52 protein-coding genes (2 of these 52 running past the window's edge) are annotated in these 56,911 nt (G+C 60.7%); 25 read left to right on the top strand and 27 right to left on the bottom strand.

Annotation, left to right across the window (positions count from 1 at the left end; genetic code table 11):
- From P2W41_RS05310 to P2W41_RS05280, 7 genes are all read right to left on the bottom strand, one after another.
- Positions 1-694, bottom strand: partial view of an iron-containing alcohol dehydrogenase gene (locus P2W41_RS05310; RefSeq protein WP_404934494.1) — the 5' portion only. The gene continues 452 nt to the left of window position 1, outside the view; only the first 694 of its 1,146 coding nucleotides appear in the window; the start codon lies at positions 692-694; its stop codon lies off the left edge, out of view.
- Positions 691-2,079: an aldehyde dehydrogenase family protein gene (locus P2W41_RS05305; RefSeq protein WP_404934493.1), complete on the bottom strand. Its 1,389-nt coding sequence runs from the start codon at positions 2,077-2,079 to the stop codon at positions 691-693. Before P2W41_RS05305 ends, P2W41_RS05310 begins: the two co-directional genes overlap by 4 nt.
- A 1-nt stretch (position 2,080) precedes the next feature.
- Positions 2,081-3,448 carry a glutamine synthetase family protein gene (locus tag P2W41_RS05300; RefSeq protein ID WP_404934492.1) on the bottom strand — a complete coding sequence of 456 codons (1,368 nt, stop codon included), beginning with the start codon at positions 3,446-3,448 and terminating at the stop codon, positions 2,081-2,083.
- Positions 3,449-3,518: 70 nt separating this feature from the next.
- Positions 3,519-4,571: a TRAP transporter substrate-binding protein gene (locus P2W41_RS05295; protein ID WP_229448310.1), complete on the bottom strand. Its 1,053-nt coding sequence runs from the start codon at positions 4,569-4,571 to the stop codon at positions 3,519-3,521.
- Between the two features lie 91 nt (positions 4,572-4,662).
- Complete coding sequence (locus tag P2W41_RS05290) at positions 4,663-5,985, bottom strand: TRAP transporter large permease subunit (RefSeq protein ID WP_292897219.1); 1,323 nt, start codon at positions 5,983-5,985, stop codon at positions 4,663-4,665.
- Positions 5,982-6,491 (bottom strand): TRAP transporter small permease subunit, encoded by a 510-nt coding sequence (locus tag P2W41_RS05285; RefSeq protein WP_292897221.1) that lies wholly within the window; start codon positions 6,489-6,491, stop codon positions 5,982-5,984. Before P2W41_RS05285 ends, P2W41_RS05290 begins: the two co-directional genes overlap by 4 nt.
- 66 nt (positions 6,492-6,557) lie before the next feature.
- Entirely contained in the window at positions 6,558-7,358 is an 801-nt protein-coding gene (locus tag P2W41_RS05280) for an N-formylglutamate amidohydrolase (protein ID WP_404934491.1), read from the bottom strand.
- Between the two features lie 125 nt (positions 7,359-7,483).
- Between P2W41_RS05280 and P2W41_RS05275 the strand changes: the two genes are divergently transcribed.
- Positions 7,484-8,335 (top strand): MurR/RpiR family transcriptional regulator, encoded by an 852-nt coding sequence (locus P2W41_RS05275; protein WP_292897225.1) that lies wholly within the window; start codon positions 7,484-7,486, stop codon positions 8,333-8,335.
- A 10-nt stretch (positions 8,336-8,345) separates the two neighbouring features.
- On the opposite strand, the gene P2W41_RS05270 is transcribed toward P2W41_RS05275, so the two are convergent.
- The 7 genes from P2W41_RS05270 to P2W41_RS05240 form a co-directional block, all read right to left on the bottom strand.
- Complete coding sequence (locus tag P2W41_RS05270) at positions 8,346-9,110, bottom strand: isocitrate lyase/phosphoenolpyruvate mutase family protein (protein WP_404934490.1); 765 nt, start codon at positions 9,108-9,110, stop codon at positions 8,346-8,348.
- Between the two features lie 110 nt (positions 9,111-9,220).
- Positions 9,221-9,901 (bottom strand): GntR family transcriptional regulator, encoded by a 681-nt coding sequence (locus tag P2W41_RS05265; RefSeq protein ID WP_292897229.1) that lies wholly within the window; start codon positions 9,899-9,901, stop codon positions 9,221-9,223.
- A gap of 202 nt (positions 9,902-10,103) precedes the next feature.
- Positions 10,104-11,114: an ABC transporter ATP-binding protein gene (locus P2W41_RS05260; protein ID WP_404934489.1), complete on the bottom strand. Its 1,011-nt coding sequence runs from the start codon at positions 11,112-11,114 to the stop codon at positions 10,104-10,106.
- A gap of 9 nt (positions 11,115-11,123) precedes the next feature.
- Positions 11,124-12,188: a Gfo/Idh/MocA family protein gene (locus P2W41_RS05255; RefSeq protein ID WP_404934488.1), complete on the bottom strand. Its 1,065-nt coding sequence runs from the start codon at positions 12,186-12,188 to the stop codon at positions 11,124-11,126.
- Positions 12,185-13,024, bottom strand: coding sequence for a carbohydrate ABC transporter permease (locus P2W41_RS05250; RefSeq protein ID WP_292897235.1), 840 nt, complete (start codon positions 13,022-13,024; stop codon positions 12,185-12,187). The genes P2W41_RS05255 and P2W41_RS05250 overlap by 4 nt, the downstream gene beginning before the upstream one ends.
- A 13-nt stretch (positions 13,025-13,037) precedes the next feature.
- On the bottom strand, positions 13,038-13,961 hold the full coding sequence (locus P2W41_RS05245; RefSeq protein ID WP_292897237.1) for a carbohydrate ABC transporter permease: 924 nt from the start codon (positions 13,959-13,961) through the stop codon (positions 13,038-13,040).
- 64 nt (positions 13,962-14,025) lie between these two features.
- Positions 14,026-15,282: an ABC transporter substrate-binding protein gene (locus P2W41_RS05240; RefSeq protein ID WP_292897239.1), complete on the bottom strand. Its 1,257-nt coding sequence runs from the start codon at positions 15,280-15,282 to the stop codon at positions 14,026-14,028.
- A gap of 403 nt (positions 15,283-15,685) precedes the next feature.
- On the opposite strand from P2W41_RS05240, the gene P2W41_RS05235 reads away from it, so the two are divergent.
- The 6 genes from P2W41_RS05235 (at position 15,686) to P2W41_RS05210 (ending at position 22,721) form a co-directional block, all read left to right on the top strand.
- A complete protein-coding gene (locus P2W41_RS05235; RefSeq protein ID WP_292897241.1) occupies positions 15,686-16,576 on the top strand; it encodes an N-acetylglucosamine kinase in 891 nt (296 codons plus the stop codon).
- Positions 16,576-17,334, top strand: a complete 759-nt coding sequence (locus tag P2W41_RS05230; protein ID WP_292897243.1) for a GntR family transcriptional regulator — start codon at positions 16,576-16,578, stop codon at positions 17,332-17,334. The genes P2W41_RS05235 and P2W41_RS05230 overlap by 1 nt, the downstream gene beginning before the upstream one ends.
- A 25-nt stretch (positions 17,335-17,359) precedes the next feature.
- On the top strand, positions 17,360-18,520 hold the full coding sequence (gene nagA / locus P2W41_RS05225; protein WP_404934487.1) for an N-acetylglucosamine-6-phosphate deacetylase: 1,161 nt from the start codon (positions 17,360-17,362) through the stop codon (positions 18,518-18,520).
- 85 nt (positions 18,521-18,605) lie between these two features.
- Positions 18,606-20,852, top strand: coding sequence for a heavy metal translocating P-type ATPase (locus tag P2W41_RS05220; protein WP_404934486.1), 2,247 nt, complete (start codon positions 18,606-18,608; stop codon positions 20,850-20,852).
- 580 nt (positions 20,853-21,432) lie between these two features.
- The gene (locus tag P2W41_RS05215; protein ID WP_404934485.1) at positions 21,433-22,341 is read left to right on the top strand and encodes a LysR family transcriptional regulator; all 909 of its coding nucleotides are present in this window, start codon (positions 21,433-21,435) and stop codon (positions 22,339-22,341) included.
- A 122-nt stretch (positions 22,342-22,463) separates the two neighbouring features.
- Complete coding sequence (locus tag P2W41_RS05210; RefSeq protein WP_292897251.1) at positions 22,464-22,721, top strand: hypothetical protein; 258 nt, start codon at positions 22,464-22,466, stop codon at positions 22,719-22,721.
- Between the two features lie 59 nt (positions 22,722-22,780).
- On the opposite strand, the gene P2W41_RS05205 is transcribed toward P2W41_RS05210, so the two are convergent.
- Positions 22,781-23,569, bottom strand: coding sequence for an IclR family transcriptional regulator C-terminal domain-containing protein (locus P2W41_RS05205; protein ID WP_292897253.1), 789 nt, complete (start codon positions 23,567-23,569; stop codon positions 22,781-22,783).
- Positions 23,570-23,625: 56 nt separating this feature from the next.
- Between P2W41_RS05205 and P2W41_RS05200 the strand changes: the two genes are divergently transcribed.
- From P2W41_RS05200 to pcaF, 3 genes are all read left to right on the top strand, one after another.
- Positions 23,626-24,480 (top strand): CoA transferase subunit A, encoded by an 855-nt coding sequence (locus tag P2W41_RS05200; protein WP_292897255.1) that lies wholly within the window; start codon positions 23,626-23,628, stop codon positions 24,478-24,480.
- The gene (locus P2W41_RS05195) at positions 24,480-25,256 is read left to right on the top strand and encodes a CoA-transferase subunit beta (protein WP_404934484.1); all 777 of its coding nucleotides are present in this window, start codon (positions 24,480-24,482) and stop codon (positions 25,254-25,256) included. The genes P2W41_RS05200 and P2W41_RS05195 overlap by 1 nt, the downstream gene beginning before the upstream one ends.
- Positions 25,257-25,322: 66 nt before the next feature.
- Complete coding sequence (gene pcaF, locus P2W41_RS05190; RefSeq protein ID WP_292897257.1) at positions 25,323-26,528, top strand: 3-oxoadipyl-CoA thiolase; 1,206 nt, start codon at positions 25,323-25,325, stop codon at positions 26,526-26,528.
- Positions 26,529-26,653: 125 nt separating this feature from the next.
- Here pcaF and P2W41_RS05185 read toward each other — a convergent pair whose 3' ends face one another.
- From P2W41_RS05185 to P2W41_RS05155, 7 genes are all read right to left on the bottom strand, one after another.
- Positions 26,654-29,329 (bottom strand): bifunctional acetate--CoA ligase family protein/GNAT family N-acetyltransferase, encoded by a 2,676-nt coding sequence (locus P2W41_RS05185; RefSeq protein ID WP_404934483.1) that lies wholly within the window; start codon positions 29,327-29,329, stop codon positions 26,654-26,656.
- A 99-nt stretch (positions 29,330-29,428) separates the two neighbouring features.
- Complete coding sequence (locus P2W41_RS05180; RefSeq protein ID WP_404934482.1) at positions 29,429-30,214, bottom strand: ABC transporter ATP-binding protein; 786 nt, start codon at positions 30,212-30,214, stop codon at positions 29,429-29,431.
- Complete coding sequence (locus tag P2W41_RS05175) at positions 30,207-31,004, bottom strand: ATP-binding cassette domain-containing protein (protein WP_404934481.1); 798 nt, start codon at positions 31,002-31,004, stop codon at positions 30,207-30,209. Before P2W41_RS05175 ends, P2W41_RS05180 begins: the two co-directional genes overlap by 8 nt.
- On the bottom strand, positions 31,001-31,834 hold the full coding sequence (locus P2W41_RS05170; RefSeq protein WP_404934480.1) for an ABC transporter permease: 834 nt from the start codon (positions 31,832-31,834) through the stop codon (positions 31,001-31,003). Before P2W41_RS05170 ends, P2W41_RS05175 begins: the two co-directional genes overlap by 4 nt.
- Positions 31,831-32,820 (bottom strand): ABC transporter permease, encoded by a 990-nt coding sequence (locus P2W41_RS05165; protein ID WP_404934479.1) that lies wholly within the window; start codon positions 32,818-32,820, stop codon positions 31,831-31,833. The genes P2W41_RS05170 and P2W41_RS05165 overlap by 4 nt, the downstream gene beginning before the upstream one ends.
- Before the next feature lie 23 nt (positions 32,821-32,843).
- Positions 32,844-34,454 carry an ABC transporter substrate-binding protein gene (locus tag P2W41_RS05160; RefSeq protein ID WP_404934478.1) on the bottom strand — a complete coding sequence of 537 codons (1,611 nt, stop codon included), beginning with the start codon at positions 34,452-34,454 and terminating at the stop codon, positions 32,844-32,846.
- A 107-nt stretch (positions 34,455-34,561) separates the two neighbouring features.
- On the bottom strand, positions 34,562-35,143 hold the full coding sequence (locus tag P2W41_RS05155; RefSeq protein ID WP_292897269.1) for a cupin domain-containing protein: 582 nt from the start codon (positions 35,141-35,143) through the stop codon (positions 34,562-34,564).
- A 270-nt stretch (positions 35,144-35,413) separates the two neighbouring features.
- Here P2W41_RS05155 and P2W41_RS05150 point away from each other — a divergent pair, with 270 nt between their 5' ends.
- The 8 genes from P2W41_RS05150 (at position 35,414) to P2W41_RS05115 (ending at position 44,685) form a co-directional block, all read left to right on the top strand.
- Positions 35,414-36,799, top strand: a complete 1,386-nt coding sequence (locus tag P2W41_RS05150; protein WP_404934477.1) for an aspartate aminotransferase family protein — start codon at positions 35,414-35,416, stop codon at positions 36,797-36,799.
- A gap of 298 nt (positions 36,800-37,097) precedes the next feature.
- Positions 37,098-38,012, top strand: a complete 915-nt coding sequence (locus tag P2W41_RS05145; RefSeq protein WP_404934476.1) for a branched-chain amino acid ABC transporter permease — start codon at positions 37,098-37,100, stop codon at positions 38,010-38,012.
- A gap of 22 nt (positions 38,013-38,034) precedes the next feature.
- A complete protein-coding gene (locus tag P2W41_RS05140) occupies positions 38,035-38,916 on the top strand; it encodes a branched-chain amino acid ABC transporter permease (protein ID WP_292897273.1) in 882 nt (293 codons plus the stop codon).
- 4 nt (positions 38,917-38,920) lie between these two features.
- A complete protein-coding gene (locus P2W41_RS05135; RefSeq protein ID WP_292897275.1) occupies positions 38,921-39,628 on the top strand; it encodes an ABC transporter ATP-binding protein in 708 nt (235 codons plus the stop codon).
- Positions 39,629-39,630: 2 nt separating this feature from the next.
- A complete protein-coding gene (locus P2W41_RS05130; RefSeq protein ID WP_292897277.1) occupies positions 39,631-40,374 on the top strand; it encodes an ABC transporter ATP-binding protein in 744 nt (247 codons plus the stop codon).
- Between the two features lie 47 nt (positions 40,375-40,421).
- Positions 40,422-41,639 (top strand): amino acid ABC transporter substrate-binding protein, encoded by a 1,218-nt coding sequence (locus P2W41_RS05125; protein ID WP_292897279.1) that lies wholly within the window; start codon positions 40,422-40,424, stop codon positions 41,637-41,639.
- A 169-nt stretch (positions 41,640-41,808) separates the two neighbouring features.
- Complete coding sequence (locus tag P2W41_RS05120; RefSeq protein ID WP_404934475.1) at positions 41,809-43,209, top strand: amidase; 1,401 nt, start codon at positions 41,809-41,811, stop codon at positions 43,207-43,209.
- A gap of 27 nt (positions 43,210-43,236) precedes the next feature.
- Entirely contained in the window at positions 43,237-44,685 is a 1,449-nt protein-coding gene (locus P2W41_RS05115; RefSeq protein WP_404934474.1) for an amidohydrolase family protein, read from the top strand.
- Positions 44,686-44,698: 13 nt separating this feature from the next.
- Here the strand turns inward: P2W41_RS05115 and P2W41_RS05110 are convergent, their stop codons facing one another.
- Positions 44,699-45,592: a LysR family transcriptional regulator gene (locus P2W41_RS05110; RefSeq protein ID WP_292897285.1), complete on the bottom strand. Its 894-nt coding sequence runs from the start codon at positions 45,590-45,592 to the stop codon at positions 44,699-44,701.
- 290 nt (positions 45,593-45,882) lie between these two features.
- On the opposite strand from P2W41_RS05110, the gene P2W41_RS05105 reads away from it, so the two are divergent.
- From P2W41_RS05105 to nadE, 5 genes are read left to right on the top strand one after another with little or no spacing between them, the layout of a single operon-like run.
- Entirely contained in the window at positions 45,883-46,893 is a 1,011-nt protein-coding gene (locus tag P2W41_RS05105; protein WP_404934473.1) for a hypothetical protein, read from the top strand.
- Between the two features lie 54 nt (positions 46,894-46,947).
- The gene (gene asnB, locus P2W41_RS05100; RefSeq protein WP_404934472.1) at positions 46,948-48,894 is read left to right on the top strand and encodes an asparagine synthase (glutamine-hydrolyzing); all 1,947 of its coding nucleotides are present in this window, start codon (positions 46,948-46,950) and stop codon (positions 48,892-48,894) included.
- 17 nt (positions 48,895-48,911) lie between these two features.
- Positions 48,912-49,184, top strand: coding sequence for an acyl carrier protein (locus P2W41_RS05095; protein WP_292897290.1), 273 nt, complete (start codon positions 48,912-48,914; stop codon positions 49,182-49,184).
- 38 nt (positions 49,185-49,222) lie between these two features.
- Complete coding sequence (locus tag P2W41_RS05090; protein WP_404934921.1) at positions 49,223-50,764, top strand: class I adenylate-forming enzyme family protein; 1,542 nt, start codon at positions 49,223-49,225, stop codon at positions 50,762-50,764.
- Complete coding sequence (gene nadE / locus P2W41_RS05085; protein ID WP_292897292.1) at positions 50,761-51,744, top strand: NAD(+) synthase; 984 nt, start codon at positions 50,761-50,763, stop codon at positions 51,742-51,744. The genes P2W41_RS05090 and nadE overlap by 4 nt, the downstream gene beginning before the upstream one ends.
- Here nadE and P2W41_RS05080 read toward each other — a convergent pair whose 3' ends face one another.
- Together P2W41_RS05080 and rocF are read right to left on the bottom strand one after the other, a co-directional pair.
- Entirely contained in the window at positions 51,745-52,830 is a 1,086-nt protein-coding gene (locus P2W41_RS05080) for an ornithine cyclodeaminase (protein WP_292897293.1), read from the bottom strand. It abuts the gene before it with no gap.
- Between the two features lie 2 nt (positions 52,831-52,832).
- Positions 52,833-53,753 carry an arginase gene (rocF, locus tag P2W41_RS05075; protein WP_404934471.1) on the bottom strand — a complete coding sequence of 307 codons (921 nt, stop codon included), beginning with the start codon at positions 53,751-53,753 and terminating at the stop codon, positions 52,833-52,835.
- A 129-nt stretch (positions 53,754-53,882) separates the two neighbouring features.
- On the opposite strand from rocF, the gene P2W41_RS05070 reads away from it, so the two are divergent.
- Positions 53,883-54,320 (top strand): Lrp/AsnC family transcriptional regulator, encoded by a 438-nt coding sequence (locus tag P2W41_RS05070; RefSeq protein WP_292897296.1) that lies wholly within the window; start codon positions 53,883-53,885, stop codon positions 54,318-54,320.
- A 72-nt stretch (positions 54,321-54,392) separates the two neighbouring features.
- Complete coding sequence (locus tag P2W41_RS05065; RefSeq protein ID WP_292897298.1) at positions 54,393-55,469, top strand: Gfo/Idh/MocA family protein; 1,077 nt, start codon at positions 54,393-54,395, stop codon at positions 55,467-55,469.
- Between the two features lie 4 nt (positions 55,470-55,473).
- On the opposite strand, the gene P2W41_RS05060 is transcribed toward P2W41_RS05065, so the two are convergent.
- A complete protein-coding gene (locus P2W41_RS05060; protein WP_404934470.1) occupies positions 55,474-56,637 on the bottom strand; it encodes a Gfo/Idh/MocA family protein in 1,164 nt (387 codons plus the stop codon).
- Positions 56,638-56,662: 25 nt separating this feature from the next.
- Positions 56,663-56,911, bottom strand: the final stretch of a protein-coding gene (locus tag P2W41_RS05055) for a glycoside hydrolase family 5 protein (protein WP_404934469.1). The gene runs 1,002 nt beyond the window's last position; the window shows 249 of its 1,251 coding nt (coding positions 1,003-1,251); its start codon lies off the right edge, out of view; its stop codon occupies positions 56,663-56,665.

Genomic DNA, 56,911 nt, shown 5'->3' with positions numbered 1-56,911 from the left:
ATTCCTTCACGAGCCGAAGCCCCTCAAGAGCGATGCCCTGGCTCATCGGATGGTAGAAGGACGAGCAATAGGCTTCGAGGCAGTGCGCGAAGGCATCCATGCCGGTGCCAGCGGTGATTGCCTTGGGCATGCCCACGGTCAGTTCCGGATCGCAGATCACGACCGAAGGGAGCACCTTGGGATGGAAGATGATTTTCTTCACATGGGTTTGGGAGTTCGTGACAACGCCTGCACGCCCCACTTCCGAGCCGGTGCCGGCTGTCGTGGGAACGGCCACGTTTGGTGCGATTTTCGACGCATCCGCGCGGGTCCACCAGTCGCCGATGTCCTCGAAGTCCCAGACCGGTCGTGTCTGACCCGCCATGAAGGCGATCAGCTTGCCGAGATCGAGCCCCGAACCGCCGCCAAATGCGACCACACCATCATGACCGCCATCCCTGAAAACCTTCACGCCGGCTTCGAGGTTCTTGTCATTCGGGTTGGGATCGACTTCCGAGAACATAGCCCGCCCGAGGCCCGCGGCCTCCAGAATGTCGAGCGCGTTCTTCGTGATGTCCATGCCGGCAAGACCCCGGTCGGTTACCAGAAGCGGGTTTGAAATTCCGGCTGCATTGCAGGCCTCGGCCAGTTCCCTGATGCGCCCCGCGCCAAACCGTACCGCGGTGGGATAAGACCAGTTTCCTTCGAGCTTCATGCCTGTTTCTTTCTCATGTGGTAGGATTTTGGGCGGGTCAGATTGTGGTAGCCGATTTCGGAAAGCGCACCACCGCGCCCGGTGTTCTTACAGCCGGTCCAGCAGAGGGCCGGGTCGAGATAGTCGGCACGGTTCATGAAAACGGTGCCCGTTTCGATGCCTGCACCGATAGCCGCCGCGCGGTCGGGATCGGCGGTCCAGAGCGAGGCGGTGAGGCCGAATTCGCAATCGTTCATGAGGTCGAGCGCTTCGGCGTCGTTCTTCACCGGCATGATGCCGACGACGGGGCCAAAACTCTCTTCGCGCATCACCCGCATCTGGTGGTTCACGTCCACCAGGATCTGCGGCATGAGATAGGTGCCGCCATCATCCTCGGGGAACGCTTTCGGATCGACCAGCGCCTTCGCGCCCTGCGCCAGCGCATCTTCGGTCTGGCTGCGCACTTCGGCTGCAAACCGCTTGTTGGCCATCGGACCGATGGTGGTGTCCTCGTCCAGCGGATTACCGAGTTTCAGCTTGCCCACCCAGTCGACGGATTTCTCGACAAAACCGTCGAAATGCTTCTCCGCGACATAGATGCGTTCGATGCCGCAGCAGCACTGGCCGGCATTGAACATCGCGCCGTCCATCAGCACATCGACCGCCCAGTCAATATCGGCATCGTCCATCACATAGGCGGGGTCCTTGCCGCCGAGTTCGAGCCCGAGCCCGGTGAAGGTTCCGGCTGCGGCGCGCTCGATGGCGCGTCCACCGCCGACGGAGCCGGTGAAATTGATGAAGTCGAAAGTGCGCTCGCCGATCAGCTTTTCCGTGCCGGCATGGTCGAGGAACAGGTTGACGACCAGTTCCTCGGGGATACCTGCTTCATGGAAGGCGCGCACGATGCGCTCACCCACGAGCAGCGTCTGGGTGGCGTGCTTGACCGCGACGGCATTGCCCGCGATGAGGGCGGGAACGATGGTGTTCATCGCTGTCATGTAAGGGTAGTTCCACGGCGCGATGACGCCGACCAACCCGTGGGGCACGCGTTCGATGCGGCGCGCGAAGCTTTCCGAGTCTTCCAGAACGATGGGTGCGAGGGCACGCTCGGCAATCTCGGCCATATAGGCGGAGCGCTCGTTCATGCCGCCGAACTCGCCACCATAGCGCACCGGGCGGCCCATCATGTGGGCAAGCTCCGGCACCACCTCGTCCTTCATCTCGTTGAGGCGGGCAACGCCGGCATTCACCAGCTTGGTGCGCTCATCAAGCGGACGTGCAGCCCACGCCTTCTGCGACTGGCGGGCATTGGCAAGAACCTTGGCCGCCTTGTCGGGGTCCATCACGGGCCGCTCGGCAAAGACCGATCCGTCGATGGGGGAAATGCATTGCAGGGTTTTCGTCATGTCATGCTCTCTCAAAACCGCGCCTGACCTCCCAGTCGGTGACGCGGCGGTCATATTCGGATTGTTCCCATCGGGCTGCATGGACATAGTGATCGACAACGTCGTCACCAAAGGCCGCACGCAGCATTTTCGAACCGTCGAGCGCGGTGGCGGCATCGCGCAGGGTCTTGGGGATCTCGCGGATCCCTTCGCCCTCATACGCGTCGCCGACAAAGGCCGGCTCCAGCTCTTTCTTGTTTTCGATGCCATCAATGCCTGCCGCGATCAGGGCCGCGAAGGCAAGATAGGGGTTCAGGTCGGCGCCGCCGACCCGGCATTCCACGCGCACCGCTTTCGTGTCCTCGCCGCAGACGCGATAGCCCGCCGTGCGGTTGTCGAACGACCAGATCGCCTTGGTTGGGGCGAAGGTGCCGGCCGCAAAGCGTTTGTAGGAATTGATGTAGGGCGCGAGGAAATAGGTGATTTCGCCGGCATGGGCGAGCAGACCCGCCATATAGTGTTTCATCATGTCCGACATGCCGTGTTCGCCCGAGGGGTCGAAGAAGAGCGGCTTGCCATCCAGCGTCCAGAGCGATTGATGGACATGCGAGGAATTGCCGGCTGCCCTGTCGTCCCACTTGGCCATGAAGCTGATGGCGCGACCGGCCTTCCAGGCGATCTCCTTGCAGCCGTTTTTCACGATGGCGTGGCGGTCGGCCATGGTGAGCGCGTCCGTGTAGCGGACGTTGATTTCCTCCTGCCCGGCATCGGCCTCGCCCTTGGAGTTTTCCACCGGCACATCCGCGCCGTTGAGGCCGTTGCGGATCGCCCGCATCACATCCTCCTCCTTGGTGGTCTGGAAGATATGGTAATCCTCATTGTAGGTGCTGATGCGCTCCAGCCCGCGGTAGCCTTTGGCGGCGGCCTCCTCGAATGTGTCGCGGAACAGGAAGAACTCCAGTTCCGAGGCCATCATCGCCTTCATGCCCATGGCTTCCAGTCGCGCGACCTGCTTTTTCAGGATGGCGCGTGGCGAATGGGGCACGTCATCGTGTGTGTGATGGTCGAGCACGTCGCACAGGACCAGGGCCGTGCCCTCCAGCCAGGGAATACGCCGCAGGGTCGAGAGGTCCGGCTTCATCGTGTAATCGCCATAGCCCGCCGACCAGCTCGTCGCGCGATAACCTTCGACCGTGAACATTTCCATGTCGGTGGCGAGCAGATAGTTGCAGCTATGGGTTTCCTCGAATGCGCTTTCGAGGAAGAAGTCCACATGGAAACGCTTGCCCATCAGGCGCCCCTGCATATCGACCAGCGCGACGAGCACCGTGTCGATCTCGCCGGCCTCCGCTGCCGCCTTGAGGCTTTCCAAAGTCAGTTTGCCCGCCATTCAATTCGTCCTGTCGGTGGTTTTGGATATGGCCCCGGAGGTAGAACCGGGGCCAATTTTCTTTCTTTGCTCAGCCGTAGCGATAGGGCGGACCGGCTTTCTGCATCAGGGTGCGATAGTCGCGCAGGATTTTCACCACACGCTCCTTGCGCCCGCCTTCGGCAGCGATCTCGTCCCAGAACTTTTCCGCCTCGGCTTCCACGGTCGCCCATTCGGCGTCGGGAATGGTGGTCAGCTCCATCTTTCCGCCATTGACACGCAGATCCGCTTCACCCGCCCAATACCAGTGCAGTCGGTAATAGTGGGAAGAATCCATCGCCAGCCGAAAGAGCTGCTTCAGATGGTCGGGCACCTCGTTCCAGCGGTCGGAATTGGCAAAGAAGGAGCCGACCCAGGCACCGCAGATATTGTTGGTGAGCAGGTAGGGCGTCACGTCGGCCCAGCCCACCGTGTAGTCCTCGGTGATGCCCGACCAGGCGATGCCGTCGAGCTCGCCCGTCTGCACCGCCACTTCCACGTCTTCCCATGGAAGCGTGACCGGCACGACACCGAAGCGGGAAAGGAACTTGCCGGCGGTCGGGAAGGTGAAGACACGCTTGCCCTTCAGGTCTTCAAGGCTCTTGATCGGCTCCTTGGTGTTGAAGTGGCAGGGGTCCCATGACCCCGCCGAAAGCCATGTCACACCTTCGACCTCGCCATAGGCCTCTTCCCATATCTCGGCCAGGCCATGCTTGTAGAAGAGCGCCTGCACATCGAGCGAATAGCGCGTGGCGAAGGGGAAGTAACCGCCGAAAACCGACACATCGACCGGTGCTGCCATGGAATCGTCGTCCGATTGCACGGCGTCGATGGTGCCGTTCTGCATGGCGCGGAAAAGCTCACCCGTCGGTACGAGCTGGTCGGCATAGTAGAGCTCGATTTCCATCTCGCCATTGGCTGCCTTGTTGAAGGCGTCGATGGCCGGTTTGACGACATGTTCGGCAAGGGCGGCGCCGGCATAGGTCTGCAGCCGCCAGCGGATCGGGCTTTGCGCATGAACATAGGGCGTTGCAAGGGCCGTGGTCCCGGCTGCAGCCGCCGATGCCATGCCCGCTTTCTTCAGAAAGTCGCGTCTGTTTTGCATCTTCGTTCACTCCTCTGGTTGTTGTCCCGGTCATGGTTGCCGGGCATTGCCGCAGGCTTGTTCTGGTCGTCACCTCCTTGTTTGTCTGGGTTCAGCGCGCATAAACATGTTGCGGGAGCCATAGCGCGATCTGCGGAAAGACCATGACGATGATCAAGGCGAACACCATCACCGCTACAAAGGGCACAATGGATCGGTAGATGTCTCCGAGCCTGATCTCCGGCGGCGCCATGGCCCGCATCAGGAACAGATTGTAGCCGAAGGGCGGGGTCATGTAGGCGATCTGGCAGGTGATCGTGTAGAGCACGCCATACCAGATGAGGTCGAAGCCAAGCAGCTTCACGAGCGGCACATAGAGCGGCGCGACGATGACCAGCATGGCCGTGTCATCCAGAAACATGCCCATGATCAGGTAGGAAAGCTGCATAAGGATCAGCACCTCCCAAGGAGAAAGTCCGAGCTGATCGAGGAAGAATCCCTCGATGGCCCTGACGGCACCCAGACCGTCAAACACCGCGCCGAAGCACAGTGCAGCAAGGATGATCCACATGAACATGCATGAGACGGAAAGCGTCTTGCGCACCGTGTCGTGGATCACCTTCAATGTGAGGCGGCCGCGAATGGCGGCAGCGGCGGTCGCCGAAACCGCACCGATGGCAGAGCTTTCGACAAGGCTGGTAACGCCCATGACGAAAAGCCCGGTCATCAGGAAGAAGATCATGAAGGGCAGGATGCCGGCAGACAGGAGTTTGAGCTTTTCCGACATGGGGATGCGGCGCTCTTCGGCAGGAAGCACGGGCCCGAGACTGGGCTGCAGCCAGCAGCGGACCGCGATGTAGAGAATGAAGAGCCCGGCCATGAGCAGGCCCGGAAAAACACCGGCAAGCCAGAGCTGGCCGACTGGCTGGCGCGCGATCATGGCGTAAAGCACCAGCACCACGCTGGGCGGGACGAGAATGCCGAGCGATGAGCCGGCCTGGATAACGCCGGTCACCATGATCTTGTCGTAGCCGCGTCTGAGGAGTTCCGGCAGGGCGATGGTTGCACCGATGGCCATGCCGGCGACGGAGAGGCCGTTCATGGCAGAGATGACGACCATGAGCGCGATCGTGCCGATGGCGAGCCCGCCGCGCACCGGGCCGAACCAGACATGAAACATCTTGTAGAGATCGTCGGCAATGCCCGATTCCGACAGCATGTAACCCATGTAGATGAAGAGCGGCAGCGTTAGCAGCGCGTACCATTTCATCAGCTTCATGGCGGCGGAAAAGGCGATCTCGGATCCGCCCGTGCCCCACAGCAGAAGCGCGAAGGCCACGGCAATGAAGCCGATGGCGCCAAAGACGCGCTGGCCCGTCAGGAGCAGCCCCATCATGCCGGTGAACATCAGGATCGCTGTCAACTCGTAGCTCATGACAGCTCCTCCCCACGCACCCGCGCCACATCCTTGAAGAGTTGGGCCACCGCCTGAAGCAGTGTCAGCGCGATGCCGATGCACATGATGATCTTTATGGGCGCCATGTAGGGCGACCAGGCCGAATAGCTGGTCTCACCGTACTTCAGCGCATAGGAGGTGGACGAAAACCCGCCATAGAGCAGCAGGGAGAGATAGAAGATCAGGAACAGAACGGTGATGGAATCGACAAGCGCCTTCGTGCGGGGCGACCAGCGTGCATAGATCAGGTCCATGCGCACGTGCGCGTCGTTCTGCAATGCCCAGCCGCCGCCGACCATGTAATAGGCAACCATGGCGAACTGTGCCATTTCCAGTGTCCACAGAGGCGGAATGGCCACGGTCTTCATAATCGACGAATAGAGCAATATGCCAATCATCAGGAAGATCATGTACATGACCACCAGACCCACATAGTGGTTTGTGCGATCGATCAGACGCACATAGCGCCTTATGGCGTTCGGCATCGCTTCCCGTCTCCCATTTTATCTCCTCTGTCTTCCCGCTCTGGTGACTTGCCGGCCCTGTTCTTGTCAGGCTTGTTGTGGTCCGGCTGCATGTATGTCGATGTGAAAGCGCTCCAGTGCCGTCTCAAGCAGCCTTGCCGTGCGCCTTGCCCATTCATCCTGCCCGAGTTCAGTGTCGATCAGATCGCTGCAATATTCGATCATGACGTTGAGCAGGCCGTACTGGACTGCATGCAGGCGCAGAGTGTGCGTTACCCCGTCATCCGGCCCATAGGGATAATTGCGCATCGTATTGGAGATGCCTTGCTCTTCTGCCAGTTGCAGCATGGCGTCCGCGAGCCTGCGGTCCCGGTCGTGCAGGAGTCCGATCGCGCGGTGCCGGGCGATGCCGAAATAAACGCGGGTGAAGGAATGGATTGTGACGATGACCGGCTGTCTGGATGGAGCAGTCCGCGCTGCGATGAGCTCCGCAAGCGCTTGACGAAAAGGCTCGTAGATCTCTGCGACACGCTGTCGGCGCGCTTCGTCGGAAAGATTGCGGTTTCCCGGGATGGCATGAATCTCGCTCCTCTCCGGGATTGCATCCCGCGCATCCGGGGGGCGATTGCAGTCGTAGACGAGCCGTGAGAAACGCTGATGGATAAGGGGAGCGTCCAGCAGGGCGGAGAGTTTTTGAGCCGTAGCCAAAGCTCCAATATCCCATGCAGCGTGGCTGGTTAGCGTGTCAGCCTTCGCGCCAAGACCGGAGAGTGAACGGGGCATTGTGCGTGAGGCATGCTCACAAACGAAGATGACGGGCGACTGCCCATCGGCGCGCTCGATCTCAAACGGTTCGCCCTCGGATGGGTCAAGTAGCGCTCTGACCATCAAACCTCCACACACCCGCCCGTGCCTTGCGGTAGATTTGTAATATTGATTAGCATTGCAGAGAATTTGTCAATTGTGTAATTTTTATTACGGACGTGAAGTTGGCACCGGCAGGAGAATGGCGTTTGGGGACGAAAGAGCTTGTGCATGGGGCGCTCGGTCAGATGACCGATGCAGAACGCAAGGTGGCCCACACGTTTCTCGCCAACTATCCGAGCAGCGGCCTTTCCACGGTTGCCGAGTTTGCCGGTCTGGCCGGCACGAGTGCGCCGACGGTTCTGCGCTTCGTGTCGCGGCTCGGCTTTTCCGGTTACCCGGAGTTTCAACGCGCCCTGCGTACTGAAATTCAGGCGGAGTTGCTCTCGCCCCTGGACAAAGGAGACAGCTCTGCAGCGCGCAATCTGGATGGATCGGCACTCGGCTCCTATTTCTCCCGGGCCACCGCAAATATTCAGGCCACGCTTGAGGCAATTCCTGAAAGCGAGTTCGAAGCCGCGTGTGCGTTGCTGTCCGATCCCAAGACTGCCTGCTACACACTGGGTGGGCGTTTCAGCGATGCGATTGCGCGCTATATGGCTTCGCATCTGCGCATTGTGCGACCCAATGTGCGCCGCTTTCAGGACCAGACCTCTACCTGGGACGATCAGTTGCTCGACGTGAAGGCAGGTGACGTGGTGGTGTTGTTTGATATCCGTCGCTATCAGCGCGATCTGGTGCATCTCAGCGAGCTTTTATGCGAACGCAAAGCGCGCATCGTATTGATCACCGATAGCTGGCTGTCACCGATTTCGCGCTATGCAAAGGTAGTCCTGCCCTGCGCCATCGACTCAGGCCGAACGTGGGATTCGGGCGTTGTTCTGCTGGCGCTGGTGGAGGCTATTGTAGACCGTGTAACCCACGGAGATTGGGATACGGCCCGGGAACGCATCCAGGCGTTGGAGCACATTCACTGGAATAAACCGCCTGCAGGGGACTGAACCGGCAGTTCTACCCGTACACGGCTGCCGCCGCATCCTTCAGCCACGCCATGGCCGACCGGTATGGCCCGGGGCCGTGGCTGATACGGGCCACTCCCAGCCGCCCAAGTGTCGCGGCATCCGGCGCGCTCTTCATGGCCATGATGTTGACGGGCAGCGGTGCGGCATCGCAAAGGTCCTCAATCAGCACCTCGTCCACCAAGGCTGGGGCGAAGAAACCGCTGGCGCCCGCGTCCGCAAAAGCCTTCGCGCGCTCCCTGGCTTCGACGATCAGGTGTGAATGACGGCCACGTTCACTCTCTTTGAGGAAAAGATCGGTTCGCGCATTGATGAAAAGCGGCACGCCGCGCGCCTCCGCCATGGCCCGGATGGCTGCAATACGTTTTGCCTGATCGGCGATCGTATGCAGGCCGCTGCCACCGACGATCTGATCCTCGAAATTGATGCCCACCGCACCCGCGTCGAGAATGCGCGAGACATTGTCTGCAGCACCTTGTGGATCGGTTGCATAGGCACCTTCGAAGTCGACAGAGAGGGGCAGGTCGACCGTCTCCACGATGCGACGGGCCACCTGAGCCAGGAGCTCGACGGGGATTTTCTCGCCATCGCCATAACCATGGGCGGCGGCGACCGACCAGCTTCCGGTCGCAAGGGCCTTTGCGCCAGCCTCGGCTACCGCTGCCGCCGAACCTGCGTCCCAGATATTATAGAGGATGAGAGGACTGCCTTTGACGTGAAGAGCGTGGAAGGTGCGAGCCTTGTCGGTCTGTTGCATGCCCGGTCTCCATAAGAATGGGATGGATCTGGCTTCAGCTTTTCACATTCTTTGGCTGCACGCTTGCTCCAAAGCGCGCTGTGCCGCAGGCCAGTTGCCACAAAGCCCGATCAGTCACAAAGCGGACGAAGCAGCGTTTGGGTCGCCTTGATATCCTGGCTGATGGCGTCGCACACGCCCGCAGCATCGCGTTTGCGCAGTGCCAAGATAATGTCGTGATGGTGGCGCGTGTAGGTTTCGCCTTCGCGTGAGCGCAGGGCTGGCTCCAGATGACGTGTCAGCATGCGCATATAGGGGCCGAAACGCAGCCACAACGTCTCGGCCAGCTGCATCAACACCTCAGAGCCGGAGCTCTGGTACAGTGTGAAGTGAAACTCCTGGTTCTTCACCAGCATCGTGTAGATGCTTTCCTCGTGACTTGATGTCTCGTGCGCTTTCACCAGTTCTTCCAGCGCCGTGATGTCAGCCTCGCTGCAGTTTGGGGTCGCGAGCTCCGCGGCCAGGCCCTCGACGGCGATGCGCGCGCGGCAGAGATCGTCGAGCCGGGCCTTGCTTATGGCGGGAACACATGCCGAGCCATTGGCGGCGATTTCCAGCGCGTTTTCTGCGGCCAGGCGACGTAGCGCCTCCCGCACCGGCATGTGGCTGGTGCCAAAACTGTCCGCCAGAGATGCTATGGTGAGCGTCTGGCCTGGATCGAAGCGGCCGACCATCAGCGCGTGGCGAAGCTGCTGGTAGACACCATCCTGTATGGTGACGCGTCTGGATACCGGAACGAATTCGCCTTCCATCACCGTGCCACCCCTCGTCGGTCTCGCTTTTGCCGATACAGCTTCTGTGCGTATCAGCTAACGATCGACTAAGCGCGCTTTTCCAGTGTTGCAAGGTTTCCAGCCATGCGGATGCTTTAAATCACATGATTTCGTCGCAAAATGATACAGTGTTTTCTGGAGGCGGCCACAGGAATTCGCCGTCTTTCTATATTCATCATTCTCAGCTGGTCTGGCGGATTGCCTGTCCGTGGTCGTCGAAACGGAAGACACGGTTATCGTCGAACTTCGCGTGCACGGTGCTGTCAATTTCGAAATTCTGTTCGCCGAACAGCCGCGCACAGATCAGGCCTGCGGCACCGCAGTCGAGATAGACATTTGTGTCCGCACCAAGGTGCTCGATGTGCGAGACGCGGCCGGAAATGTCTCCGCCCGAAGGCACGAGTGAAATGTGCTCGGGGCGGATGCCGATTGTCCTGGCATCTCCACGGGAGAGATGGCTGGCCTCAATGAAATTCATCTGAGGCGAGCCGATGAAACCGGCAACGAAGAGGTTCGCCGGATCGTTGTAGAGCTCCATGGGCGTGCCCACCTGCTCGATCTTTCCGCCATTCAGAACGACAATGCGGTCTGCCAGCGTCATCGCTTCGGTCTGATCATGGGTTACATAGACCATGGTCGCGCCCAGTTCGCGGTGCAGGCGCGCGATTTCGAGCCGCGTGTTGACGCGCAGTGCGGCATCGAGATTGGAGAGCGGCTCGTCGAACAGGAAGAGCTTGGGCTTGCGCACCACGGCGCGGCCGATGGCAACGCGCTGGCGCTGGCCGCCTGAAAGCTCTGCCGGCCGCCGGTCGAGATAGGGTTCGAGCGACAGCATCTTCGAGGCAAAATCCACGCGCTCGGCAATGTGGGCGGCCGGGTGTTTCGCCTGTTTCAGGCCGAGGCTCATATTGTCACGCACGGTCAGGTGCGGATAGAGCGCATAGGTCTGGAACACCATGGCGATGCCGCGCTTCGACGGTGGCGTCGAGCTCACCTCCGAACCGTCGATCTCCACGCTCCCGCCGCTGGCGTCTTCAAGCCCGGCGATGATGCGCAGAAGGGTGGATTTGCCACAGCCGGACGGGCCGACAAAGATGACGAATTCGCCGTCCTGAACCTGGAGGTCCACGCCCTTGATGACGTCGACCTGGCCGAACGACTTGGTGATGTTCTTGAGTGCAAGTGAGCCCACGGTTTCGTCCTAGAGTTCGATTTCCTTGCCGCTTCGCACGCTTTCGTCGGCGGCGAGGCAGATGTTGAGGGATTGCACGGCGTCATTCATGTGCCGTGAAAGGTCGAGGTTTTCGCGGATGGCTTTCAGGACGAAGGCCTGTTCGCGGTCGCACAGTTCCTGATGCCCCGGTTCGCCTTCCATGGACAGGAGCGTGTCCTCATGGGCGAAACGCCCCCCGGCATCTGTCTCGGCTCTGTGAATGCGTATGCGCGATGTCTGCGTGTGTGCGTCGATATCGTCCGACTTCGCGCCTTCGTCCATGACGATGGAGACGCAGCCATTCGGTGAAACGATATCCTTCACGAAGAAGGCGGTCTCCGACATCATCGGACCCCAGCCGGCCTCGTACCAGCCGACCGAACCATCGTCGAACATCACCTGGAAATGTCCGTAATTGTACATGTCGGAGGCGATCTCGTCTGAAAGTCGGACGCCCATGCCGCGCACCTTGACCGGCTTCGCATCGGTGATCTGGCACATCACGTCCACATAGTGCACGCCGCAGTCGACGATGGGTGGTGTCGTCTGCATGAGCTGCTTGTGGGTCATCCAGGTGGGACCGGAGGATTGCTGGTTGAGGTTGAGCCGGAACACGTAAGGACCGCCAAGTCCGCGCGCCTCCTCGATCAGTTTCACCCAGGAGGGGTGATGGCGCAGGATGTACCCCACCACGAGCTTGCGCTTGTGCGTTGTCGCCGTCTCCACCACGCGCCTTGCATCGGCAACATTCGTTGCAAGCGGCTTTTCGACGAAAACATGCGCACCCGCTTCCATGGCCGCAATGGCATAGGGGGCATGGCTGTCCGAATAGGTGTTGATTGAAGCCAGATCCGGTCGTGTTTCGGTCAGCGCCTCTTCGAAATTGGTCGAGTGTCGATAGCCCTTCAGCGCATCCGGCAGATCCGGTTTTGAGCGGCTCACGAGCCCCACGATTTCGAAGCCGGGATTGGCGTGATAGGCGAGCGCATGGCTCATGCCCATATTGCCCAGGCCTGCAACCAGCACCCGGACCGGTTTTTCCTGCGCGCTCATTTTACCGCTCCCGAGGTAATGCCGCGGATCAGCTGGCGCGAAAAGATCAGATAGAGGATCAGCACCGGCAGGATGGCGAGCGAGAGTGCCGCCAGAACCGCATTCCAGTTGGTGACGAACTGGCCGATGAAGACCTGCGCGCCGAGCGTGATGGTTTTTGTTGCCTCGGCCGGCGCCAGGATCAGCGGGAACCAGAGATCGTTCCAGATTGGGATCATGGTGAAAACCGCGACCGTCGCCATTGCGGGCCGCACCAGCGGCAGGACGAGGCGGAAGAAGATGCGGTACTCGCTAAGCCCGTCGATGCGACCGGCATTCTTCAGATCATCGGACACCTGCCGCATGAACTCCGACAGGATGAAGACAGCGAGCGGCAGGCCCTGCGCCGTGTAGACGAGGATCAGCGAGGTGAGCGTGTTGACGAGGCCGGAGGCGGCCATCATCTGCAGGATCGCCACCGTGCCGAGCCGGATCGGGATCATGATGCCAAGCGCCAGGTAAAGGCCCATCAGCGAATTGCCCTTGAAGCGGTATTCGGCAAGCGCGAAGGCAGCCATGGCCCCAAACAGGAGCACCATGAAGAGCGACACCACCGTCACGATGAAGCTGTTCTGGAAATAGAGCAGGAAATCGCCCTGTTTCAGAACCGTTTCGAAGCCGACCAGGCTGAAGGTGTCCGCATTGGGAAGCTCCAGCGGTGTACGGAAGATCGCCTTGCGCGACTTGAAGGCGTTGATGACGATGACGAACACCGGAAAGAGCGCGATGATCGTGTATGTCGCCAGAACCGCGTGGGCGGCAATGGAACGAACGGGGGAATGCCTGGCTGTGCTCATCGGTTTCTCCCGCTCAGAACTGGTAGCGGCGCAGCCGCGTCTGGATGCCGAACAGATAGATCGACACGCCGATGAGAATGATGGCGAACATGGCAGTGGCAATCGCCGCGCCAAGATTCGGGTCGCCAAGCTGAAGCTGGAAGCCGAAGAAGGTGCGGAACATGAACGTGCCAAGAATATCGGTTGAGAAATCGGGCCCCGCCAGCGCGCCCTGCGTGGCGTAGATCAGGTCGAAGGCGTTGAAATTGCCAACAAAGGTCAGGATCGAGATGATGCCGATGGCCGGCAGGATCAGTGGCAGCTTTACCTTCCAGAACTGCGACATGCCGGTGATGCCGTCGCACTCGGCGGCTTCCAGAAGCTCGTCGGGAATGGAAAGAAGCGCTGCATAGATCAGCATCATCGGAATGCCGACGAACTGCCAGACCGAGATGAGCGCCAGCGTGGTCAATGCATAGGCTTCCTTGCCAAGCCACGGCTGGAAAAGGCTTTTGAGGCCAACGAGATCAAGGAGGTTCGGCGCCACGCCCCAGAGCGGGCTCAGGATGAGCTTCCAGGCGAAGCCGGCAATCACGAAGGAGAGGATCGTCGGTATGAAGATGGCCGTGCGATAGAACGAGCGCATGCGCAGCCGCGGGCTGGAAAGAAGCGCCGCAAGCAGAATGCCGATCGGGTTCTGCACGATCATGTGCACGATGAAGAACCAGGTGTTGTTCTTGAGCGCGTTCCAGAACTGATCCGACCATTGCGGATCTCCGAACAGGGCCCGGAAATTCTGAAGGCCGACAAAGACCTGGCTATTTTCCACCTCGCTGTAGAGAGCAAGTTGCAACGTGCTGAACAGCGGGATGATCATGATCGCCGTGTAGATCAGAACGGCAGGGGCCAGAAACACGGCAATGTGCCAGCGTCGGGGCTTCTTTGTCGCTTGGGACATGGAACGTCTCTCTATGATCCGGGCCCGCGCGAAAGGCGGACCCGGTTTTGTTCAGAGCTTGCGCTTACTGCTGCGGCTCGTACCAGCCGGCAAGGCCGTCCTGAAGCTGCTTTGCGCCGTCTTCAGGTGTCTGGGCGCCCCGCAGAACGTTGGCGGAAACGTTCCACATCTCGTTCCACAGGTTCGGCGTACCGCGCGAAAGGATCTGGTGCGCGGGACGAATGGTCGATTTGCAGTTTTCGCGCCAGGAGACGAACTCCTTGGCGAGCGGGTCTTCCATCTCCACGGTTTCGTTGGACAGAGAGAAGAAGCCCGGCAGCGAATTGGCGTAGAGCGAGGCGAATTCAGCCGATCCGACCCAGTTCAGGAAGGTGCGGGCAGCTTCCGGGTTTTCGGTCTTGGCGTTCATGCCGATGCCGATATCCGTGTGGTCGGAAATGTAGCACTCGTCGCCCGCATTCTGCACCGGCGGAGGGAATGCGCCAAGTTTGAAATCGGCCTGCTCGTTGAAGATGGCGATTTCCCAGGAACCGGCCGGGAAGATGGCCGCACGGCCAAGCGTGAAGAGGTTCTGGCTATCGGGATAGGCCTGCGCCTCGAAGCCGTCGCCCAGATAGGGAGCCCATTTGGCGATCTCGCGGAGCGGCTGGACCCACTGCTCGTCGGTGAGCTTCTGCTCGCCTGCGATCAGTGCCAGGCGGCCTTCCTCGCCCTTCCAGTAATTCGGACCGATATTGGTGTAGCCCATGGTTGCGGCTTCCCACTGATCCTTTGCGCCCATGGCCATCGGGATATAGGTGCCGTCTTCCTTGATCTTGTCGAGAACCGCGTAGAATTCCTCATTGGTTTTCGGCGGCTCGATGCCAAGCTCCTCAAAGGCGTCTGCATTGTAGATGAAGCCGTGGATCACGGAGGCCATGGGCACGCAGAAGGTTGCCGAGCCGTCATCCGTGCTCCACGCGGCCTTGGCCACGTCGGAGAAGTTCGACATGTTCTCAAGGTCCTTGAGGTCCGTAAGATGGCCTTTTTCATAGAGGCTGAGCGAGGCATCAAACGGGCGGCATGTGACGAGATCCCCAGCCGTGCCGGCGTCGAGCTTGGAATTGAGAACGGCATTGTATTCGGTCGGCGCGCTCGGAGCGAAGTTCACCTTGATGCCGGGATGCTTGGCCTCAAAGGCCGGGATCAGTTTTTCCTGCCAGATGGTCAGGTCGTCATTGCGCCAGCTTTCAATAGTGAGTTCGGCATCCTGTGCCATCGCCGTGCCGGTTGCACCCAGCATGGTCGCGGCAAGCAGTGCCAGTCTGGTGGATTTCATCATGGTAGTCTCCCTGTTTTGCTCAAGACGCATCTCCATGGCTCGGCAAGCATCATGGAGCGCGCTCTGGGCGCTGCTGAACTCGTCTGATGGAGGCAATTCGGCAGGGTTTTGGCCCCTACAAAGCCTTGTCAGCGCTTCCGGTTTGACATGTGCGTGTACGGGAACGTTCTTCTGTGTCCCTTATACGCGCCGCTCCCCGGACCCCTCTGCATCCTCCAATGATGAAATTAAAGTCCAAAAAGATACCATTTGTCCAGAGTGAATTCTGATCAATCGTTGGCGGGTTCTGCATGTTTTCGCATTTTTATATTCTTATCATGCACTTAAATCCGTTTTGACGGGTGTTGATTTTTTGTTGTTTCCTGAAGGTATCTTTTTGGTATTATGGTCGAGAGGAGCGATCATGAGCGATTTCGTCATAGCGATAGATGGTGGAGGAACCAGTTGCCGGGCTGCGTTGGCTGATCGTCGTGGACGCGTGGTGGGCCGTGGCAAACAGGGATCCGCCAACATCTTCACCACATCGGATGCAATTGGCGCGAACATCATCGCCGCCGCCGGTCAGGCTCTGGAGAATGCAGGGATCGACGGGAGCAAGCTGTCCGAGATACCCGCCTTTTTAGGCCTTGCGGGTATCAATGTGGGTGAGCGCCAGCGGGAACTTGCAAAGGCCCTTCCTTTTCGGGACACCCGGTTTGTTCACGATGGTCTGATTGCGCTGCAGGGCGCGCTGGGCGATGAGGATGGCGTAATGGCCATCCTGGGCACCGGCTCGGTTTATGTGGCGCGCATGGACGGGACGCTGCGGAATGTGGGCGGCTGGGGTTTTGCGATCGGCGATCAGGCAAGCGGCGCAGTAATCGGCAGGACGTTGCTGCAACAGACGCTCCTTGCCCATGATGGAATTCTCGAACACACGGCGCTGAGCCGCGCAGTCATGGCGCGTTTTGATGATGACCCTGAAGCCATGGTGGAATTTGCCCAGCAGGATGCTCGTCCTGCCGACTATGGCGCCTTCGCCCCAATGATTTTCGAGTACGACACCAGGGGTGACCTGCTTGCCAGGAACATTCTGCTCGATGCCGTGCGGGACATTACCATGGCGCTCGATGCCGTGGTTTTCGAAGGCTGTGAAAGGCTTTGTCTCCTGGGAGGGCTGGCACACGAATATGCCAAGCGGCTTGCACCACGTCATAGGGCCATCCTGACCGATCCCCGGGGCGATGCTCTTGCAGGCGCGGTTCAACTGGCGTTGCGCGCGTTTCCGCTTGAGACGGTCGGGGAGAAACGCTGATGACAGACCCAGGCCTCTTTTCCGCAGATCGGGTGGCGGCCATGGGGTCAGGCCCCCTTTATCTGCGTTTGCGCCGCTTGCTCGAAGACGCAATTGCGGGCGGGGTGTTGCAGGAAGGAGAAGCCCTGCCGACAGAGCGTGACATCGCTGAGTTGACAGAGTTAAGTCGTGTAACCGTGCGTCGAGCGGTTGACGATCTGGTGAAGCAGGGACGGCTGATCCGCCGGCACGGGTCGGGCACCTTCGTTGCGCCGGCGGTTTCCCGTGTTGAACAATCCCTGTCACTTCTGACCTCGTTTACCGAGGATATGGCGCGGCGGGGCCTCACCTCGCGCTCTGAATGGCTGGAGCGCATCGTTGCTGCACCGTCTCCTGATGAGATGATGGTGCTGGGCCTGTCCATGGGGGATACGGTCGCAAGACTGGAGCGACTACGCATCGCCGACGATGTGCCGATGGCCATCGAGCGGGCCTCCATCATCGGCAGCTTCCTGCCTGATCCGGCTTCGGTGACACATTCGCTCTATGATGCGCTTGGCAAACGGTCGGCCCGTCCATGCCGCGCCACTCAACGGATCTCGGCTCGAAATGTGGATGAGCGGGAAGCTTCGCTTCTTAAGGTCGCTCCGGGGGAAGCCGCGCTCTATATCGAACGCGTTTCCTACCTGCCCGATGGCCGGGTCATCGAATTCACCCGTTCGGTCTATCGCGGCGACGCATATGATTTCGTTGCCGAACTGAAGATTCCCGAGCGCTGACACACTCTGACAGTTGGAACCTAGCATGTCTTCTTTCGCACTCGCCGGCGCGCGCATTTTTGACGGTGAAACCTGGTTCGAGAACCATGTTCTGATGGTCGACAATGGCCGGATCTCGGCCATCGAGGCGCGAGAAAAGGTTTCGCGCGAGTTGCCGCTGCGCGATGCACGCGGCGCCATGATCGTTCCGGGTTTCATCGACCTTCAGGTCAACGGCGGTGGCGGGGTGATGTTCGACGGAAATTGCGGAGTGGACGGGCTCCGCGAGATCTGCCGTGCGCATGCGCGGTTCGGCACCACCGGTCTTTTGCCTACTTTGATTACCGATACGCGCGAAGCAACGGCCGTTTCAGTCGCTGCCGGGCTCGAAGCCGCACGGTCGGGCATGCCGGGATTTCTCGGCCTGCATCTGGAGGGGCCGCATCTTTCCATTGAACGGAAGGGCGCCCACGATCCGGCCCTGATCCGGCCGATGGAAGACGAGGACCTCGCCGCCTTGCTCGAAGCGCGCAAAGGATTGCCGTCGTTGATGGTGACGCTTGCCCCGGAAAGCGCGACGGTCGATCAGGTGCGCGCCCTGGCGGATGGCGGTGTGAAGGTCAGTCTCGGCCACACGAACACCACCTGCAAAACCGCGCTGGCCTATGCGGAGGCCGGGGCGTCGCTTGTCACGCATCTCTTTAATGCGATGAGCCCGCTGACACACCGCGAGCCCGGTGTGGTGGGCGCAGCACTCCAGAGCGGGCAGCTTTGGGTGGGGATCATTGCCGACGGCGTTCATGTGGATCCGGTGGCCATCGGTGTCGCGCTGCGCGCCAAGAATGGCCCGGCGCGCCTCTTCGCCGTGACGGATGCCATGTCGACCATCGGGACGGACATGACGTCTTTCACGCTGAACGGGCGGACCATCATGAGGGAGAATGGGCGCCTGACACTGGCGGATGGAACCCTGGCTGGCGCAGACATCGATATGATCTCCACGGTTGTCTATCTTCACCGCACGGTCGGCCTGCCGCTGGAACAGGCACTGCGTATGGTAAGCGTTTATCCTGCCCAGGCCATTGGGCTCGATCGCTCCAGGGGTGGTCTCACAGCGGGCAAAGAAGCCGACTTTGTCGTACTCGACGATGATCTCGGTGTCGTTTCGACATGGATCGGCGGTGAAGTGGCCCATTCGATCCTCTGATCGGAATCTTTATTTTTCCTCTTGAAGCTCTAGTGACTAGAGATCCTATCCTTGCCGTCATTGATTGATTGCAAGGAGAATCATCGTGTCCTTGAAACAGGATGATCACGCCGCAAACACCCATTCCTGGACAGTGGGCGGCATGGACTGCGCAAGTTGCGCTGGCAAAATTCGAACAGCGCTTGAGCGCCTGCCGGGCGTAAGCGACGTCAAGGTTTCGGTCATGTCCGAGACGCTGGCGCTTGCCCTTGATGAGGGCAAGACCGGACGGGAAACAATTGAACGCACAGTCGAAAAGCTGGGCTATAAGGTTTCCGCACGTCAAATAGCCGGGGCGGATGCCGGTGGAGATGCCAGCGCGGACGCATGCTGTGGCGGCAAGGGGCGGCAGCCTCACCCGGATTCCGGACCATCGGATCCGGGGCATGGTGTCGCCGGTCATGTGCATGGCGCGGATGTGGGTAACAAAAGCTGGTATCGCACCGGGAAGGGGCATCTCGTCATTTTGACGGGCCTTTTGCTGGCTGCTGCCTGGGGAGCCGAGTTCCTTCTGCCAGGTGATTTGGGCATGTGGGCCTTCGTGGCCGCCTGCCTGATCGGTGTCGCGCCGGTCGCGCGCCGGGCGTTCGCGGCCCTGCGCGCCGGCATGCCCTTCACGATCGAAATGCTGATGACCGTGGCGGCTGCGGGTGCGCTGTTTATCGGTGCGGCCGAGGAAGCCGCGCTGGTGGTTTTCCTGTTCGCCGTCGGTGAATTGCTGGAGGGCGTGGCTGCAAACCGTGCCCGTGCCGGTATCAGGGCCCTGGGAGACCTGGTTCCCAAAACAGCCATGCTTGAAGAGAATGGCGGGACCCGAAAGGTGCAGGCATCAGAACTCGTCATTGGGCAGATCGTCGTCGTGCGTCCGGGTGACAGAATTCCCGCCGACGGCGAAATCGTCGATGGCACTGCAGGCATCGACGAAGCCCCTGTTACAGGCGAATCCGTCCCGAAATCGAAGAGCGAAGGGGATGATGTTTTTGCCGGATCGATTGTCACCGACGCGGCGATCAGGGTTCGTGTGACACGCGCGCCGGAAGACAACACAATAGCCCGCATCATCCGTCTGGTCGAGGAGGCTCAGGAGGCGCGTGCGCCCACCGAGCGCTTCATCGACCGGTTCAGCCGCTACTACATGCCGGCGATCGTGGCTCTTGCCGTTCTGGTGGCGGTTGTGCCGCCATTGGCTGTGGGCGCTGCCTGGGATGTGTGGGTTTATCGGGCGCTCGCATTGCTTTTGATCGGATGTCCCTGCGCGCTGGTGATTTCAGTGCCTGCTTCCATTGCATCCTCCCTTTCGGCCGGTGCCCGTCGCGGTCTCCTCTTAAAGGGTGGCGCTGTGCTGGAGGCAGCTGCAAGGGTCGATCTGGTGGCGCTCGACAAGACCGGCACACTGACAGTGGGGCGGCCTGTTGTGACGGATATCTGGTCGCCTGATGGCGAAGAGAGGCGTCTTCTGGCTCTGGCAGCCAGTGTTGAGGCGGGGTCCAGCCATCCGCTGGCGGAGGCCATTCTGAGGTTTGCAGAAAATCTTGGCGTTTTGTTCGAAACAGGAAGTGATGCGCGCGTCATACCCGGGCGCGGGGTGGAAGCCCGGGTGGGCGGGCAGACAGTGTTTGTGGGGTCGCCGCGACATGCCGCGGAGCAGGGCGCCATGACGCCCGAGGCCAGACAGCACATCGAAGCGCTGGAAGCCCAGGGCAAGACTGTTGCCGCCGTGTTTCAGGCCAATGCGCTTTGTGGAGTCATCGCCTTGCGTGACGAACCGCGCGAAGACGCTGCCGCTGCAATGCGTGACCTTGCACAGCTGGGCGTGCGTTCAGTGATGCTCACCGGGGATAATGCCCGCACAGCCGGCGCTATCGCGGGAAGCCTGTCGATGGAGTTTCGTGCCGAGCTTCTGCCTGATGACAAGGTTTCCGCCATCCGCGAGCTGACCGCCGGTCATACGGTGATGATGATCGGCGACGGGATCAATGATGCACCTGCACTCGCCACTGCCGATGTTGGGGTGGCGATGGGATCGGGCACCGATGTCGCTCTGGAGTCGGCGGATGGCGCGCTTCTGCGAAACCGGGTGAGTGACGTAGGCGGGATGTTGCGCCTGGCGCGGGCGACGATGATCAATATCCGTCAGAACATCGCCATCGCCCTCGGCTTGAAGGCTGTTTTCCTGGTGACAACGGTGCTTGGCATCACCGGGTTGTGGATCGCCATTCTCGCAGACACGGGCGCTACCGTGCTCGTGACGCTCAACGCTCTGCGACTTCTCGGATTTCGTCTGGAACGCTGACCCGCACAGAGGAATCGAATACATCCCGACATGTGGACGCCGGCCTTGTAGCCGGCGTTCTTATACGTGATTGTATACGTATATTTTCGCAGCTTTCCTCGCCTAAACGACGACCCGTTCTTCTGGGATTGATGCCATCGTTTTTCCTTATCTAATTGTAAAATAATGATAATTTTTTCCACCTCAGATAAGCGCCTTGTGCTGGGTAGAAAGATATCCACACAAACTACTATAGGTTGTACATGTAATCGGAATACGTTATCGTTTGGTCAATCTGGTGGTTGGAGGGCGTCGAGAATTCTGGGGGACAGTGTGTTTCAGCGGACAGGTGTTTAGCGCTGCGGAGATCTTGGTCCGAGGATCATTAGGAGCCCGGACGAAATGAATTGGCGACATGTTGGCAGGTTTTTCTCTGCCAGCGCCAAGACGGATCCCGCGGGGCCGCGGAACTGCATTGCGCGAATGAAACGCGTGATGCGGACGGACGGATTTTGCCGTCTTTCAACAGTGTTGCGTGCCGCATTCGCGGCGGCGTCCTTCGGGTCAGATTTCCACTCTTATCAAGCGAGGCGTAGAGCATATGGGCATGCACAAACAGGATGGACTTTCATTCGCAACCTTACGAGCCGCGGAAGCGGTCATCGACACACGCAGCCTGACCGGCGCAGCGCAGAAGCTGGGCATCAGCCAGCCAGCGGTCAGCATGCATCTGGGGCGTTTGGAGCGGGCAATCGGAACACCCCTCATCAAGAAGCTCGGCAACCGCATTGTCGTGAAAGAAGAAATATCGGGCCTCATTCGGCAGATGCTCGATCTCGAGCGCCGGCTTCGCACGGTCGGGTACGAGAAGAATGTTTCCAAACTAAAGGTGGGGATCTGTACCTATACAGCCCCACTGCTCCTGGGCGGTCTCGGGCGACTGGGCAAGATCAAGGAAACCGTGAGCTGGCGCATTTCCGATTCCAGGCGTCTGGAGGAGATGTACGATCTGGGGCAGGTGGATGCCGCATTCCGCGCGCTCTACCCAAATGAACTGGGCCCCGACCTGGTCTGCGACTACTCCATGCGTTGGATGGGCGCGCGTGAACTGAGCGAACAGATCAAGCGCAACTCCACCGCGATACCCGTGGTACTTTCAAATCCACAGTCTCCTCTGGGAATTATGGCGCGTGACTGGCTTCGCCAGCGCAATGTACCCTACGAGGTGATTGGCGAGGTGGACGATCTCACAAGTGCCATGAAGCTTGTGGTCGGCGGTGTTGCCGTGTCTCCGTTGCCGGGTTTTGTCTTCGAAGGAAACTCCTCATCGCTGGAGGATTGCGCAGAGATCATCCCTGGTGGCCTCGAAATCCGCTATGGCATGTTTTTCGACGACAAGCGTTTCAATCTGCGGCTTGCGATGGATATTTTCGAGCTTCTCCAGGGAGAGCTTCATCGTCTCACCCCGCCACCTTCTGCCTATCAGGGGCATAGCCTGGCCCGTCAATAAATTCCCACCCATGCCTGACGCCGCGCAGCCCCCTGCGCGGCGTGGTTATGCCTAGAAACTGTCGTCAAAATTTCACCCAGCCGCCGCTTTGCCGTCAGGTTCGGCGCGCAAGATTCCAAACCATGAGCAGATCGATTCACAACGCCCGACCGGACGCGCAAACCGATGCGCAAATTGAGGCTCTCCTGTCGCCGCAGGACGAGGTTTCCATTGTCGACTCACTCTTTGCGATGTCGAAGGCGCATACGGCAGCGGGATCGCGCGATGTGCTTGAGCGCGTTCTCGCAGCCCGCCTGGAGGCGCGACTTGCGCGTCGGATGCGCCAGACCATTGAGCAAACAACCGATCAATCAGGCAGAGCATCAAGGAGTGCGGCATGATACGCGACAACAGCCCCCGGCTCCCCCGGGGCGATGTCTTCGCCCGCGATGACAACGCGCTACTGCAAAGCGAGAAAGTCTTCGATCTCACGCGCGCCCGCCCGCAGATCAGGCAGGATTGTCTGCTCCATCTCGACGCAGGTGAAGCGCGCCGACTGGGTGGAAACGTTGAGCGCAGCCGCAATGCGTCCCGACTTGTCGCGGACAGGCACCGCAATCGACCGCAGACCGAGTTCCAGTTCCTGGTCGACAATGGCATAGCCGCGCGCGCCGGCCATTTTCACGGCTTTGGCGAGTGCGGCCCGGTCCGTCAACGTTCTCTCGGTCTTGGCGCTGATCGACGCCTGCGCGAGAAAACGGGCGAGTTCGGGCGGGTCCAGGTCTGACAGGAGGATCCGGCCCATCGACGTGCAATACGCCGGCAGGCGCGTGCCAACGTTGAGAGCGACCGAAACGATGCGTCGCCCGGCCACCCGGGCGACGTAAACCACCTCCTCGCCTTCCAGGACCGCTGCTGAGCAGGATTCGCCAAGCGTTTCAGAAATCCGCCGCATGATGGGTTCTGCATAGCGCCAGAGTGCGGCTCCGCCCATCCATGTTCGTGCCAGGCCAAGCAATCTTGCCGACAGCAGGAAACGGCGCTCTTCCTGGCGGGCATAGCCGCTGGCCACCAGCGTAAGCAGCAGGCGCCGTGCGCCCGCGCGCGTCAGCCCTGCCTCCTTCGCCACTTCCGTCAGCGTCATGCCATCGGGTGCGCCTGCGAGAATTTCCAGAACGCCGAGCCCCTTCTGCAGTGATCCGACAATATCTCGGCCCTCGCCGGTGTTTGACACAGTCTCGTTCTCCATCTAATAAGTATCGCATATAAAACTTATGTTCGCAATACGAACTTTTGAGGAATGCCATGGCGCGTTTTGTTCCGCTGTCGCAGGCGGTCGCGGAAAATCTCGGCAATGGCGACAGTGTCGCTTTCGAGGGGTTCACGCATCTCATCCCCACCGCTGCTGCCCATGAGGCGATCCGCCAGGGTTTGAGAGATCTCACTCTGATCCGGATGACCCCCGATGTGGTCTATGACCAGATGATCGGCATGGGTCTCGCCCGAAAGCTGGTATTCTCTTACGCGGGCAATCCAGGCGTGGGGCTCCTGCGCCGGTTGCGTGACGCCGTGGAGAACGGGTTTCCCCACGCAATCGAGATTGTGGAACACTCCCATGCAGCCATGGCCAATGCCTATGAGGCGGGTGCGGCGGGACTTCCCTGTGCCATCTTCCGTGGCTACCGCGGCGCGGAGCTTGCCCGTGTGAACCCGAACATCAAGTTCATCGAGTGCCCCTTCACCGGCGAGAGCCTGGCCGCCGTGCCGGCGCTCCGGCCCGATGTCACCTTCATCCACGCCCAGAAAGCGGACCGAAAGGGCAATGTTCTAATCGAGGGCATCGTCGGCATTCAGAAAGAGGCGGTGCTGGCGGCGAAACGCGCTGTCGTAACCGTGGAAGAAGTCGTCGACGATTTCTCCGACCTGCACCCCAATCTCACCATCCTGCCGCACTGGACGGTAACCGACATTGCCGTGGTGCCGGGTGGGGCGCACCCCTCCTACACGCATGGCTACTACGCACGCGACAACGCCGAATATCTGAAATGGGACAAGATCGCCGCCGACCGTGACCTGTTTCGCGACTGGATGCAGAAGAATGTGCTTGATGCGACGCCTGAGGATTTTGCCGCCCGTGTCGAGAAGCTGAGGGACGCATGATGAGCAAGCCCGAATTCACCCCCAATGAAATGATGACGATTGCCGCCTCGCGCGCGCTCAGGAATGACGATGTGTGCTTCGTCGGCATCGGTGCGCCGTCTGCTGCCTGCAACATTGCGCGCCTGACCCATGCACCCGACATCACGCTGATCTATGAATCCGGCACCATCGGAACGGCGCCGGACGTTCTGCCGCTTTCCATCGGCGATGGAGAGCTCTGCGACACCGCACTGACCACCGTGCCGGTGCCGGAGATGTTCCGCTACTGGCTGCAGGGCGGGCGCATTACCATCGGCTTTCTGGGGGCTGCGCAGATCGACAAATACGGCAACATCAACACCACGGTCATCGGTGATTATGACAGCCCCAAAACGCGGCTTCCAGGTGGCGGTGGGGCCCCGGAAATCGCCACTTCCTCGCAGGAAGTCTACATCACCCTCGCCCAGTCGAAGCGGGGCATGGTGGAGAAGATCGACTTCTACACCTCCTTTGGGCATGGTGATGGTGGCGATCATCGAGAGCGGCTGGGCATCGACACCAGGGGGCCGACGCTGCTCATCACCGATCTCGCGATCTGGAAGCCGGACCCGGTGACGAAGGAATTCACCGTCGTGTCGTTGCATCCGGGTGTCACGCGCGATCAGGTGCAGGAAACCTGCGGCTGGGCCGTAACGTTCGCCGACGGTGTGGAGGAGACACCGCCGCCCACCGAACTGGAGCTTGCGACACTGCGCGACTTGAAAGCCCGCACCGAAGCGGCCCATAAGGGCGCATGATCTTTCCGCCGTGCGAGGCGCGGCGGCAGGGCGCTGCCCGGCATTGTTGGTTAGGAGAACCCGTTCATGGCTGAAGCATTTATCTGCGACTACATCCGCACGCCGATTGGCCGTTTTGGCGGCGCGCTTTCCTCGGTCCGCGCTGACGATCTGGCAGCCCTGCCGATCAAGGCTCTGATGGAACGCAACCCCAGGGTGGACTGGGCGGCAATAGACGATGTGTTCTATGGCTGCGCCAACCAGGCCGGTGAGGACAACCGCAACGTGGCGCGCATGGCCGTACTTCTCGCGGGCCTGCCCATAGAGGTGCCGGGCTCCACGGTGAACCGCCTGTGCGGTTCGGGAATGGACGCAGTCACCATCGCCGCGCGCGCCATCAAGGCGGGCGAGGCTGAAATCATGATCGCCGGCGGCGTGGAATCCATGAGCCGCGCGCCTTTCGTCATGCCGAAGGCCGAGACGGCGTTTTCCCGCAATGCCGAGATCTACGACACCACGATCGGCTGGCGCTTCGTTAACAGGGTGCTCAAAAAACAGTATGGCATCGATTCCATGCCAGAGACGGGTGAGAACGTGGCGGCGGATTTTTCCGTAAGCCGCGCCGATCAGGATGCATTTGCCGTGCGCAGCCAGGAAAAGGCCGTGGCCGCACAGGAGAATGGGCGTCTCGCAAAGGAAATCGTGTCCGTCACCATTCCCCAGCGCAAGGGCGACCCGGTGGTGGTCGAGAAGGATGAACATCCGCGCCCTGGCACCACGGTTGAAAAGCTCGGCAAGCTGCCGACACCCTTCCGCGAGGGCGGCACCGTGACCGCCGGCAACGCCTCCGGCGTCAATGACGGTGCGGCCGCACTCATCATCGCCTCGGCAGAAGCGGCAAAGAAATACGGCCTGACGCCGATTGCCCGCATTCTCGGCGGTGCGACCGCCGGCGTTCCGCCGCGCATCATGGGCATCGGCCCTGCACCGGCGACGAAGAAGCTCTGCGCAAGACTTGGCTTGAAGCCGTCCGACTTTGATGTGATCGAGTTGAACGAGGCCTTCGCCTCGCAGGGTATCGCCGTTCTGCGCGATCTTGGTATCCCTGAAGATGCGCCGCATGTGAACCCCAATGGCGGCGCGATTGCCCTTGGTCATCCGCTCGGCATGTCGGGCGCGCGCATCTCCGGCACGGCAGCACTTGAGCTGCAGGCCACCGGCGGCAAGCTGGCGCTTGCTACCATGTGCATCGGCGTCGGCCAGGGCATCGCGCTGGCGATGGAGCGGGTTTAGTTGCGATGGTAAAAATGGGGGCGGGTTGACCGATACCGGCACTCACGCACAATTCGTACAGACGATCCTTAGCTTGTCGAAGGGCGGAGGAAAGGGCACGCACCATCATCTCCGCAGCCGCCCGCCTAGAGCTTCAGCACGACCGTTGTAATGCCGGCCTCACCGCTGTCCTTCACCACGAAACCGAAGTCGCGGCACATGGCGAGCATTTTGGTGTTGTCGCTCAGAACGATGCCTTCAATGGCGCCAATGCCCTCTTCCCTGCCATAGTCGATGAGCTGCTTCAGCAGCGCAAACCCGAGGCCGTGCCCCTGAAGATCGGTGCGCACAAGCAGGCCATACTCGGCGATCTCCTTGTCCGGGTCGGCGGAAAGACGGCCAATGCCCGCCATTTCCCCATCCTCTTCCCTGAGCGCGATGAAGGCCATGTCGCGCTCGTAGTCGAGCTGGGTCAGCCGCTCGAGCATTTCATCCGGAAAGTGCTTGCGCGGGGCGAGAAAACGAAACCTTATGTCTTCCGAGGAAACCCGCGACAGGAAATCCGGGAATAGCGCCACATCGGCCGGCTTGATGGGCCGAAGATGATAGCGGTGCCCCTCAAGGTTCACATCCTTTTCCCATCCGGAGGGATAGGGCCGGATGGCAAGATCCGGGTTCGGCCCCTTGCGGTCGATTTCCGCCGGCTCGATCTCGATGCGCGCATCAAGCGCCACCACGCCGTCGGCATCGGCCAGAAGCGGGTTGATGTCCATGCCCTTGATGCAGGGGAAGTCGACAATCATCTGCGATACCGCGTTGAGCGCACCTGCAATCGCATCCCGATCTGCGGGCGCACGGTCGCGATAGCCGGCAAGCAGCTTGCCTATACGCGTCGACGCCATCAGGTCCCCGGCCAGCACATCGTCGAGCGGCGGCAGCGCAATGGCCGTATCCTCCATCACCTCCACAGCCGTGCCGCCCGCCCCGAACAACACCACCGGTCCGAAGATCGGATCCTGACTGACACCGAGAATGAGTTCATGGGCGTGTTTGCGCACCACCATGGGCTGAACGGCAAAGCCCTCCAGTCCGTCGGCCATACCGGCATCTCGCAAACGCTTGATGATGTTCTCAGCCGCTCTCTCAGCCGCTTCCGGTGTCTTGAGGCCAAGCACCACGCCGCCTACATCCGATTTGTGCGTAATGGTTCTGGACAGAAGTTTGACGACGACCTTTTCCGAACTTTCGAGCAAGCGGGCAGTCGCCTCACTCACCGCTTCTGGTGTCTCGACAATCACGGTTTCAGGCACGGGAATTCCGTAAGCGGCAATGGCAGCCTTGGCCTCCGGCTCCGTCAGCATACGCCGGCCTTCGGCAGCCACTTTTTCAAGGATGGCACGCAGGCTTTCGCGGTCTCCCTCAACATCCTCGCTGCGGCTTGAAGGAACACGGGTCAGCGCCTTCTGGGCGCGTGACCATTCACCCAGATAGGAAAGCGCCGCCGTGGCGCTGGACGGAGTGCTGAAGTTTGCAATGCCCGCGTCCTGCAGAATGCGACGCCCCTCGCGCGCGGTCTCCTCGCCCAGCCAGCAGGTGATGAGCGGTTTTCCATTCACCCTGCCCTTGTCTGCATGGGCCGCAACCGCGCGGGCGGCATCGGAGGGGGAGGCAAGGCCGGTCGGGCAGTTGAACACGAGAACGGCATCCGTGTCTGGGTCGTCTGCTACCGCCAAAAGCGCCTCGCTATAGCGCTCCGGCGGCGCATCGCCGATAATGTCGGCGGGGTTGGAATGCGACCAGTTGGGCGGTAGCGCGCGGTCAAGACGGGCGATGGTTTCAGGCGAAAACTCTGCCATGGTGCCGCCAAGATCATTGAGCCGGTCCACCGCCAGAACGCCGGCCCCGCCACCATTGCTGACAATGCCGACATGGGCACGCTGCAGGGGGCGGAAGCGGGCAAGCACTTCCGCCGCATCAAACAGTTCGCCAAGATCCAGCACCCGCAAAATGCCGGCGCGGCGCAGTGCCGCCTCAACCACGCGGTCGGCACCGGAAAGCGCGCCGGTGTGGGTCGCCGCTGCCTGTGCGGCCTGCGCGTGGCGACCGGCCTTGATGGCGATCACCGGCTTCAGCCGCGCCGCCGCCCGGGCGGCGGTCATGAATTTGCGTGGATTGGGGATCGTTTCGAGATACATGAGAATGCCGCGCGTGCGTCCGTCGCCGGCGAGCATTTCCAGATAGTCTCCCACATCCACGTCGGCCATGTCGCCCAGAGAGACGATATGCGAGAAGCCAACTCCCTCCGCCGCCGCCCAGTCCACCAGCGAGGTGGCGATCGCGCCGGACTGCGACAGCAGCGCCAGCCCGCCGGGTTTGGCCTGCATATGCGCGAAGCTTGCATTGAAATTCATCGGCGGAACCATCAGGCCCACCGTGTTCGGCCCGATGATGCGAAAAAGAAATGGCTTTGCCGCATCGAGCATCGCCTGGCGCAGCCCGTTTTCCCGTGTCAGCCCGGCGGTGATGACCACCGCCGCGCGGGTGCCTCTCTCGCCTAAATCGCGAATGATTCCGGGCACGGTTTCCGGCGGAGTGACGATCACCGCAATGTCCGGTACGCCAGGAATATCGATGGCGCGCCTGTAGCAACGCCTGCCTGCCACTTCCCTGTATTTCGGATTGACGGGCCAGACCTCGCCTTCGAACCCGCCTTCCTGCAAGTTCTGCATCACGATATGGCCGACGGCGCCGGGCCTGCTCGAAGCACCGATCACGGCAACAGAGCGCGGGCGGGCAGCATGTTCAAGATTGCGGATCGTCATGGGCGATGACTCCGGGTTCGCGCGGGTTTTGCGTTTCGTCGACACTATAGCGGCATGGCGTGAAGACTGCGCAACCCGCGATGTGCGATTGCCCTCAGCCTAGGGAGCGTTACGGCGATGAAGGTGTGGCACAGCCGCCACGAGTGCCCTTCCCGTCTGCGACCGCGGGTTGGCGATGATCTGCGGCGTTGGTCCCGTTTCGACAATGCGCCCACTCTCCATGATCGCTACTTGATGGGAGACAAGACGCACGACCGCGAGATCATGCGCAATGAAGACGTAGGAGAGGCCTTCGCTTTTCTGCAAATCAGCAATGAGTTTCAGGATCTGGCCGCGTATCGACTGGTCAAGCGCGGAGACTGGCTCATCGAACACGATCAGCGAGGGGCGCGCAGCCAGCGCGCGGGCGATGGCGACACGCTGGCGTTCCCCGCCTGACACTTCGTGAACGCCGCGCACAGCATAACTTGCCGGAAGCCCGACCCGCTCCAGAAGCGCGCCCACCCGCGCCGGGCGCGCTGCACGATCCGCAAGGCCATGGATGCGCAGCGGGTCCGCCAGAACACCGCCGATGGTCGCGCGCGGATTGAAGGCCGCAAGCGGATCCTGAAACACCATCTGGATCGAGCGGCGGCGCGCACGCAGCGCCCGCCCGCGAAGCTTAAGCCAGTCCTCGCCCAGAAGCCGCACCGTGCCCGCGTCGGCCGGCAGAAGCCTGAGAAGCACACGCGCGAGCGTTGACTTGCCGCTGCCGGACGCGCCCACCAGCCCCAGCGTTTCGCCGGGAGCGATCGTCAGGCTCACATCGTCAAGCGCCGTGACCCTGCGCCCACGGCTGATGAAGGTCTTGCAGAGGTTCTGCGCAACGAGAACCGGCTCAGGCATCGGCCACCCCGTCGATCAGGCGCGGCGTCGAAAAATCGATCTGCGCGGCAAGAAGATGCTTCGTATACGCGTGCGCCGGCTGAGCGAGAACCGCGTGCGCCGCGCCTTTCTCCACCAGCCGCGCCCGCTGAAACACGGCAATGTCGTCGGCCAGTGCGGAGGCAAGCGCAATGTCGTGCGTGATGAAAACCAGCGTCATGCCCGCCTCGCGCACCAGTTCGTCGAGCAGCGCCACGATCTCGGCCTGCACCACCATGTCGAGCGCGCTTGTGGGCTCGTCGGCGATCAGCAGCCCCGGCTTTGCCGCAATGGCGGCAGCGATGGCGATACGCTGGCGCTGCCCACCGGAAAACTGGTGCGGATAGGCGCGAAGTGCGGCCTGCGGATCGGGAATGCGCACCCGCTCAAGCAGCGCCAGCGCATGCGACTTCGCTGCACGCCAGCCAAGCCCCAGATGCCGCACCGCGCCTTCCGCAACCTGTTCGCCAATGGTCAGAACTGGGTTGAGGCTGCCACCGGGATGCTGAAACACCATGCCGATGTCACGCCCCGCCACGGGCGGATGCGCAAGGCCCGGCCAGCCAATGCTCCCCTCAATCCGCGCCTGCGGCGCGAGCAAACCGGCAAGCGCCAGCGCCAGCGTGCTCTTGCCCGATCCGCTTTCGCCGATCACCGCCAGCCGGCGGCCTTGCGCAATGTCGAGATCGACACCCTGAAGCGCGAAGCTTTGCGCATCGTCACGCTCGTAGGAGACCGAGAGACCCCGGATTTCGGCCAGCGGCGCGCTCATCCGCGCGCCTTGCGGCCAGCCATCGCGTCGGCCAGCCCCTCGCCCAGAAGATAGACACCAAGAACGGTAGCCACGAGCCCCAGCCCCGGCACCATGGAAAGATGCGGCGCGGTGCGCAGCACATTGCGCCCCTCGGCGATCATCGAGCCCCATGTCACCACATTGGGATCGCCAAGCCCGAGAAACGACAGCGCCGCCTCCACCAGAACCGCTGTGGCGACGATCACCGCCGTGAGCGCCAAAACCGGCGGCAGCGCATTGGGCAGCACTTCGCGCAAAGCAACTTCCGCCGGGTGCATGCCGATCACCCGCGCTGCGGCCACATAGTCGCGCTCGCGGATCGACAGGACCTCCGCCCGCACCAGCCGCGCCGGCCCTGTCCACGCGCCAAGGGCAATGGCGAGAATGATCACCGGAAGCGATGCCCCGGTGACGCTGACAAAGGCGAGCGCAAGAAGAATGCCCGGCACAATCTGAAACGCATCGACCACGCGCATAAGCGCCTCGTCCATCAGCCCGCCGGCAAGCCCGGCAACCGTACCCACAAGCGTCCCGGCGGCAAGTGCGATCAGCGCCGTGGCAAGCCCGACCAGAAGCGACGTCCGCGCGCCGTGCATCAGGCCCGCAGCCACATCGCGCCCCAGACGGTCCGTGCCAAGCGGAAGCGCCGGATCGGTGAAAGGCGCAGTTAGCGCGCGCCCGACAATTGCCAGCGGGTCGCCCGGATAAAACAGCGGAGCAGCAAACGCCATGGCGGCAAGCAGCACAATAAGACAAAGCCCCGCCACGCCTTCGGGCGAGTGCATGAGACGTCCTGCAACACGTTTCACGGCGCCACCTCCCCGCTGCCAACGCGCGGGTCGAGAAGCGCATAGGCGATGTCCACCAGAAGATTGACGGCGATCACGAGCACCGCGCTGACGATGATGATGCCGGTCAGAAGCGGCGCATCGCGGCCTGAAACCGCTTCATGCGCAAGCCGCCCAAACCCCGGAATGGCGAACACGCTTTCCACCACCACACTGCCGCCCAGCATGGCCGCTGCCTGCAGGCCCAGCATGGTGACCAGTGGCAGAAGCGCGTTGCGCGCCACGTAACGCAGCACGATGCGCCGCCGCGCCAGCCCCTTGGCGCGCGCAGAAAGGACAAAATCCCGCCGCCAGGCTTCCGCCATGCCCGCACGCATCATGCGCAGGAAAAGAGCCAGGTAAATGAAACCTAGCGCGGAAACCGGCAGCGCCAGATGCCAGGCAATATCGGCCACGCGCGCCAGACCCGTCTTGCCGGAGGCGATGGTTTCGATGCCGGCTGTCGGAAACCAGCGCAGATCGACCGCGAACACCAGAACCAGTACAAGGCCAAGCCAGAAGCTCGGAACCGCATAAAGCGCCAGCGAGCCGATCGAAAGCGTCCGGTCGGTCAGACTACCCGGCCGCGCGCCGGCAACAATGCCGAGCAGCGAACCGAGAGAGAAGGCGAGCGCCGTCGCTGCCCCCATCAGCCAGAGCGTGTTGGGCAAACGCTCCACGATCAGGTCGAGAACCGGCCGGTCGAAGGCTACCGACCACCCGAGATCCAACTGCAGCAGCGCACCCACATAAAGCGTCAGCCGTTTCACGATCGACTGGTCGAGCCCATAGCTCTGGCGAAGCTCCGCCACGAGGCCCGCATCGCCGCCGCCCAGTGACAGCAGATAGGCATCCACCGCATCGCCCGGTGCAGCTTCCAGAAGTAGAAACGTGCCCACAATGACGATCAGCAGCACCGGAATGCTGCTGACGATACGCCGCCGCGTCATAGTCAGGGCCCGGTGCATGCCAGTTCGTTTTCCTTGCTTGGTTAGCGGGAGAGAGCCGTGTCTGCCCAGTTGGAAACCGCCCAGCGTGGATTGTTGCCCACGTTCAGAACGGTATCACTGGCAACCGTGGTAAAGCCCCATTCGGCGACGTTTATCAACGGCAGATCTTCCACCACGATGCGCTGGAAGTCGTTGTAGAGTGCGGTGCGCGCTTCCGTATCGATGGTCTCGGCCGCCTGATCGATGATCGTGTCGAGCTCGGCATTGGCATAGCCACCCTGATTGGAAAACGGCACGCCATCGGGAATGCCCGACTGCACGAGGATCGTGGTCGAGATGGCTGGATCGCCGCGGAACACGGGCGAGCCAACGGCGATGTCGAAATCATGATCCGTGTAGACCGCCTTCAGATGCGCCGGCGTGTCGTTGTTCACCAGCGTCACGTCGATGCCCACCTTGCCGAGCGCCTGCCGCAGATAGTCGCCGAACTGGCGCGTTTCGCTGAAGAAGGGTGCCGGCAGAAGGCGCAGCGAGAAGCGCTTGCCATCATCGCCACGCGGATACCCCGCCTCATCAAGCAGCCTGTTTGCCCCCTCGATGTCGAAGGAATAGGGTTTCACATCGGGATTGTAGAATTGCGGCGCGTTCTGCGGCACCGGGCCGGTGGCCGCCTGCGCATAGCCAAGAAACACGGTGTCGACCACGAAATCCCGATCGATGGCATGCGACAGGGCTTGCCGCACCCTCTGGTCGGCGAGGATCTCGTTGCGGTGGTTGATCTCCACCACAAGCTGATAGGTCAGCGCCTCATAACCTTCCGTCACCACTTTCAGGCCAGGCACCTTGGCGATGCGTTCCAGATCCACCAGCGGCACCTGCGAGAAGGCGGCAAGCTGAATTTCGCCTGCCTCCAGCGCGGAACCCGCTGCCGCCCGGTCAGGCAGAACACGGAAGATGATCTCGTCCAGCTTGGGCAGCCCCTCGCCCCAGTAGACGTCATTGCGGGTGAGGCGATAATATTCGCCCGGCCTGTGCTCGGCGAATTTGAACGGCCCCGTTCCCACCGGCGCCTTATTGGCCGGGTTGGCGGCAATGTCCGTGCCCTCATAAAGATGCTTTGGCAAAACGCTCGTCACCACCGGCAGCGCATTGCGAATGAGCTGGATCGGCGTGGGCGCGGAGAAGCGGAAAATGGCGGTGTGCGCATCGGGCGTTTCCACCGTGTCGAGATTGGCGAACACAACGCGGCCGAGATTTTGCAGCGGTTTCCAGACCTCCATCGCGGAGAAGGCCACATCCGCAGAGGTGAACGGCTCGCCATCGTGCCAGGTCACGCCCTCGCGCAGCTTGAAGGTGATGGAAAGCCCGTCTTCGGAACCTTCCCAGCTTGTGGCCAGGCGCGGCGCCAGCCCACCCTCGCCGTCCAACATTGCTTCCGCGAGCGGCTCGACGACCTTGCTGGCGATGAAAAACACGCCGTTCGAGGCCACAATCGCCGGGTTCAGCGAGCGCGGCTCTGAATCGGCCGCCACCACCAGCCTTCCTCCGCGCGGTGCATCCTCTGCCCATGCGCGCGCCATGGGCAGGGCTGCCGTCATCAACGCACCTGTGCCAAGGAAAAGATTGCGTCGCGAAATCAGAAACCCGGTCATCGGAAACCCTCGCTTGTTTATGCCAACAGAAGTCTAAGAGCCGCTGTCGGCAGGAACAGGGCCATGAATGCGTTGCGTTGGTCCAGCCTGTTGAACAAAGCGCCGTTTCAAAGATAAGGCGGGGTACAGGCCGAAACCACTATGGTGCGTCTGTCCGACAGATTGCGAAACCGATGGGGCTGGCGGCTGTCGAACAGATAGGCCTCCCCTGCTTTCAGGATGCGGAAGTCCTCGCCGACGTTGAGCGCCAGCTCTCCTTCCACCACATATCCCCCCTCGCTCGAGGCATGCTGGAGCATTGTCTCGCCAGTATCAGCGCCCGGTTCATAAACCTCGTGCAGTATCTGAAGATTGTGCATGCGCGCATCGCCGATCTGTCTGAGAACCAGAAGTCCGCTTTCGGGCGCATTTGCATTGATCGCCACCCGCGACGTGAGATCGATCAGATCGTCCTTGCCGAAAAAGGGCCCGGGGTTCTCCTCCCGCTCGGGCTCGAAAAAATCCGCCATGCTCACGCCCATTCCGCCTAGCACCTTGCGCAACGTCGATATGGAGGGACTGATCTTGTTCTTCTCGATGTTGGAGATCTGTGCATGAGGAACACCGGCCTGTTCGGCAAGCTGTCGCTGCGAAAGATTGCCCGCGGTGCGCATGGCCCTGAGGCGCGAGCCGATGTCGAAATCGTCCATATGTCCTTCGCCCGTTCGGTTTTGCGCCATCCCGCTCATGCTTTGCGCGGAACGCGGTATCGCTCAAGATATTGCCCTTGAAATCATTATACAATGCCAAAACACCGGAGATTTATCGGAACTGGGATCAATGATTTTCAAAGTCGCTCAAAATATTGAACGCACAATTGCCTCACCGAAAAATGAGTGCTACCGCTAGAGGACAGGAGGAGAGACCCGGAAACGGGATCATCCAACAACAATAACCGCATTCAAACGCAGGACAAGCCGATGACCGACAAGCCCAATTCACCCGAAGCGCGCGATATCGCCTATCACCTGCATCCATATACGAATGCGAAAAAACATCTTGAAGCCGGCCCGGTGATCATCGATCGGGGCGAAGGTGTGCATGTCTACGACAACAATGGCAAGCAGTATATCGAGGCCATGGCGGGCCTTTGGAGCGTCGGCGTAGGCTTTAATGAAAAGCGCCTTGTGAAGGCCGCAACGGAGCAGATGGAGAAGCTGCCCTACTATCACACCTTCACGCACAAATCCCATGGCCCGGTGATCGAGCTTTCCGAGAAGCTCATCGGCATGGCCCCGGTGCCGATGAGCAAGGCGTTCTTCACCAATTCCGGCTCGGAAGCCATCGACACGGCGCTTAAGCTGATCTGGTACCGCTCCAACGCTCTTGGAAAGCCTGAAAAGAAGAAGATCATCGTGCGCAACCGCGCCTATCATGGCGTGACCATCGCCGGCGCATGCCTGACGAGCCTGCCTGCAAACCACAAATCGTTCGACCTGATCGTGCCGAACGTGCTGCGCATGACCGCGCCGCACCACTGGCGTGAGGCAATGCCGGGCGAGAGCGAGGAAGAATTCGCAACCCGCCTTGCCAGGGAACTGGAAGACACGATCCTGGCGGAAGGCCCGGAAACCATTGCCGCCTTCTTCGGCGAGCCGGTACAGGGCGCCGGCGGCGTGATCGTTCCGCCTGCGACCTATTGGGAAAAGGTGCAGGCCGTTCTGAACAAATACGACATCCTGCTGGTCGCCGACGAAGTGATCTGCGGTTTTGGCCGTACGGGCACCATGTTCGGCTCCACCACCTACGACATCAAACCGGACATCATGGTCATGTCCAAGCAGCTTTCGTCGTCCTATCTGCCGGCCTCTGCCCTGATGATCAACGACCGGGTGTTCGAGCCGATCATGGAGGAAAGCGACCGCATCGGCACGCTCGGCCATGGCTACACGGCAAGCGGCCATCCGGTTGTCGCAGCGGTCGCGCTCGAAAACCTCAAGATCATCGAGGAGCGCGATCTGGTTGGCAATGCCGCCCGCATGGGCGAACGGCTGCGGAACGGGCTTGCTGAACTTGCCGATCATCCGCTGGTTGGAGAGGTGCGCGGCGTCGGCCTGATCGCGGCCGTAGAGCTCGTCACCGACAAGACAAACAAGACGGCGCTCGAGGCACCAGGCGCGCTTGGAGCGTTGGTCAATGCGCATCTTCAGGAGGCTGGCCTCATCAGCCGCGCCATGGTCGACGCGATGGCGTTCTGCCCGCCCCTCATCATTTCAGAGGGTGAAGTCGACGACCTGCTCGCCCGTTTCAAATCAGGGCTCGACAAAGCACTAGCGGAAGTGCCCCGGGAGACACTGTCGGCGTAAGCGCCGGAGCTTTCTCGGAAAACCCCGGTCCGGCGCTCGCCGGGCGACAGACAATAGCATCGTATCCACCACCCGGATACGATGCATTCTTGCGCTCTCAAAATCAGTTATGTCATTTTGTTATAATTGAGTCTGAAATTGCGATAGGACAGCGCTTTTCTTGCGCTATAGGGTCGCGGAAAGCGTTCCCTATTGAGGTCCCACAGTGACAGATCAAACTCAGGAGGCGCGGGAGGGTACAGATGTATCGTTGTCCGCGTCCCAAGGAAGTACTGAAAAATCAAATCATATCAAATTCTTGATATGGGGCATCGTGGTGGCAATGATTGTTGCCGTCTTTTTGCCGGCTCCGCTCTTTGCGAGCAATCTGTCATTCCTGTTTTATATGATGCTGTGGCTGACCATGGCGACGTCGTTCAACTTCGTCGCGGGCATGGCCGGATATATGCCTTTTGGTTATGTGGCGTTCTATGGCGTTGGCGCCTACGCCACCGGCGTTCTCTACAAGACATTCGGCCTGCCCATTCCAGTTGCGCTGGCGGGTGCAGCACTGGCAGGCATCGTTATCGGCCTTCTGGTGGCGCCCACACTGCGGCTCAAGGGCGTCTATTTTGGCATCGTCAGCCTCGCACTCGCCATGGCAATGAAGCTCGTGATCTCGCTTATGCCAAGCGAGATTACAGGCGGCAGCCTTGGTCTCATTCTCTCCGCGGCAAACGATCCGGTGGCAGCCTACTACGCCATGTTCATTGTGTTGATGGGTGCGCTCGCGGCGGGCACATGGCTATCCATGTCGCGTCTCGGCACGGCGCTTCGCGCCATCCGTGACGACAGCGAGGCGGCCGAGGTGGTTGGCGTCAACGTTGTGGCAACCCGGTTGAAGGCCTGGATTATGGCCACCATGTTCCCGGCCCTCGTGGGCGGCGTGGAAGCCTGGTACACCAACGCCATCGACCTCGATTCCTCCTTTAACCTTCTCGTGACCGCCAAGAGCATCGTTTACGCGATGGCCGGGGGCCTCGGCTTCCTCGTCGGGCCGATCATCGGAGCATCCGCGCTCTATGGCATCGACCAGCTGATCTGGCGGCATTTCCCGACCCTCAACCTGCTCATTCTCGGCGTGGTCATCATCGCACTGATGCTGCTCCTGCCGCGCGGCATTGTCGGGGCGTTCGCCCAGCGCTTCTCGCGCTTCCGGCGCTTCATTCCGTAAGACCCACAGGATTGAAACAAAGATGAACGAACTTCTGCTTCAAGGCCTGGTCAACGGCATCGTCGTCGGGCTGATCTACGCGCTGATCGGCGTCAGCCTCAACGTGATCTTCGGCGTCCTGCGCGTCGTCAACTTCGCTCATGGCGAATTCATCGTGCTGGGGGCCTATGGCGCCTATTTTGCCCAGGCCTGGCTTGGCCTTTCACCCCTGCTTGCCCTGCCGCTAATCTTCATCGTCTTCGGTTTGATGGGCTATGGACTCTACTTCCTGCTGGTGAAGCGTCTTGCGCGCTCCAACGATCCCGAGCACGCTTCGCTTCTGGTCATGTTCGGCCTGTCGCTCGTGCTGGGCGCGCTCATGCTGCTTGCCTTCGAGGCGGATGCACGCTCGCTCAACTTCACGCTCGACCCGCCCTTCCTGATGTTCGGCAACATCATCCTGCCGACCACCAAGCTGCTTGGCCTTGCAGTTGCCGTCGTGGTCACTGGTGCTCTGGCATTCTTCCTCTACCGCACCTTGCCCGGCAAGGCGCTACGCGCCATCATCATGAACCGCGACGCGATCCAGATCGTCGGCGTGGACCTGAACCACCTTTCGGCCCTGACCTTCGGTCTCGGCCTCGGGCTGGCGGGCATCACCGGCATTCTCGTGTCGATGATCTTCCCCTCCTTCTCACCCTTCATCGGCCAGGACTACACCCTGATCGGCTTCATCGTGATCGTGCTGGGCGGTCTCGGACATCCGATCGGCGCCGTCGCCGGCGGCATCCTGTTCGGGCTGGCCGAACAGACCGCCATGGTGTTCTTCAGCGGAACCGTGGCAATGCTCCTCGGCTTCGTTCTCCTGATCGCCGTCATTCTCATTCGCCCCGCCGGTCTCTTCGGCGTGCAGAACTCACGGTGACGCCATGCTGAAAGTCGAAAACCTCGTCAAGAAGTTCGGTGGCGTCACAGCGCTGGACGGTATCAGCCTGACCCTCCCCGACCGCTCAATTCTTGGCGTTCTGGGCATGAACGGCTCCGGCAAGACAACGATGCTCAACTGCATCAACGGTCTTTACGACGCCACATCCGGGAAGATCACGCTAGACGGTGTGAGCCTCATCGGCAAAGCCCCGCATGCGGTCTTTTCCGAGGGCGTGGGCCGCACCTTCCAGGTACCACGCATCTTCCCGCAGATGTCGCTGCTGGAGAATCTCACTGTAGCACTCCTCAACAAGGGGCTGAGCAACGCCGAGATCGCAAAGATCAGCGCCTACTGGCTCAAGAAGGTGGAGCTCTACCGCCTGCGCCACAACTATGCGGAAGAGCTTTCCGGTGGGCAGCAGAAGCTTCTGGAACTCGCCCGCATCATGGTGGCCAATCCGAAACTCGTGCTGCTCGACGAACCCTTCGCCGGCGTCAATCCGAGCCTCGCGCTGCTGCTCATCAACATCATTCGCGAAATGCCGCAGGAGGTGGGCTGCTCGGTGCTGCTCGTCAGCCACGATCTCACATCCGTCTACGAACTGTCTGACAACATTCTGGTCATGCACGAAGGCCATGTCCTCGCCGAGGGCGATGCCGAAGCGATCCAGAAGAACCCGGACGTCATCGAAGCCTATCTGGGAGCCTGACCATGCATGGCGTTGAACTGAGCATGGAGAGCATCTCCGTCGCCTATAACGGAGACATCACGGTTCTCAAGGACGTGGCGCTGCGGGCCAAACCTGGCGAGGTCACCGGCATTATCGGGCCGAACGGGGCCGGCAAGTCGACCGTGCTGAAGACGATTTTCGGTCTTCTGTCCACCAAATCCGGCACGATCAGCATGGGCGGCCGCGACATCACCAGTCTCAAGGCGTTCCAGCGCGCGCTTGAGGGCGTATCGTTCGTGCCGCAAAACCGCAGCGCCTTTGCCGGTCTGTCGGTCTACGACAACCTGCTTCTCGGCTGCTGGCCCTTCCGCAAGGACAAGGCCCGCATCGACCGCGCCATCGATGGCATTTTCGAGCGGTTCCCGGTCCTGAAGGAAAAGCGCTCAAGCCTGGCCGGCTCCATGAGCGGCGGCCAGCAGCGCTTTCTGGAAATCGCGCGTGCGCTGGTCACCGATCCCAAGGTTATCCTGCTCGATGAGCCCACCGCGATGATCGCGCCGAAGATCTCGAAGGACATCTACGCGCTAACCCGCGATCTCGCAGACCAGGGGGCAACCATCATTCTGGTGGATCAGAACGTGCGGCAATGCGCAACCATTTCGGACAAGCTCTACATCCTGGAGCTTGGCCGCAACAAGGCGGAGGGGACCAGGGAGGATTTCGCCACCGACGGACAGCTCAAGGAGATGGTCGCCGAGTGGATGAACTACAAGATCGACGTGTGAGGCGTCGTCTTTCCAATAGCAACAAAAGGGGAATGCCCATGTGGACCATGACCAAACGTACCTTCATGGCAGGCACATTGCTTGCCAGCCTTGCGCTGCCGGTGGCCGGCCAGGCGCAGGAAAAGATCAAGATCGGCATGACGGTTTCGTCGTCCGGAAACTTCGCGCTCGCCTCGCAGTCTGGTGTGCGCGGCGTGGAAATCTGGGTCGATGAAGTCAACGCCAATGGCGGCCTGGAAGTGAATGGCGAGAAGCGCCTCATCGAACTCGTCAAGCGCGACGATCGCTCCGACAAGCAGATGGTGGCCCGCGTCTATGAAGACCTGATTGCGAATGAGGATGTCGATCTTCTGATGGCGCCATTCGGCTCCACCCTGACGGCAGCCGCCGCCACCGTGACCGAGCGTCTCGACAAGTTCATGGTCATCTGGTCCGCCGCCTCCGATGCACTGTACAACCAGGGCTTCAAGAACATCGTCTCGGCAACCCAGATGCCGGTCTCGCGCATGCCATCGGCCGGCCTTGAGGCCGCCGCAGCGCTGGGCGGCAAGAAGGTTGCCATTGTGAATGTGGATGAGCCCTTCCCCGCCGGCCTCGCCGACGGTGCCGAAGCCATCGCCGAGAAGCTCGGCATGGAAGTGGTCCTGAAGGAAGACTATCCGAAGGGCACGAAGGATTTCAGCCTGCTTTTGCAGAAGGCACGTGCCGCTGGAGCAGACGTGTTCTTCCCGACCAGCTACGAAGGCGACCTCATCTCGATGGTGCGACAGATGCGCCAGATGAACGTAAACTTCCCGTTCTCGTTCATGGTCTATGCCTCGACGCCGCAGTTCATCGAGATCGGCGACGATGCGCAGTACATCTACAGCCACACCAACTTCCACCCCACCATCAACTGGGAAGTGGATGCAGGGCTTGATCGTGAGGGTTTCCTCGCCGCATACGAAAAGCTCTTTCCGGACGTCTCCTATGAGCCCGACTTCCAGACCGTTCTCGCCTATGGCGCCGGCGTCATCGCTGGAGAGATCATCGAGAACGCGGAAAGCCTGGACGCTGCCGACCTCAAGAAGGCGGCCATGGAACTCAGCGACAATCTGACGGTTCTCGCCGGCCCCTATGCGATCGACGAAACCGGCAAGCAGCTGAAAATGCCTTTCCCGGTGGTGCAATTGCAGCCGGGCAAGGGGCTCGTGACTGTGTGGCCTAAAGAAGTCGCCGTTGCCGAGCCCATCTACCCGATCCCTGGTTGGGATCAACGCGACTAGATCGCCGAGCGTCCATTCGAACGCACAAAAGACGATCTGACTAAACGATGGAGCATCGGAATGTCTGAAAACCGGATTCTGCTTTTCGGTCCGATGCTCTAGCTACCTGGCGCCCGGCTTCCGAAACGTCTCCCTCGGGGTCGGGCGCATTTTCCAAGAAAAGAACACCATGGATCCGTCATTCGCGTCCCTTGCGGACCTCTCGAAAGCGTTGAGCGAAGGCTCGCTCACCTCCACCGCGATCACCCGGCATTTCCTGGAGCGCATAGCCCGGCATGACAGGGCCCTCGGCGCCTTTGTGCATGTGGACGCCGAGAAAGCGTTGGCAATGGCGGAAGGGCTCGACAGGCTGCGCGCGTCCGGCGTGGTCTACGGCCCTCTCCACGGCCTGCCCATCGCCGTGAAAGACCTGGTCGACTGGCAGGATGAAACGTGCACGGTGGGCAGCAAGGCCTGGAAAGACCGACGCTCCACCGGCGATGCGATTGTCATGCGCAGGCTGCTCGCCGCCGGCATGATCCCAATCGGGCGCACGGCCATGGTGGAGTTCGCCTTCGGCGGCTGGGGCACCAATCCGCTCTGCGGAACGCCACGCAACCCATGGGACATGAAGACACACCGCATTCCCGGCGGCTCCTCCAGCGGTTCCGGGGTGGCGGTGGCTGCCGGCCTCGCGCCGGCGGCACTTGGCAGCGACACGGGAGGATCCGTGCGCATCCCCGCCGCTCTCAATGGCCTTGTCGGCCTGAAACCGACCTTTGGCCGCATCAGTCTGAAGGGCTGTTTTCCGCTCTCGGCCACACTTGATTCCATCGGACCGATGACACACACCGTCGACGATGCCGCTCTTCTGTTCGAAGCGCTTTCCGGGGCCGAGCCCGAGGATCCCGCGACACGGCTGGCACCGGCGCTGACGTCTGGCGCATGGCAGGCACTGCGCGCTGAGGGCATGCAGGTTGCCGTCATGCGCGAGGAAGATTTTCCGCTCCCGCTCGATGCCGAAAGCCAGGCCGCATACGACCGCGCGAAGGAAGCGCTCGCCAGCCTCGGCGTCAAGCTCGTCCCCGCCGATCTGCCCTTTTCCTTCAACGACATGACCGAACGTAACGGGCGCATCATCGCGGCGGAATCCTACGCGGTTCACCGTGAGTACATCCATGACGAAAACGTTCCCATCGGGCCGCATGTCCGCCAGCGTGTGCTTGCCGGTGCCGACATCAGCGCCAATGATTACATCGAGACCCTCGCGGATCATCGGCGCATGAAAGCGGTCTATGCCGAATTCATGAAGCCCTTCGACGCTCTGCTCACGCCGTCGCTCCCCTTCCCCGCGATCCCGGTAGCGGAGGTGGACGAGGCCGCGGTGCCGCTTGCGGCCTATGGCCGGCCGGCGAACTACGTGGGTGCTTGCGGGCTCGCTCTTCCCGCAGGTTTTACAGCAAATGGTCTGCCCCTTTCCGTGCAGCTCATGGGACGCGCCTTCGGTGAGGAGCAGTTGCTCGCTATGGGGGCGGCTCTCGAGAAAAGCATCTCAATTACGAACCGGCGGCCCGACCTTTCTGCTGCCTGAGCAACGACAATCGGCAAGGAGTTTCCGATGACGCAATCCAGATGCGACACGCTTTTGAAAAACGCCTTGCTGTACGATGGCCTGGGGGGGCAACCGACCCGCGGCGGTGTGGCGCTCTGCAATGGCCGCATCGCCGCGGTCGGTGACGTTTCCGGCTGGAGCTCCGCCGAAACCATCGACCTCGCCGGTCTCAGCCTTGCACCCGGTTTCATCGACGTTCACACGCATGACGATCTCGCCGTTCTGAACGATAGCGCGATGGAACCCAAGATCACGCAAGGCGTGACGAGTGTGATTGTCGGCAATTGCGGCATCAGCCTTGCGCCTTACGAAAAGCCTGCCGAGCTGGTGCCACCGCTCGGACTTCTCGGCACAGCGGAAGACTATCGCTTCGGCTCGTTCGCCGCCTATCGCAGCGCTGTCGACACCGCCAATGTCGCGGTCAATGTGGCCGCGCTTGCAGGCCATGGCACCCTGCGGGCCATGACGCTCAAAGACCCCAGCGAGCCCGCCTCAGAAGGCCAGATCGCAATCATGCGGGTGTTGCTCGAAGAGGCGCTGGAAGCAGGCGTTCTGGGGCTCAGCACAGGCCTCGCCTATCCTGTCGCACGGCATGCGCCAACCGAGGAAGTGGTAGCGCTCTCTCGAACCCTGGCAGCCTTCCCCGGTGCGCTCTACGTCACGCATATGCGCGATGAGCGCGACGGGGTCGAGGAGGCCGTCGGAGAAACCATTGCGATTGGTCGCCGTGCCGGCGTTCCGGTCGTCATCTCTCACCACAAGTGCATCGGCCGCCAGAATTATGGACGCTCCCTGAAAACACTGGCGATGATCGACAAGGCGCTCCTTCATCAGGACATTGCGATGGACGTCTATCCTTATGAAGCAAGCTCCACCGTGCTTCTGCCGGAGCTGACCCGTCATGCCGAGCGCATTCTGGTCATCGATTCCGCCCCCCATCCCCAATGCAACGGGATGGAGCTCTCCAAAGTCGCGGAGAACATGGGCTGCGATCAGGAAGAGGCGGCCCGCAGACTCGCGCCCGCGCGCGGCATCTATTTCCAGATGTCACCTGAAGACATCAACCGCATCATGCAGCATCCACGCACCATGATCGGCTCTGACGGCATTCCCGGCCCGCAGGCCCATCCGCGCCTCTGGGGCACCTTCCCGCGCGTGCTTGGCCGATACGTGCGCGAGGATGGCGTTTTGCCGCTGGAAGAAGCGATCCGCAAGATGACGTCGCTGCCCGCCCAGATTTTCGGCTTTGCCCGTCGCGGTAGGTTGCAGGAAGGTTTTCACGCCGATCTTGTCGCTTTCGATGCCGATACCGTCCTCGATCTGGCAGACTACGACACGCCTGACCGCGCTTCGGCCGGTATAGAGCATGTGTTTGTGAACGGAGTGGCGGTGCTTGCCAATGGCGCGGTGACCGGCGCTCGCGGTGGCCGCTTCGTTGCGCGCGGTGAAACCTGAGCTGCCTTGACTGTCAGGTTTCACGGTGAAGTTCCTGACAGGCCAGTTTCAGGATCTTGATGAACATTTCCTCGGCATTGGAAACGGCGCGATTTTCCGAGGTCAGCGCAGTGATCGTGAATTTCAGATCCGGCGTGAGCGGCCGCAGGCGCACGCCTCTCGTAAAGCGGGCGGAGAATTCGTCCACGATGGCACAGCCAACGCCCTCGCTCACACAAGCGGCTGCGACGGAATAAGTGTGCACGGATATACGTGGTTCATAGGGAACGCCTTCCGCATCGAATGCGGATTTCAAAAAGGTGCCCACAGGCGATTCCTTCTCGAGCCCCACAAAACTCTGCATGTCGATTTCCCCCAGGGAAACAGGCGCTGCGGTTGCCGGAACCGCAGGATCGTCAGTCTCGAGATAGGTGAGACGCATCGTTCCCACCGGTATGGAATTGATGCCCGGTGTCTCCATGATGTTGAAGGCCACAGCAAGGTCGAGGTCGAGCGCTCGGAGACGTCTGACCAGAACGTCATAATGGTGTGTGAAAAGCTCGACCTTAAACCCCTCCCAATGCTTGGGCAGATGCGAAACGACCCTTGGGGCAAGGCCCACGCCGAGACTGGGAAGAAACCCCACGCGCAGTACATCGTCGGGATTGCGTCCAAGATTGCGCGCGAGCGTGCGAAACCGTTCCAGCGCACCATGCACATCCACGGCCTCGGAAAACAGCAGTTCAGCCTCCCGGGTCGGCACGAGGCGCTGCTTTACCCGGTCGAACAATTTAAAGCCGAGAAGAGACTCCGCGTGTTTTAATGTACGGCTCAATGCCGGCTGCGAAACGTTGAGGCGCTCTGCTGCCGCGTTGATGGATCCGGCCAGACGGATGGCGTGAAAAACCTCTATATGTCGAAGATTCATTAAGCCCGGCGATGTTGTTTCGTGTTCCCGTTCGCAGTCTTCTGGCTGCCTTGCTTGGAATGATACACGCTCGATGGACCGCGTTGCACAAAAACTTTTCGACGCAAAAGACTTCGTAAACAACTTTAGGTCACAGACTGTACGCCAATCGCATTCTGTTCAACCGAGGCGCGAATTGTCGTGTTTTTTGCGTGAGTGAGATTCGCCCATTGGAACAGGACGACATCTCTGCAGTAGCGGAGATGTTTCAGCGCATATTGCGCAAACGGCGCAGCCCCGCCCCGCATGGCATGCGGGACTATCTTCGAAAGCTGTTCCTCGATCCCCCGCGCCGGGATAACGACATCCGTTCCCTGGTCCATTTGCGCGAGGATGGTCAGGTCAACGGCTTCATGGGCGTTCTGCCCATGCGCTTCACCTATCGGGGGGAAACACTCAGAAGCGCCATCGGGGGCAGTTTCATGGTCGATGGACACGAAGGCGACCCCTATGCCGGTGCGCGTCTCCTCAGAGCCTTTCAATCGGGCCCACAGGATCTTTCTCTCACCGAAACCGCCAACGACGTGTCGACCGCCATGTGGCGCAAATTGTGCGGAACGATCCTGACCGGGTATAGCCTCGAATGGCTACGCATCCTCCGTCCGGCCGGCTTCATGGCCGCTATTGCGGCAGACGCGTTTGCTCCAGCCGCGCTTGCAAGACCATTGGCCAGGCCGCTTGATGCCCTGTTGCGCCGGAGAGGCGCGCCGCCGCAATGGACGCATGTGGCCGATGGAGAGTTTGCGCAGAGGGCTCTCATCAGCGAAGAAGCCGACACTGCCGAAACAATGTCACTGATCCGGACATTCGCCTCCACCTTCGCACTGCGCCCTGAGTGGTCGGAAAGCGAGCTGGAACGAATGGTGATAGAAGCACAGCGGAAAGCCAATTATGGCACGATGGTGCGTCGCAAAGTGCTCGCCCGTGGAGGAAAACCCGTTGGCTTTTTTATCTACTACGGCAACAGGGGCGGCATCGGTCGCGTCATCCAGATCCTTTCAGTGCCGGGGCACGAAGGCTCCGTCCTCGACACGATGCTGGACGACGCCACCCAGCGCGGTCTGGTCGCCCTGCGCGGCCGCGGCCAACCTGCCCTCGTAAACGCCATGCTCGGCCGGCGCTTCGCGTTTGTTCATGCTTCCTCCAGCATTGTTTACGCGAAGGACAAGGCGCTTCTGGAACCGTTTGTTGCAGGACAAGCATTTTTCAACGGCTTTGCAGGAGAATCCTGGTCCCGGCTCCTCGGAGACCGTTTCGACTAAAGCAGTTCGGAAAACAGAAAACCGGGCTGACGGGCCCTCAGGGGTAAAGAATCGATGTGTGGAATCGCAGGATATCACGGTGCAGGTCTTCATCCTCAGGAGGCTGATGCACTTCTCAAGGCCATGTCCTGTGCCATCGCCCACCGCGGCCCCGATGAAGCAGGCATTCATGTTGGTGAACAGGTGGGCCTGGCCCACCGCCGTCTCGCGATCGTCGGGCTGGCCGACGGGCAGCAGCCCATGGCCACCGCCGACGGGCGACTTCGCATCACCTTCAACGGTGAAATTTTCAATTACATAGAACTGCGACAGGAGTTGGAAAGCCGCGGGCACCGCTTTCGCACGAAAAGCGATACCGAGGTAATTCTGCACCTCTACAGCGAACTCGGACCGGACTGCCTGGGAAAGCTGAATGGCGATTTCGCTTTTGCAATCCACGATGCACACCACGCGCGTCTGTTCCTCGCTCGCGATCGCATGGGCGTAAGGCCGCTATATCACACATGGCATCGCGGACGGTTTCACTTCGCGTCCGAGATCAAGGCGCTCCTGACCGTTCCCGGCGTGGAAGCACGACTCGATCTCCTGGCACTCGATCAGATTTTTACGCTCTGGGCCCCCATTCCGCCACGCACGGCATTCGAGGGAATTTGCGAGCTGCCACCCGCGCACTGGATGATCGTGGAGAACGGCGCAGCCCACGTTCAGCGGTACTGGGACCTGAATTTTTCCGAGATCGATCACGCCCGTCCCCAAGACCAGCTGGAAGAGGAAACACGGTCCCTTCTGGAAGATGCCACACGCATCCGTCTCCGTGCCGATGTGCAGGTTGGGACTTATCTTTCAGGCGGGCTTGATTCATCCATCATCGCTGCACTCGCCAAACGCATGGCTCCGGCTGGTCTCTCAAGTTTCGGCGTTACATTCTCCAACGCCGCGTTTGATGAGAGCGGCTTCCAGAACGAGATGGTGGACGCCCTCGGCACCGTTCACCACACGGTGGACTGCGACACGGATGAGATCGCCAGCGTCTTTCCGCAGGTCATCCGGCACGCCGAGCTGCCGATCCTGCGGACCGGTCCTGCACCGCTCTACCGGCTCTCATCGCTGGTGCGATCAAAAGGGATCAAGGCGGTCCTTTCCGGCGAGGGTGCCGACGAAGTTTTCGCCGGTTACGACATTTTCAGGGAAGCCCGAATTCGACGTTTTTGTGCGCGGCAGCCTGGCTCGCAGCTGCGCCCGCATCTGTTTCGCCGCATCTACCCTTATCTCGCCAACCTGAAACGCCAGACGCCAGACTATCTGGCGGCTTACTTCGGCATCACCACGGATCACCTTGACGATCCGCTCTATTCACATCGCCCACGCCTGCGGAGCACGGCGGGCACCAAGCTTTTCTTTTCAAAAGCTTTGAGGAAGGAGCTGGGCGACTACAGCGCAGCCGATGAGCTTGCAGCCACGCTACCCGATGCCTTTCGCGGCTGGCACCCTCTGCACCAGGCGCAGTATCTCGAAACGCGTTTTCTGTTGCCCGGCTACATTCTTTCCAGCCAGGGCGACCGCATGGCCATGGCGCATGGGATCGAAACGCGATTTCCCTTTCTCGACCATCGGCTGGTGGAACAGGCCGCCCGCGTCCCCGCGAACACCAAGCTCAAGGGGCTTCGAGAGAAACACCTGTTGCGAGAGGCAATGCGCAGCACGATACCCGAACGGATCGCCGAGCGGCCTAAACAGCCTTACCGCGCGCCGGAAGCCGATGCCTTCACCGCAAACGCCCGTGATTACGTGGAAACCGCGTTCCAAAGAACAGCTCTGGAAGAAACCGGCATCTTCGACGTTGAAAAATCGACCAGATTGTATAAAAAAAGCCGGCTAAGTAATTTCACCGGTTTTCGCGACAACGCCGCTTTTGTCGGCATCCTGTCAACGCAGCTTTGGTCCCAGCAATTCGCCAGGCAATTTCGCAGAACGGACGAGACCCTGGCGGTTCGTGTCTGACCGTGAAAGGAAGCACCATGCCCCAGCAAATCAATGCCGACATCCGCGCATTCGTCGTTGATAACTTTCTGTTTGGCGATGAAAGCGAGGCACCCGCCGACGATGCATCTCTTATCGAGAGCGACATTGTCGATTCCACCGGCATTCTGGAGATGGTGTCCTTTCTGGAAGAGCATTTTTTGGTCGAAGTCGCAGATCCGGAAATCGTGCCCGAGAACTTCGACACGATTGCTCGCTTAACCGCATTCGTCGCAGGTAAGAGAAATGCGAAAGCAGCCGCAGGCACCTAGGGTCGGGATCCATTCACATGACCCAAGAGCAGACTGCCATGCGCATCGAGGCTTTCCTACGAAACCGGGCAGCAATTGCCCCTTCTGCAACGGCCCTTATAGCGGGGCCTGAGCGGTTAAGTTTCGCCGACCTCGATCACCTGTCCGAGCGCATGGCAGGCGCCTTAAGCCTTCATGCAGTGGAGCCCGGCGACCGGATAGTCCTTTTCATGGACAATCTGTCTGAAATGGCCATCGCCATCTTTGCCGGGTTAAAGGCAGGTGCAGTTGTCGTTCCTGTCAATCCTGGCGTGAGGGCAGAGGGCCTCGCCCATGTTTTAAGGAACTGCCTGCCCAAAGCCCTGGTATACGAGGCCAGGCACATCAAGCTCTGTGATGAGGCGACTGCGGCAGCGAGCCACAAACCCCTTTCCATCATAGCGCGGGCGGGCGCTTTGGCTCCGCACGACGCCATTGCCTTCGAGGCTTGCCTCAAGATGGAAGCGCCGTTACCCGCCGGTCAGGACAATGACCGCGATCTCGCCTTTCTGATTTACACCTCCGGCTCATCCGGCATGCCGAAAGGCGTCATGATGAGCCACCGGAATGTCGAGGCGGCATCAGCAATGATCGCCCAATACCTGGGCAACGGCGATCACGATGTGGTGCTCTCGGCACTGCCGCTTTCTTTCACCTACGGGCTCTATCAGCTCCTCGTCGCAATACGCAGTGGCGCGACGCTCATACTGGAAAAAAGCTTCGCCTTTCCTCATGCAATCCTCGAAAAGGCGTGTGTCGAGGGTGTCACCGGTTTTCCTCTGGTGCCTACCATGGCGGCTATGCTTGCCACGCTCAAGGGAGTGGATCCCGGGCGTCTGCCGTCACTGCGCTACATGACCAGCGCTGCGGCGCATCTGCCGCCTGCCCATATCGAAGCACTCCGCGCTCTCTTCCCCGCTGCTCGTCTTTACTCCATGTACGGGCTCACGGAGTGCGCGAGAGCAACGTTTCTCGACCCGGAGCAGCTAGACCGGCGTCCCACATCCGTCGGGAAACCGCTCCCGGGCACACAGGCCCTCGTCGTGGACGAAAATGGAAACGAAGCCGCCCCGAGCACCACGGGTGAACTCATCATCCGCGGCCCGCACGTCATGCAGGGCTACTGGAACGACCCGAAGGCAACCGCCCGCGCCCTGCGTGCCGGACCGGGCGGCAAAGGCAAGTTTCTTTACACTGGCGATCTTTTTAAACGCGACCCGGAGGGGTTCCTCTATTTCATTGGCCGCCAGGACGAAGTGGTGAAGATCCGTGGGGAAAAAGTATCGCCAAGACAGGTGGATGCCGTGCTTTCCGCCTGCCCCGGAGTGCGCGAGGCCGTCGCCTTCACCACGCCTGACCCGATTGCCGGCAACAGGCTAGACGCTCTCGTGGTACCCGCTTCACCGGATCTGACCGAGCAAATGCTCGCCCGCTTCTGCAAGCAACGATTACCGGACCCGATGGTGCCGAGATCATTCATCTTTCAGGCGGAACTGCCGAAAATGGCGAACGGAAAGATCAGCCGCCGCCTTGCCGCCATGGAGGCCATGAGAACCACATGAACATCTGCTTCTCCACAGACACTCTGAAAATTGACGTCATTGCCGAAACAGACCGCATAGTTACTGCACTGCGTACCCAGCTCCGCACACGCCTGCGCAAACGCGGTTTAGTGCTCGGCCTGTCGGGCGGCATCGATTCCAGCGTCTGCGCAGCCCTTGCCGCCCGGGCATTGGGGCCGGATCGTGTCTTTTGCCTGTTCATGCCGGAGTATGATTCGGATCCCGAAAGCCTTCGGCTGGGGCAGGAAGTGGCCAGTATTTTCGGACTTGAAAGCATGATCGAAGACATCGGCCCGACCCTGGAAGCCATGGGCTGTTATGACCGGCGCGATGCCTTTGTCCGCCAGGTGGTGCCGGAGTTTGGGCCGGGCTGGTCGATGAAGATCGCCATCGCCAATGCGCTCACCACCAAGGCCTACAACATTTCGTATCTTGTTGTGCGCAGGCCCGACGGCACGGTCGAAAAACACCGGCTCCCGCCCGAGGTGTATCTCGGCATCGTCGCCGCCACAAACATGAAGCAGCGGACCCGAAAACAGCTCGAATATTTCCATGCAGATCGGCTGAACTATGCGGTGATCGGCACCCCGAACCGGCTGGAATACGATCAGGGTTTCTTCGTGAAGAATGGCGATGGCGCCGCCGATGTGAAACCGATAGCCCACCTCTACAAGTCACAGGTCTACCAGCTCGCGAAACATCTGGGCGTCCCGGCGGAAATTCGCCGGCGCATGCCGACAACCGATACCTATTCGCTCGCCCAGTCTCAGGAAGAGTTCTATTTCGCCCTGCCCTACCGCGAAATGGACCTGTGCCTTTACGGGCTCGACCACGACATTCCGGCCAAGAAAGTTGCCTGTGCCACGGGTCTCAGCGAACGTCAGGTAGGCCTTGTGTGGCGCGACATTGAGGCAAAACGCAAGGTGGCGCACTATCTGCATCTGCCGCCGCAGACTGTTGAAGAGGTCTCAACACCCTGATCATCCGGCCTTCCTGGAAGCCAGAAGCGACGAACCGGGGAAACGCAGAAGCATCCCGAAAAGGTCCCGCGGCTCATCGGGATCGGCGAGAAGATCAAGCTCGATGAAGTGACTGGTCTCGCGCACCCGGTCATAGACATAACGCAATGCGGAAAAGTCCTCCGTCGCGAAACCGACGGAATCGAAGAGCGTGATCTGGCGTGCATCGCGCCGCCCTTTCACCTTTCCGGCAATCACCTGCCACAATTCTTCCACCGGGTGATCGTCCGCAAGCTGCTGAATCTCGCCCTCGATCCGTGTCTGCGGCGGATACTCCACGAAAATATCGGAACGTGTGAGAATGTCCCGGTGCAACTCGGTCTTGCCGGGGCAGTCGCCGCCCACGGCGTTGATGTGCACGCCGGAGCCAACCATGTTGTCGGTCAGAATGGTGGCGTACTGCTTGTCGGCCGTGGCCGTCGTTATGATGTCGGCCCCTTCGACCGCCTCTTCCGGCGCGCTGCACGCCACCATCTCGAAGCCGAGTCCCTCCAGATTGCGCAAACACTTTTCCGTTGCATCGCGGTCGATGTCGTAGAGCCGAAGCTTCTCGATGCCGAGTGCAGCCTTGAACGCCATCGCCTGAAACTCGGACTGCGCGCCGTTGCCGATCAGCGCCATGGTGCGCGATCCTTCCGGCGCCAGGTATTTCGCCGCCAGCGCAGAGGTCGCCGCGGTGCGTAACGCTGTCAGGATGGTCATCTCGGTGATCAACAACGGATAGCCGTTACCCACATCGGCATAAACGCCGAACGCGGTCACCGTCTGCCGGCCCTCACGCGTGTTCTTGGGATGACCGTTCACATATTTGAAGCCGTAATGTTTGCCGTCGCTCGTCGGCATCAGCTCGATCACACCCTCACGGCTGTGGGAGGCCACACGCGGTGTCTTGTCGAAATCCTCCCAGCGCCGGAAATCCTCTTCGATGTAATCGGTCAATTCGGCCAGAAAACGCTCGACCCCGATCTCCAGAACCAGTTCCATCATGTGATGCACACTGATGAAGGGAACGAGGTTCAGTCTGTCGCTTGCAGGGACGTATTTCATTGTCAATGGCTCCTTGTTGGCCGATCCATGATGCGCCGGCCAAGCAGACTGGCTGTGAGATCGACGAGCAGGGTGGCCGTGCGACCGCGCTCATCGAGAAAAGGATTGAGTTCGACTAGGTCTAGGCTGGTGACGAGGCCGCTGTCATGCAGCATCTCCATCGCCAGGTGCGCCTCGCGAAACGTGGCGCCGCCAGGCACCGTGGTGCCGACCGCCGGGGCAATGGCCGGATCGAGAAAATCGACGTCGAGGCTGACATGAAGGCACCCGCCTTCGACCGCCACGCGCTCAAGGAATGCGCGCAGGAGCGGCGCAAGGCCATGTTCGTCGATCGCGCGCATGTCATGGACGGTCACGCCGGCCTGATGCAGGGCAGCACGCTCGGCAGGATCCACGCTGCGCAGCCCCAAAGCGCAGATGCGTTTCGGGTCGATTGCCGTGTGAAGCGGCGGGAAGACCCCCTCAAAACCCGGCTGACCGCTGGCATAGGCGAGCGGGACACCGTGCAGATTGCCACTTGTGGTGGTTTCAAGCGTGTGAAAATCCGGATGTGCATCGAGCCACAGAACGAAAAGCGGCCTGTCGGTCTCGCCCGCGCGTCGAGCGATACCGGCCAGTGTCCCCGCCGCCATGCTGTGATCACCGCCAAGAAAAATCGGCATGCCGTCCTCGCATGCCTCATAGGCCGCCTCGCTGATTGCAGCCGTCCATGCGACGATCTCCGGCAGAGCCTTGAGAACGGCATTGCGATGCGGGCCCACGTGCTGCCGCGCCGGGACCACCGTTCCCAGATCGGTGACCTGATGGCCAAGCTCGCGAAGGGCGGCAGCTATCCCTGCCGTGCGCAATGCGCTCGGTCCCATCTCGCAGCCCATGCGCCCGGCGCCATCCTGCACCGGAATACCCAGAATCTTGCAATGCATACCGCCACCGCCTTGTCGGAGATTTGCACTATAGGAACCCGGATCGCCGGCAGAACGAACAAGCCAAATTGCCAAAAAATGCATTATGACTTATCATTTTGATAAATATGGATTTCGTTTTGAGAAATCATGGATGAGCTGGACAAACGTTTAATCACCCTGCTGCGTCATGATGCGCGACGCAGCATTTCCGATCTGGCCATGGACCTGGGCGTTTCACGCGCCACGGTCCGTGCGCGTATGGAACGGCTGGAAAAAGCGGGGCACATTGTCGGCTACACGGTCATTCTGAGGGCCGACACAGTGGAAGCGCCAGTGCGCGGTATCACCATGGTGGAGATAGAGGGGCGATCCGCCGACAGGGTAATCCATGCGCTGGAAGGATTTCCGGAGGTCTCGGCCATTCACACCACCAATGGCCGCTGGGACATCGTTGTGGAACTGGGCGCGTCCACCCTCACCGATCTCGACGCAGTGTTGCGGCGCATCCGTCTCATACCCGGCATCATGAACAGTGAAACAAGCCTGCTGCTCGCAACACCGCACAGCACGCGGGCCCGGCTGTGAGCAGGGCTTATGGCTGCGTTAACCTGAAGCTTCTAACCTGAAATCCCTGCCCCACCCGTAAACCGCGAGCCAATGACAAAGCCAGACAAAACCTCGGAGCCCGTTCGCTGGGGCATTGTCGGCACGGGAACCATGGCCGAGCAATTCGCCGAGGATCTCAGTGTTTCCGATGGTGCCGTGTTTTCGGCGGTTTCTTCACGAAATGCAGCCAGGGCAAAGGCTTTTGGGGCCCGCCATGGAAGTCACGCTTCGGCTCACGCCTCATATGCGGACCTTCTGGCAAACCGAGAGCTGGATGCCATTTATGTGGCGACACCGAATGACACGCATTTCGCAGTGGCTTGCGCGGCAATCGAGAGTGGCAAGGGGGTTCTGGTGGAGAAACCGCTTGTTGCGACAAGCCTGGAAGCCGCCCGTCTGGCTGCGCTTGCGGCGGAGCGAGGCGTTTTCTTGATGGAAGCCATGTGGACACGCTTTCTGCCTGCGATCTCGAAAGCGAAAACGCTGATCGAAGACGGCGCCATCGGCGAAATTCAGCGCCTCAGGGGCCAGCTCGCCTTTGATCATCCCTATGATCCAGAGAGCCGCTTTTACTCGAAGGAGCGGGGCGGCGGAGCGATGCACGACCTGGGGGTCTACTGCGTGTCGCTTGCCCGTTTCTTCATGGGAGAACCCATCGAATTCAGCGGAGAATGGCGGGCAGCCCCAACCGGTGTGGATCGCGCGGCATCCCTGACCCTGCGTTTCAAGAATGACGTCGTGGCCCATCTCTCCTGCGCCTTCGATCATGAGGGCGACAACAGTTTCATCATCGAGGGAAGCAGGGGAACGCTGGTACTGCCCGCCCCCTTCATCGCTGCGCGGGACGTTTTGCAATGCTCCAGCGGATTTGCGGCGCGCCTTGCCACGATCCCGGGTCGTTCTGCCCCGGCACGTGCGATCCGCAAGCTCATCTCGAGACTGCCTGTGCCTGGCATCCGCAAACACGGCTTTCCCTATGATGGTCATGGTCTTCAATTCGAGATTGAAGCGGCTTCCGGTGCCATCCGCTCCGGCAGGACGCACCACCCTACCATGCACCCGCTGGACAGCACCCGCACGCTGGAGATCATCGAAACCGTTCTGAAGGAAGAAAACCGGCGGCCCTGATCGCTCAGGCCCCGCTCCAGCGCGGGCTGAATTCGAAACCGGTCTTCGGCTTATAGTCATTTTCCCCGGCATTGAGCGCCAGAACCAGCTCCGTGAGGTGCAATGCCACTTTTCCTGAGAAAAACGGGGTTCGTCCCTCTTTCAGGGCGGCAGCCTGTTCGGCGATGCCGCCCATGAAGTCTATCTGCGAAGGGTATGATGGCAGCGTCCGTTTTCTGCCGGCCTGCTCGCTGGTAACACGCCTTCCCGGAAGCACCCGCACCGGGAGGGTGCGCCCGAACCTGTGTTCGATGAAATTGAGAGCGCGTTCAAGAAGCGATCTTTCATTTCCCGGCGCCGACAGGTGGATGGGAGAATTGTCATCCCAAAGGTCGCGCAGGATCAGGCTGCCACTGTCTCCAAGCACGGTGAGCGAGCGATCCCGGGGTGCAGCGAGGCCGCAGGTCAGCCGTGCCCTCACTCCATTCCGGAAAGTGATAAGCCCAACGGAGAAATCCGGCGCAAGCGCCTCCCTGTCGTCGACTCCCTTGTCGGGAAAGCAAAGCGCGGAAGAGGCCGATAGATGCACGACCGGGCCGAAGAGATCGACCAGCCAGCTCAAGGCATAGCCTGCATGCTCCAGCGTGCAGCCGATCTTGAACTCTTCGGCTCCGGGCCAATGCGCGCCGGAGCGGCTGCGCCAGTTTTGCCAGTCGGCCCGGAAAACGGGGCCGTCCTCCATTTCGGCATAGACAAGGCGTGGCCGGCCGATGTGCCCTTTAGACAGCAGGTCCGCAAAGGCATCATGCGCCTTGCTCAATGCGTTGGCAGGCGCGCAGCAAAGGGTGAGGCCACGCTCGGCTGCAAGCTGTGCCACCGCTTCGGCATCATCGAGGCGCATGGCCAGCGGCTTCTCGCAATAGACGTGCTTGCCGGCTTCAAGACACGCCTTGTTGACCTCGTAATGGCTCTCCGGATTGGTCAGATTGACAACGATCCTCACATCCGTGTCGTCAAGAAGGGCCTGCATGTCGGCATAGGCGCGCACTTTGTGAAAAGAGCAGAACTGGGCCAGTCTTGCTGAATCACGATCCCATACACCCGCCAGCTGGAGATCCGGATGGTTCTCCAGCGTTGTCATGTAGTAGTCGGCAACGAAGCCCGTACCGACAAATGCGATTTTCGTCATTGGAAGCCTCACTCAGATTCTGAGCTCATTTCTCCAGTGAGCGGATCATGCGCAGCACATCGTCCTCCGCGGGTTTCCCACCAAATTCCTCGACAATGCCGAACGCTCCTCCATAGCCCCATATGGACCAGGCAAAGCCGCGCTCCTCGGCCTTTTCGATCATGTCGCGGATATAGGCTGCCCGCCATTCTCCCGGGATAACATCAGGGTTCTGGTATTCCTGACGGATCATGCCGAACTCACCAAGGAGGATGTTCTGCGGATCGACTCCATG

The organism is Nitratireductor sp. L15S-10 (assembly GCF_045011005.1).
Taxonomy (GTDB): domain Bacteria; phylum Pseudomonadota; class Alphaproteobacteria; order Rhizobiales; family Rhizobiaceae; genus Nitratireductor.
The sequence above is the reverse complement of the archived record's forward strand: the minus strand, read 5'-3'. Positions and strand labels throughout refer to the sequence as shown.

What these genes read in the sequence shown, in the direction of transcription:
- P2W41_RS05305 (WP_404934493.1), bottom strand. Translation starts at nt 2,079, where the DNA reads ATGACGAAAACCCTGCAATGCATTTCCCCCATCGACGGATCGGTCTTT.
- P2W41_RS05300 (WP_404934492.1), bottom strand. Translation starts at nt 3,448, where the DNA reads ATGGCGGGCAAACTGACTTTGGAAAGCCTCAAGGCGGCAGCGGAGGCC.
- P2W41_RS05295 (WP_229448310.1), bottom strand. Translation starts at nt 4,571, where the DNA reads ATGCAAAACAGACGCGACTTTCTGAAGAAAGCGGGCATGGCATCGGCG.
- P2W41_RS05290 (WP_292897219.1), bottom strand. Translation starts at nt 5,985, where the DNA reads ATGAGCTACGAGTTGACAGCGATCCTGATGTTCACCGGCATGATGGGG.
- P2W41_RS05285 (WP_292897221.1), bottom strand. Translation starts at nt 6,491, where the DNA reads ATGCCGAACGCCATAAGGCGCTATGTGCGTCTGATCGATCGCACAAAC.
- P2W41_RS05280 (WP_404934491.1), bottom strand. Translation starts at nt 7,358, where the DNA reads ATGGTCAGAGCGCTACTTGACCCATCCGAGGGCGAACCGTTTGAGATC.
- P2W41_RS05270 (WP_404934490.1), bottom strand. Translation starts at nt 9,110, where the DNA reads ATGCAACAGACCGACAAGGCTCGCACCTTCCACGCTCTTCACGTCAAA.
- P2W41_RS05265 (WP_292897229.1), bottom strand. Translation starts at nt 9,901, where the DNA reads ATGGAAGGCGAATTCGTTCCGGTATCCAGACGCGTCACCATACAGGAT.
- P2W41_RS05255 (WP_404934488.1), bottom strand. Translation starts at nt 12,188, where the DNA reads ATGAGCGCGCAGGAAAAACCGGTCCGGGTGCTGGTTGCAGGCCTGGGC.
- P2W41_RS05250 (WP_292897235.1), bottom strand. Translation starts at nt 13,024, where the DNA reads ATGAGCACAGCCAGGCATTCCCCCGTTCGTTCCATTGCCGCCCACGCG.
- P2W41_RS05245 (WP_292897237.1), bottom strand. Translation starts at nt 13,961, where the DNA reads ATGTCCCAAGCGACAAAGAAGCCCCGACGCTGGCACATTGCCGTGTTT.
- P2W41_RS05240 (WP_292897239.1), bottom strand. Translation starts at nt 15,282, where the DNA reads ATGATGAAATCCACCAGACTGGCACTGCTTGCCGCGACCATGCTGGGT.
- P2W41_RS05235 (WP_292897241.1), top strand. Translation starts at nt 15,686, where the DNA reads ATGAGCGATTTCGTCATAGCGATAGATGGTGGAGGAACCAGTTGCCGG.
- P2W41_RS05230 (WP_292897243.1), top strand. Translation starts at nt 16,576, where the DNA reads ATGACAGACCCAGGCCTCTTTTCCGCAGATCGGGTGGCGGCCATGGGG.
- nagA (WP_404934487.1), top strand. Translation starts at nt 17,360, where the DNA reads ATGTCTTCTTTCGCACTCGCCGGCGCGCGCATTTTTGACGGTGAAACC.
- P2W41_RS05215 (WP_404934485.1), top strand. Translation starts at nt 21,433, where the DNA reads ATGGGCATGCACAAACAGGATGGACTTTCATTCGCAACCTTACGAGCC.
- P2W41_RS05210 (WP_292897251.1), top strand. Translation starts at nt 22,464, where the DNA reads ATGAGCAGATCGATTCACAACGCCCGACCGGACGCGCAAACCGATGCG.
- P2W41_RS05205 (WP_292897253.1), bottom strand. Translation starts at nt 23,569, where the DNA reads ATGGAGAACGAGACTGTGTCAAACACCGGCGAGGGCCGAGATATTGTC.
- P2W41_RS05200 (WP_292897255.1), top strand. Translation starts at nt 23,626, where the DNA reads ATGGCGCGTTTTGTTCCGCTGTCGCAGGCGGTCGCGGAAAATCTCGGC.
- P2W41_RS05195 (WP_404934484.1), top strand. Translation starts at nt 24,480, where the DNA reads ATGAGCAAGCCCGAATTCACCCCCAATGAAATGATGACGATTGCCGCC.
- pcaF (WP_292897257.1), top strand. Translation starts at nt 25,323, where the DNA reads ATGGCTGAAGCATTTATCTGCGACTACATCCGCACGCCGATTGGCCGT.
- P2W41_RS05185 (WP_404934483.1), bottom strand. Translation starts at nt 29,329, where the DNA reads ATGACGATCCGCAATCTTGAACATGCTGCCCGCCCGCGCTCTGTTGCC.
- P2W41_RS05180 (WP_404934482.1), bottom strand. Translation starts at nt 30,214, where the DNA reads ATGCCTGAGCCGGTTCTCGTTGCGCAGAACCTCTGCAAGACCTTCATC.
- P2W41_RS05175 (WP_404934481.1), bottom strand. Translation starts at nt 31,004, where the DNA reads ATGAGCGCGCCGCTGGCCGAAATCCGGGGTCTCTCGGTCTCCTACGAG.
- P2W41_RS05165 (WP_404934479.1), bottom strand. Translation starts at nt 32,820, where the DNA reads ATGCACCGGGCCCTGACTATGACGCGGCGGCGTATCGTCAGCAGCATT.
- P2W41_RS05160 (WP_404934478.1), bottom strand. Translation starts at nt 34,454, where the DNA reads ATGACCGGGTTTCTGATTTCGCGACGCAATCTTTTCCTTGGCACAGGT.
- P2W41_RS05155 (WP_292897269.1), bottom strand. Translation starts at nt 35,143, where the DNA reads ATGGACGATTTCGACATCGGCTCGCGCCTCAGGGCCATGCGCACCGCG.
- P2W41_RS05150 (WP_404934477.1), top strand. Translation starts at nt 35,414, where the DNA reads ATGACCGACAAGCCCAATTCACCCGAAGCGCGCGATATCGCCTATCAC.
- P2W41_RS05140 (WP_292897273.1), top strand. Translation starts at nt 38,035, where the DNA reads ATGAACGAACTTCTGCTTCAAGGCCTGGTCAACGGCATCGTCGTCGGG.
- P2W41_RS05135 (WP_292897275.1), top strand. Translation starts at nt 38,921, where the DNA reads ATGCTGAAAGTCGAAAACCTCGTCAAGAAGTTCGGTGGCGTCACAGCG.
- P2W41_RS05130 (WP_292897277.1), top strand. Translation starts at nt 39,631, where the DNA reads ATGCATGGCGTTGAACTGAGCATGGAGAGCATCTCCGTCGCCTATAAC.
- P2W41_RS05125 (WP_292897279.1), top strand. Translation starts at nt 40,422, where the DNA reads ATGACCAAACGTACCTTCATGGCAGGCACATTGCTTGCCAGCCTTGCG.
- P2W41_RS05120 (WP_404934475.1), top strand. Translation starts at nt 41,809, where the DNA reads ATGGATCCGTCATTCGCGTCCCTTGCGGACCTCTCGAAAGCGTTGAGC.
- P2W41_RS05115 (WP_404934474.1), top strand. Translation starts at nt 43,237, where the DNA reads ATGACGCAATCCAGATGCGACACGCTTTTGAAAAACGCCTTGCTGTAC.
- P2W41_RS05110 (WP_292897285.1), bottom strand. Translation starts at nt 45,592, where the DNA reads ATGAATCTTCGACATATAGAGGTTTTTCACGCCATCCGTCTGGCCGGA.
- P2W41_RS05105 (WP_404934473.1), top strand. Translation starts at nt 45,883, where the DNA reads ATGCGGGACTATCTTCGAAAGCTGTTCCTCGATCCCCCGCGCCGGGAT.
- asnB (WP_404934472.1), top strand. Translation starts at nt 46,948, where the DNA reads ATGTGTGGAATCGCAGGATATCACGGTGCAGGTCTTCATCCTCAGGAG.
- P2W41_RS05095 (WP_292897290.1), top strand. Translation starts at nt 48,912, where the DNA reads ATGCCCCAGCAAATCAATGCCGACATCCGCGCATTCGTCGTTGATAAC.
- P2W41_RS05090 (WP_404934921.1), top strand. Translation starts at nt 49,223, where the DNA reads ATGCGCATCGAGGCTTTCCTACGAAACCGGGCAGCAATTGCCCCTTCT.
- nadE (WP_292897292.1), top strand. Translation starts at nt 50,761, where the DNA reads ATGAACATCTGCTTCTCCACAGACACTCTGAAAATTGACGTCATTGCC.
- P2W41_RS05080 (WP_292897293.1), bottom strand. Translation starts at nt 52,830, where the DNA reads ATGAAATACGTCCCTGCAAGCGACAGACTGAACCTCGTTCCCTTCATC.
- rocF (WP_404934471.1), bottom strand. Translation starts at nt 53,753, where the DNA reads ATGCATTGCAAGATTCTGGGTATTCCGGTGCAGGATGGCGCCGGGCGC.
- P2W41_RS05070 (WP_292897296.1), top strand. Translation starts at nt 53,883, where the DNA reads ATGGATGAGCTGGACAAACGTTTAATCACCCTGCTGCGTCATGATGCG.
- P2W41_RS05065 (WP_292897298.1), top strand. Translation starts at nt 54,393, where the DNA reads ATGACAAAGCCAGACAAAACCTCGGAGCCCGTTCGCTGGGGCATTGTC.
- P2W41_RS05060 (WP_404934470.1), bottom strand. Translation starts at nt 56,637, where the DNA reads ATGACGAAAATCGCATTTGTCGGTACGGGCTTCGTTGCCGACTACTAC.